Annotated in this window: 51 protein-coding genes (2 of these 51 running past the window's edge); 12 read left to right on the forward strand and 39 right to left on the reverse strand. The window is 72.8% G+C overall.

Annotated elements, in window-relative coordinates:
• The 6 genes from pheS to infC all read right to left on the reverse strand — a co-directional run.
• A protein-coding gene (gene pheS, locus K7G61_RS06420; protein ID WP_225845674.1) for a phenylalanine--tRNA ligase subunit alpha crosses the window boundary here: on the reverse strand, positions 1-499 show its 5' portion. 623 nt of this gene lie to the left of the window's left edge; 499 of the gene's 1,122 nt are visible here — the first part of the coding sequence; it begins with the start codon at positions 497-499; its stop codon lies off the left edge, out of view.
• A 138-nt stretch (positions 500-637) separates the two neighbouring features.
• Positions 638-1,822 (reverse strand): ATP-binding protein, encoded by a 1,185-nt coding sequence (locus K7G61_RS06425; protein ID WP_374204077.1) that lies wholly within the window; start codon positions 1,820-1,822, stop codon positions 638-640.
• Between the two features lie 51 nt (positions 1,823-1,873).
• Positions 1,874-2,731 carry an RNA methyltransferase gene (locus tag K7G61_RS06430; RefSeq protein ID WP_225845676.1) on the reverse strand — a complete coding sequence of 286 codons (858 nt, stop codon included), beginning with the start codon at positions 2,729-2,731 and terminating at the stop codon, positions 1,874-1,876.
• A 103-nt stretch (positions 2,732-2,834) separates the two neighbouring features.
• Complete coding sequence (gene rplT / locus K7G61_RS06435; protein WP_225845677.1) at positions 2,835-3,218, reverse strand: 50S ribosomal protein L20; 384 nt, start codon at positions 3,216-3,218, stop codon at positions 2,835-2,837.
• A gap of 100 nt (positions 3,219-3,318) precedes the next feature.
• A complete protein-coding gene (gene rpmI / locus K7G61_RS06440) occupies positions 3,319-3,513 on the reverse strand; it encodes a 50S ribosomal protein L35 (RefSeq protein WP_225845678.1) in 195 nt (64 codons plus the stop codon).
• Positions 3,514-3,662: 149 nt separating this feature from the next.
• The gene (gene infC / locus K7G61_RS06445; protein ID WP_225845874.1) at positions 3,663-4,292 is read right to left on the reverse strand and encodes a translation initiation factor IF-3; all 630 of its coding nucleotides are present in this window, start codon (positions 4,290-4,292) and stop codon (positions 3,663-3,665) included.
• A 351-nt stretch (positions 4,293-4,643) separates the two neighbouring features.
• Between infC and K7G61_RS06450 the strand changes: the two genes are divergently transcribed.
• Positions 4,644-5,045: a DUF1844 domain-containing protein gene (locus K7G61_RS06450; RefSeq protein ID WP_225845679.1), complete on the forward strand. Its 402-nt coding sequence runs from the start codon at positions 4,644-4,646 to the stop codon at positions 5,043-5,045.
• An 87-nt stretch (positions 5,046-5,132) separates the two neighbouring features.
• Here K7G61_RS06450 and K7G61_RS06455 read toward each other — a convergent pair whose 3' ends face one another.
• The 4 genes from K7G61_RS06455 to K7G61_RS06470 form a co-directional block, all read right to left on the reverse strand.
• Positions 5,133-5,927: an MIP family channel protein gene (locus tag K7G61_RS06455; RefSeq protein ID WP_225845680.1), complete on the reverse strand. Its 795-nt coding sequence runs from the start codon at positions 5,925-5,927 to the stop codon at positions 5,133-5,135.
• A 246-nt stretch (positions 5,928-6,173) separates the two neighbouring features.
• Positions 6,174-6,917, reverse strand: a complete 744-nt coding sequence (locus tag K7G61_RS06460) for an SseB family protein (protein WP_225845681.1) — start codon at positions 6,915-6,917, stop codon at positions 6,174-6,176.
• 145 nt (positions 6,918-7,062) lie between these two features.
• On the reverse strand, positions 7,063-8,304 hold the full coding sequence (gene mycP / locus K7G61_RS06465; RefSeq protein ID WP_225845875.1) for a type VII secretion-associated serine protease mycosin: 1,242 nt from the start codon (positions 8,302-8,304) through the stop codon (positions 7,063-7,065).
• Between the two features lie 104 nt (positions 8,305-8,408).
• The gene (locus K7G61_RS06470; RefSeq protein ID WP_225845682.1) at positions 8,409-9,152 is read right to left on the reverse strand and encodes a hypothetical protein; all 744 of its coding nucleotides are present in this window, start codon (positions 9,150-9,152) and stop codon (positions 8,409-8,411) included.
• Between the two features lie 1,365 nt (positions 9,153-10,517).
• Here K7G61_RS06470 and K7G61_RS06475 point away from each other — a divergent pair.
• A complete protein-coding gene (locus K7G61_RS06475) occupies positions 10,518-11,723 on the forward strand; it encodes an alanine racemase (RefSeq protein ID WP_225845683.1) in 1,206 nt (401 codons plus the stop codon).
• Between the two features lie 90 nt (positions 11,724-11,813).
• On the opposite strand, the gene K7G61_RS06480 is transcribed toward K7G61_RS06475, so the two are convergent.
• Positions 11,814-12,794 (reverse strand): DUF2510 domain-containing protein, encoded by a 981-nt coding sequence (locus K7G61_RS06480; RefSeq protein ID WP_225845684.1) that lies wholly within the window; start codon positions 12,792-12,794, stop codon positions 11,814-11,816.
• Between the two features lie 59 nt (positions 12,795-12,853).
• The gene (locus K7G61_RS06485; RefSeq protein ID WP_225845685.1) at positions 12,854-13,606 is read right to left on the reverse strand and encodes a helical backbone metal receptor; all 753 of its coding nucleotides are present in this window, start codon (positions 13,604-13,606) and stop codon (positions 12,854-12,856) included.
• A 48-nt stretch (positions 13,607-13,654) separates the two neighbouring features.
• Here K7G61_RS06485 and K7G61_RS06490 point away from each other — a divergent pair, with 48 nt between their 5' ends.
• Positions 13,655-14,623, forward strand: a complete 969-nt coding sequence (locus K7G61_RS06490) for a 5'-3' exonuclease H3TH domain-containing protein (RefSeq protein ID WP_225845686.1) — start codon at positions 13,655-13,657, stop codon at positions 14,621-14,623.
• A 27-nt stretch (positions 14,624-14,650) separates the two neighbouring features.
• On the opposite strand, the gene K7G61_RS06495 is transcribed toward K7G61_RS06490, so the two are convergent.
• On the reverse strand, positions 14,651-15,880 hold the full coding sequence (locus K7G61_RS06495) for a cytochrome P450 (RefSeq protein WP_225845687.1): 1,230 nt from the start codon (positions 15,878-15,880) through the stop codon (positions 14,651-14,653).
• Between the two features lie 253 nt (positions 15,881-16,133).
• Here K7G61_RS06495 and K7G61_RS06500 point away from each other — a divergent pair, with 253 nt between their 5' ends.
• Positions 16,134-16,994 carry a polysaccharide deacetylase family protein gene (locus K7G61_RS06500; protein ID WP_225845688.1) on the forward strand — a complete coding sequence of 287 codons (861 nt, stop codon included), beginning with the start codon at positions 16,134-16,136 and terminating at the stop codon, positions 16,992-16,994.
• Positions 16,995-17,399: 405 nt separating this feature from the next.
• Positions 17,400-19,043 (forward strand): cellulase family glycosylhydrolase, encoded by a 1,644-nt coding sequence (locus tag K7G61_RS06505; protein ID WP_374204078.1) that lies wholly within the window; start codon positions 17,400-17,402, stop codon positions 19,041-19,043.
• Between the two features lie 152 nt (positions 19,044-19,195).
• On the opposite strand, the gene K7G61_RS06510 is transcribed toward K7G61_RS06505, so the two are convergent.
• The 14 genes from K7G61_RS06510 to K7G61_RS06575 form a co-directional block, all read right to left on the reverse strand.
• Positions 19,196-20,539 (reverse strand): VCBS repeat-containing protein, encoded by a 1,344-nt coding sequence (locus K7G61_RS06510; RefSeq protein ID WP_225845689.1) that lies wholly within the window; start codon positions 20,537-20,539, stop codon positions 19,196-19,198.
• Between the two features lie 103 nt (positions 20,540-20,642).
• A complete protein-coding gene (locus tag K7G61_RS06515) occupies positions 20,643-21,110 on the reverse strand; it encodes a hypothetical protein (RefSeq protein WP_225845690.1) in 468 nt (155 codons plus the stop codon).
• A 653-nt stretch (positions 21,111-21,763) separates the two neighbouring features.
• Complete coding sequence (locus K7G61_RS06520; RefSeq protein ID WP_225845691.1) at positions 21,764-24,589, reverse strand: RNA helicase; 2,826 nt, start codon at positions 24,587-24,589, stop codon at positions 21,764-21,766.
• Between the two features lie 49 nt (positions 24,590-24,638).
• Positions 24,639-25,535 (reverse strand): diacylglycerol kinase, encoded by an 897-nt coding sequence (locus tag K7G61_RS06525; protein ID WP_225845692.1) that lies wholly within the window; start codon positions 25,533-25,535, stop codon positions 24,639-24,641.
• Positions 25,536-25,574: 39 nt separating this feature from the next.
• Positions 25,575-26,525, reverse strand: a complete 951-nt coding sequence (tatC, locus tag K7G61_RS06530; RefSeq protein WP_225845693.1) for a twin-arginine translocase subunit TatC — start codon at positions 26,523-26,525, stop codon at positions 25,575-25,577.
• Between the two features lie 103 nt (positions 26,526-26,628).
• Positions 26,629-26,910, reverse strand: coding sequence for a Sec-independent protein translocase subunit TatA (gene tatA, locus K7G61_RS06535; protein ID WP_225845694.1), 282 nt, complete (start codon positions 26,908-26,910; stop codon positions 26,629-26,631).
• A 141-nt stretch (positions 26,911-27,051) separates the two neighbouring features.
• Positions 27,052-27,255 carry a hypothetical protein gene (locus tag K7G61_RS06540; RefSeq protein ID WP_225845695.1) on the reverse strand — a complete coding sequence of 68 codons (204 nt, stop codon included), beginning with the start codon at positions 27,253-27,255 and terminating at the stop codon, positions 27,052-27,054.
• 110 nt (positions 27,256-27,365) lie between these two features.
• A complete protein-coding gene (locus tag K7G61_RS06545) occupies positions 27,366-27,611 on the reverse strand; it encodes a phage terminase large subunit family protein (RefSeq protein WP_225845696.1) in 246 nt (81 codons plus the stop codon).
• A gap of 7 nt (positions 27,612-27,618) precedes the next feature.
• Entirely contained in the window at positions 27,619-28,545 is a 927-nt protein-coding gene (locus tag K7G61_RS06550) for a YafY family protein (protein WP_225845877.1), read from the reverse strand.
• 70 nt (positions 28,546-28,615) lie between these two features.
• Positions 28,616-29,557 carry a YafY family protein gene (locus K7G61_RS06555; protein ID WP_225845697.1) on the reverse strand — a complete coding sequence of 314 codons (942 nt, stop codon included), beginning with the start codon at positions 29,555-29,557 and terminating at the stop codon, positions 28,616-28,618.
• Positions 29,558-29,671: 114 nt separating this feature from the next.
• Positions 29,672-30,043 carry an FKBP-type peptidyl-prolyl cis-trans isomerase gene (locus K7G61_RS06560; protein ID WP_225845698.1) on the reverse strand — a complete coding sequence of 124 codons (372 nt, stop codon included), beginning with the start codon at positions 30,041-30,043 and terminating at the stop codon, positions 29,672-29,674.
• Between the two features lie 58 nt (positions 30,044-30,101).
• On the reverse strand, positions 30,102-31,115 hold the full coding sequence (locus K7G61_RS06565; protein WP_225845699.1) for an FKBP-type peptidyl-prolyl cis-trans isomerase: 1,014 nt from the start codon (positions 31,113-31,115) through the stop codon (positions 30,102-30,104).
• An 81-nt stretch (positions 31,116-31,196) separates the two neighbouring features.
• Complete coding sequence (pafA, locus tag K7G61_RS06570) at positions 31,197-32,558, reverse strand: Pup--protein ligase (protein WP_225845700.1); 1,362 nt, start codon at positions 32,556-32,558, stop codon at positions 31,197-31,199.
• A gap of 9 nt (positions 32,559-32,567) precedes the next feature.
• Positions 32,568-33,815: an MFS transporter gene (locus K7G61_RS06575; RefSeq protein WP_225845701.1), complete on the reverse strand. Its 1,248-nt coding sequence runs from the start codon at positions 33,813-33,815 to the stop codon at positions 32,568-32,570.
• A 249-nt stretch (positions 33,816-34,064) separates the two neighbouring features.
• On the opposite strand from K7G61_RS06575, the gene K7G61_RS06580 reads away from it, so the two are divergent.
• Positions 34,065-35,087 carry a LacI family DNA-binding transcriptional regulator gene (locus K7G61_RS06580; RefSeq protein WP_225845702.1) on the forward strand — a complete coding sequence of 341 codons (1,023 nt, stop codon included), beginning with the start codon at positions 34,065-34,067 and terminating at the stop codon, positions 35,085-35,087.
• 86 nt (positions 35,088-35,173) lie between these two features.
• Here the strand turns inward: K7G61_RS06580 and prcA are convergent, their stop codons facing one another.
• From prcA to arc, 5 genes are all read right to left on the reverse strand, one after another.
• Positions 35,174-35,920 (reverse strand): proteasome subunit alpha, encoded by a 747-nt coding sequence (gene prcA / locus K7G61_RS06585; protein WP_225845703.1) that lies wholly within the window; start codon positions 35,918-35,920, stop codon positions 35,174-35,176.
• Positions 35,921-36,024: 104 nt separating this feature from the next.
• Entirely contained in the window at positions 36,025-36,873 is an 849-nt protein-coding gene (gene prcB, locus K7G61_RS06590) for a proteasome subunit beta (protein WP_225845704.1), read from the reverse strand.
• Between the two features lie 105 nt (positions 36,874-36,978).
• The gene (locus K7G61_RS06595; protein WP_225845705.1) at positions 36,979-37,197 is read right to left on the reverse strand and encodes a ubiquitin-like protein Pup; all 219 of its coding nucleotides are present in this window, start codon (positions 37,195-37,197) and stop codon (positions 36,979-36,981) included.
• Positions 37,198-37,377: 180 nt separating this feature from the next.
• Positions 37,378-38,889: a depupylase/deamidase Dop gene (gene dop / locus K7G61_RS06600; RefSeq protein WP_225845706.1), complete on the reverse strand. Its 1,512-nt coding sequence runs from the start codon at positions 38,887-38,889 to the stop codon at positions 37,378-37,380.
• A gap of 96 nt (positions 38,890-38,985) precedes the next feature.
• Entirely contained in the window at positions 38,986-40,752 is a 1,767-nt protein-coding gene (gene arc, locus K7G61_RS06605; protein ID WP_225845707.1) for a proteasome ATPase, read from the reverse strand.
• 250 nt (positions 40,753-41,002) lie between these two features.
• On the opposite strand from arc, the gene K7G61_RS06610 reads away from it, so the two are divergent.
• Positions 41,003-41,308: a ferredoxin gene (locus K7G61_RS06610; protein WP_225845708.1), complete on the forward strand. Its 306-nt coding sequence runs from the start codon at positions 41,003-41,005 to the stop codon at positions 41,306-41,308.
• Positions 41,309-41,390: 82 nt separating this feature from the next.
• On the opposite strand, the gene K7G61_RS06615 is transcribed toward K7G61_RS06610, so the two are convergent.
• From K7G61_RS06615 to K7G61_RS06625, 3 genes are all read right to left on the reverse strand, one after another.
• Complete coding sequence (locus tag K7G61_RS06615) at positions 41,391-41,957, reverse strand: hypothetical protein (protein WP_225845709.1); 567 nt, start codon at positions 41,955-41,957, stop codon at positions 41,391-41,393.
• 327 nt (positions 41,958-42,284) lie between these two features.
• Entirely contained in the window at positions 42,285-43,196 is a 912-nt protein-coding gene (locus K7G61_RS06620; RefSeq protein WP_225845710.1) for a tRNA (adenine-N1)-methyltransferase, read from the reverse strand.
• Between the two features lie 70 nt (positions 43,197-43,266).
• Positions 43,267-44,490 carry a site-2 protease family protein gene (locus K7G61_RS06625; protein ID WP_225845711.1) on the reverse strand — a complete coding sequence of 408 codons (1,224 nt, stop codon included), beginning with the start codon at positions 44,488-44,490 and terminating at the stop codon, positions 43,267-43,269.
• A 182-nt stretch (positions 44,491-44,672) separates the two neighbouring features.
• On the opposite strand from K7G61_RS06625, the gene K7G61_RS06630 reads away from it, so the two are divergent.
• Both K7G61_RS06630 and K7G61_RS06635 read left to right on the forward strand, forming a co-directional pair.
• Entirely contained in the window at positions 44,673-45,659 is a 987-nt protein-coding gene (locus K7G61_RS06630) for a RecB family exonuclease (protein WP_374204070.1), read from the forward strand.
• A 13-nt stretch (positions 45,660-45,672) separates the two neighbouring features.
• Complete coding sequence (locus K7G61_RS06635; RefSeq protein ID WP_225845713.1) at positions 45,673-46,344, forward strand: response regulator transcription factor; 672 nt, start codon at positions 45,673-45,675, stop codon at positions 46,342-46,344.
• 134 nt (positions 46,345-46,478) lie between these two features.
• Here K7G61_RS06635 and K7G61_RS06640 read toward each other — a convergent pair whose 3' ends face one another.
• The 4 genes from K7G61_RS06640 to metH form a co-directional block, all read right to left on the reverse strand.
• Positions 46,479-48,083: an ABC transporter substrate-binding protein gene (locus tag K7G61_RS06640; protein WP_225845714.1), complete on the reverse strand. Its 1,605-nt coding sequence runs from the start codon at positions 48,081-48,083 to the stop codon at positions 46,479-46,481.
• A 28-nt stretch (positions 48,084-48,111) separates the two neighbouring features.
• Positions 48,112-49,710 carry an ABC transporter substrate-binding protein gene (locus K7G61_RS06645; RefSeq protein WP_225845715.1) on the reverse strand — a complete coding sequence of 533 codons (1,599 nt, stop codon included), beginning with the start codon at positions 49,708-49,710 and terminating at the stop codon, positions 48,112-48,114.
• A gap of 288 nt (positions 49,711-49,998) precedes the next feature.
• Positions 49,999-50,712, reverse strand: a complete 714-nt coding sequence (locus K7G61_RS06650) for an HAD family phosphatase (RefSeq protein ID WP_225845716.1) — start codon at positions 50,710-50,712, stop codon at positions 49,999-50,001.
• 303 nt (positions 50,713-51,015) lie between these two features.
• On the reverse strand, positions 51,016-54,564 hold the full coding sequence (gene metH, locus K7G61_RS06655) for a methionine synthase (protein ID WP_225845717.1): 3,549 nt from the start codon (positions 54,562-54,564) through the stop codon (positions 51,016-51,018).
• 238 nt (positions 54,565-54,802) lie between these two features.
• Between metH and K7G61_RS06660 the strand changes: the two genes are divergently transcribed.
• The 3 genes from K7G61_RS06660 to glpK form a co-directional block, all read left to right on the forward strand.
• Positions 54,803-55,567, forward strand: coding sequence for an IclR family transcriptional regulator (locus K7G61_RS06660; protein ID WP_225845718.1), 765 nt, complete (start codon positions 54,803-54,805; stop codon positions 55,565-55,567).
• A 194-nt stretch (positions 55,568-55,761) separates the two neighbouring features.
• Positions 55,762-56,547 carry an MIP/aquaporin family protein gene (locus tag K7G61_RS06665; protein WP_225845719.1) on the forward strand — a complete coding sequence of 262 codons (786 nt, stop codon included), beginning with the start codon at positions 55,762-55,764 and terminating at the stop codon, positions 56,545-56,547.
• A 70-nt stretch (positions 56,548-56,617) separates the two neighbouring features.
• A protein-coding gene (gene glpK, locus K7G61_RS06670) for a glycerol kinase GlpK (protein ID WP_225845720.1) crosses the window boundary here: on the forward strand, positions 56,618-57,671 show its 5' portion. 506 nt of this gene lie beyond the right edge of the window; the window shows 1,054 of its 1,560 coding nt (coding positions 1-1,054); it begins with the start codon at positions 56,618-56,620; its stop codon lies off the right edge, out of view.

Here is a 57,671-nt window from a genome sequence, read left to right on the forward strand (position 1 = left end):
GGTGGTCGGGCGGGAAGTTCAGCGCGTCGAAGTTGAACCACTCGGCCTCGACCTCGGGGCCCTCGGCGACCTCGTAGCCCATGGCCACGAAGATGTCCTCGATGCGGTCGCACAGCGTGGTCAGCGGGTGGCGGGCGCCGGACGGGAGCCGGTCGTAGGGCAGGGTGACGTCCACCGCCTCCTCGACCAGGACGCGGGCGTCGCGCTCGGCCTCCAGCTCCGTCTGGCGGGCGGCCAGCGCCTGGTTGACGGCGCCGCGGGCCTGGCCGACGCGCTTGCCGGCCTCGGCCTTGGCGTGCGGCGGCAGCGCGCCGATCTCCCGGTTGGCCAGGGCCAGCGGCGAGCCGCCGCCGGCGTGCGCGGTCTTGACGTGGGTCAGCGCGTCGAGGTCGGCGGCGGCCGCGATGGCGGCCAGTGCCTCGTCGCGCATCCGCTCGATCCGCTCGGGCTTCAGCGCCTCGACCTCGACAGGGTCGTACGACTTGTTCGGTGCCGACATCTCTTCCCGTTCCGATGTGGGTGCGTGTGCGGCTCTGCCAGGCCGGACACATGCCAATGCCCGAGTCTAGTGGGGCCGCGTGGACCGTCTGCCGCGCCCGTCGGGCGGCTCTCGTGCGGCCTGCCGCACGAAGCGGGCTCAGGACAGGAACGAGGGCGCCCCGACGGGCAGGATAAATCGGAACTGGGCGCCGCCGCCGGGTGCCCGCCCCACCGAGATGGTGCCGCCGTGCGCCTCGACGATGCCCTTGACGATGTACAGGCCAAGGCCCGTGCCGCCGCGCTTGCTGCCCCGCCAGAAGCGGGTGAAGACGCGGCCCATCGACTCCTCGGGGATGCCGGGGCCTTCGTCGCTCACGGTGACCGCCGTTCCGGGTGCCGCTGCCGGGTTCGTGTGCGTCCGCTCGCCGCCGGTGGCCGGGGCGGGCGCCACTTCGATGGTGACAGTCCCCTCGCCGTGCCGCACCGCGTTTTCCAGCAGGTTGCCGAGGATCTGGTCGACCTTGTCGGGGTCGGCCCACAGCGGCGGCAGGGGGCCGCGCACCTTCAGCGTGAACCGGTCGGCGGGCTGGCCGGCCGCGACGTGGCCGTCCACGTGCCGCCGCAGGGCCGCGGGCATGTCGACGGGCTGGCGGCGCACCTCCAGGCGCCCGGAGTCGATGCGGGAGATGTCCAGGAGCTCGGCGATCAGCCGGGTGACCCGGTTGGCGTCGGCGTCCACGGTCTGAAGCATCAGCTTCTTCTGGTCCTCGGTGAACCGCTCCCACTTGGCGAGCAGGGTGGCGGTGAAGCCCTTGACGGAGGTGAGCGGGGAGCGCAGTTCGTGGGCGACGGTGGCGATGAGTTCGGCGTGGCTGCGTTCGGTGCGGCGGCGGGCCTCGGTGCCGCGCAGGGTGACCACCAGGCGCCGCAGCGGGCCGCCGGGCCGCTGCCGTACGTAGCGCGCGGCGACCAGCACCTCCCGGCCGCCGGGCAGCAGCAGGTTGCGCTCGGGCTGGCCGACGCGGATGGCCAGGCCGCCGTACGGGTCGGTCAGCTGCCACCAGCGGCGGCCTTCGAGGTCCTCCAGGGGCAGCGCCTGGTCGACCGGGCGGCCCAGCACGTCGGCCGCGCGCAGGGCGGTGACGCGGGCGGCGGCGGCGTTGAAGCAGATCACCCGCCCGTTCTCGTCGGCGACGACCAGGCCGTCGGGCAGGTCGTCGGGGTCCAGCCCGAGGTGGTCGAGGCCGGGCAGGCCGGCGTTGGCCCGCACCGGCGGCGGACCCGCCCTTCCGCTCCTCGCGGGCCGGCCCACCAGCGCGCCGCGCACGCCGTTCTGCGGCATGACGTCCATGCCCCGCACCCCCCTTTCCAGGGCCCCCGGGCCGCCACCCTACTAGCTGGAGGTCACGCTGCGGCACCCTCCGGGCGCGCGCTGCGCCCGAGCGGACGCGTACAGGCACACCGCGGCGGCGGTGGCGAGGTTCAGGCTCTCGGCGCGGCCGTGGATGGGCACGCGTACCACCTCGTCCGCCAGCGCCCTGGTCTCCTCGGGCAGGCCCCACGCCTCGTTGCCGAAGATCCAGGCGGTGGGTCCGCCCATGGTGCCCTCGTCGAGTTCCGCGTCCAGGTCGCGCTGTCCCGCCCCGTCGGCGGCCAGCACCCTGGTGCCCGCGGCCCGCAGTCCGGCGAGGACTTGCGCCACCGGCACGCCCGTCGCGACCGGCAGGTGGAACAGGCTGCCGGCCGAGGCGCGCACCGCCTTGGGGTTGTAGAGGTCGACCGAGGCGTCGGTGAGCACCACCGCGTCCGCGCCGGCGGCGTCGGCGCACCGCAGCACCGTTCCGGCGTTCCCGGGGTCGCGCACATGGGCGAGGACGGCGACCAGCCGGGGCCGGGCCGCGAGCACCGCCTCGAAGGGCGAGTCCAGGAACCGGCACACCCCGACCAGCCCCTGGGGCGTCACCGTGTCCGCGATCTCCGCCATCACCTCGGGCGTCGCGGTCAGTACGGCGGCGCCGGCCGCGCGGGCGTCGGCGACGAGGTCGGCGTGGCGCTCGGCCGCGGCGGGGGTCGCGTACAGCTCGACGAGGGTCCGCCCCGCCGGGGTCCCGGGGTGCGCGACGGCCTCGCGCACGGCCTGCGGACCCTCCGCGAGGAACCGTCGTTCCTTGCCGCGGAAGCTGCGCTTGGCCAGCCGGTGCGCGGCGGTCACCCGCGCGGACCGCACGGACGTCAACTCGGGTGGGGGCATGGACTCACTTCCCGGGGCACGGGTGACGAGGGCAGACCACGGGCCCGCAGGGTCGGTACCTGCGGGCCCGGAGCGGTCGGTGCGCTGGACGCCGAGCGCGGCGTCAGGCCGCCTTGGGGGCGTTGACGTCCGCGGGGAGCGCCTTCTGCGCCACCTCGACGAGCGCCGCGAACGCCGAGGCGTCGTTCACCGCGAGCTCCGCCAGGATCTTGCGGTCGACCTCGACGTTGGCCGCCTTGAGACCCTGGATGAAGCGGTTGTACGTGATGCCGTTCGCGCGGGCGGCCGCGTTGATCCGCTGGATCCACAGCTGCCGGAAGTCGCCCTTGCGCTTCTTGCGGTCGTTGTAGTTGTAGACCAGGGAGTGGGTGACCTGCTCCTTGGCCTTGCGGTACAGGCGCGAACGCTGCCCGCGGTAGCCGCTGGCCTGCTCGAGGATCGCCCGGCGCTTCTTCTGGGCGTTGACTGCCCGCTTGACGCGTGCCACGTGAATAACTCCTTCTAGGGGACCGCGGGGATGCGCGCGCGGTCCGAAAGCGAATGGGGTCCCGGTCGTGTCGGGCGCGCCCCGGCCGGGGCGGCGCCGGTCACTTGCCGAGCAGCTTCTTGACCTTCTTGGCGTCCGCCGGGGCCAGCTCGGCGGTGCCGGTCAGCGCGCGGGTCTTGGTGGACGGCTTGCGCTCCAGCAGGTGGCGCTTGCCGGCCCGCTCGTGCAGCACCTTGCCGGAGCCGGTGATCTTGAAGCGCTTGCTGGTGCCGCTGTGGGTCTTGTTCTTCGGCATGGCGCCGCTGGTCTCCTCGTGGCGTCCGGCCGCCGCGGGGCGGACGGAGAGCGTCGGTTCTGGTGTGCGGGGCCCGCGGGGGCGCGGGCCGCACATGTCTGCATGGGGACCCGGAGCCCGCGGGCCCCGGGAGGTGGTTCTCGTGCCGGTCAGCCGGCGTCGGCCTCGGCCGGGGCCGACTGCTCCGCCGGCTCGCCGGCGGCGTCGCCCTGCCGGCCCGCCTTGCGCGCGGCCTGGGCCTCGCGGGCTTCGGCCATGGCCTCGGTCTTCTTCTTGTGCGGACCGAGAACCATGATCATGTTGCGGCCGTCCTGCTTCGGGTTCGACTCGACGAACCCGAGGTCCTGGACGTCCTCCGCGAGGCGCTGCAGCAGCCGGTAGCCCAGCTCGGGCCGGGACTGCTCACGGCCGCGGAACATGATCGTGATCTTGACCTTGTCGCCCTGCTTGAGGAACCGGACGACGTGACCCTTCTTGGTGTCGTAGTCGTGCGGGTCGATCTTCGGCCGGAGCTTCATCTCCTTGATGACCGTGTGCGCCTGGTTCTTGCGCGCCTCACGGGCCTTCATGGCCGACTCGTACTTGAACTTCCCGTAGTCCATGAGCTTGCACACGGGCGGACGGGCGTTCGCCGCGACCTCGACCAGGTCGAGGTCGTACTCCTGCGCAAGCTCCAGGGCCTTGGCAAGCGGCACGATGCCGACCTGCTCGCCACTGGGACCGACAAGTCGCACCTCGGGAACGCGAATCCGGTCGTTGATGCGGGGCTCGGCGCTGATGGGGCCTCCTCGGTTGCACCACGCGACTGACTGGCCGACAGCCGCGCTCGATTCTGTCTTCGTCCGACCCCGTACCCCGGGCGTCAAAAACGCCCCATACGGTACACAGGCGGGGCTCCTCAAACCGGGAACACCGCCGCGTTATTCCCGCGGGGCGCATCGGACGGCATCGAACCAGCGGTGCTGACCTGGCCGTCTGACCGGAACCCGTCGGCCTCTCGGCCGATCAGGTGGGAGATCGGAGCCTCCACTTGTTGGCCGGACATGCCTGCGTCCGGCCGGTCGTGTGTCCAGTCTAGCAGTCCGGGGCCAAAGGCCGTAATCGGCCGGACGGGGCATATCGTGTGTCGCATGAGCGACACGCCCTCCCCCGCCCCCGTCCCCGTTCCCGCGGACGCCGCGACCTCGGCGGCCTCGGCTCCCGACGTCGACGCCGTGGCCCGCGACATCGCCGACGTCCCGGCGGTGGAGGTGATCACCACGGTGGCCGTCCACCTGATGAGCGCGGCCGCGGTGAACCTGGGGCTGGCCGAGGACGGCGCCGAGCACAAGGACCTCGACGAGGCCCGCAAGCTCATCCAGGCGCTGGCCGGCCTGGTCACGGCGAGTGCGACCGAGATCAGCTCCTTCCACGCGGCGCCGCTGCGGGACGGGCTGAAGTCGCTCCAGCTCGCGTTCCGCGAGGCGTCGATCGTGCCGGACGAGCCGGGCATGGGCCCCGGCGAGAAGTACACGGGCCCGGTTCTCGGCTGACCGGCGGCTCGTCCCGCGGCCGGTCCGGCGGCCGGTCCCGCGGCCGCCGGTGTGCCGCCGGTACGACGGGGCCGCGCGGCCCCGGGTCTACGCCGGGCCCTGCGGCCCCTCGGCCTCCGCCCGTACCGCCGCCTCGGCCTCCTCCGCCTCGATGGCCGCGGTCCTGGCGGCCCTGAGCGCCTCCAGCGCGGGGTGGGTCGCCTCGTGGACGACGGCCGCCACGGCGCCGCCGATCAGCGGCGCCACCAGGAACAGCCACACCTGGGCGAGCGCGGGGCTGCCCGCGAACAGCGCGGGGCCGAGGCTGCGGGCCGGGTTCACGCCGGTTCCGGTCAGCGGTATGCCGATCATGTGGATGACGGCGAGGGCCAGCCCGATGGGCAGTCCGTCGAAGCCGACCACGGCGATCCGGTGGGTGACCGACAGCCACACGTAGACCAGCAGGAAGGTCATGATCAGCTCGGCGACGAAGGCGCCGAAGATGTTGATGCCCACGGCCGAGCGGTAGCCGTAGCCGTTGGTGCCGAAGGCGCCGTGGGTACGCAGGCCCGGCACCTGTTCGGCCACCAGGAGGAGCAGCGCGGCCCCGGCGATGCCGCCCAGGAACTGGGCGACCCAGTACTCCACCGCCCGGCGCAGGTCGATCCGGCCGGCGAGCAGCATGCCCAGCGTCACCGCCGGGTTGACGTGGCTGCCGGAGATCGGGCCGATGGCGTAGCACAGCGCGAGCAGGACGAAGCCGAAGGCCAGGGCGATGCCGAGGGTGCCGATGTACTCCCCGGACAGGACGGCGGAGCCGACCGCGAAGAAGACCAGCAGGAGCGTGCCCAGGAACTCGCACGTCACATTGCGCGTATCCGTCGGGACGAATCGCCTGTCCATCGGGCCTCCCTGGTGATCATCAGGCTGCACTTGCATTGTGGGCCTTTGGGGTGAAGCACACATCTCGGGCGGGTGCCCGGGGTTCCGTCCGGGCCGTCTGGGTCGTCGGGCGTCCAGGCCGTCGGGGCGGCCGGCCCGTCCGCCCGCGGTGGGCGGGCCGGCCGCGTTCATGCGTCCGGTACGCGTAGACGTCCGGTACGCGTAGACGTCCGGTGTGCCCGTGCGCGGGCGGCCGGACGGCGCGGGTCAGCGGGCGAACAGCGGCTCGCCCGGCAGCCGCGCGTCCGGTGGAAGCAGCGCCAGGTCCAGGTCCAGACCGCGCATGAGGGCGGCCCGCAGCACGTCGTCGGCCGCAAGCGCGGCGGCCACGGCCCGCCCCGTCCCGGCGGCGTCGGCGCCCGGGGCGAGCACCAGCGCGAGCGTCCCGCCGCCGCCCTCCGCCCCGGCGTTCAGGTGCGCCCGTACGATGCCGGGCTCCGCGGCCACCGCGGCCCGCAGCGCCTCGCGCACGGCGGGGTCCTCCAGCGGCGGCCCGCCGCCCGGGCCCTGCGCCGCGGCCCGCAGCGCGGGGCCGGTCAGCTCGTACGCCACCGGTCCCGCCATGTCGATCAGCAGCGTGTCGGCTCCCTCGTGGGCCAGGGCCGCCAGTGCCTGTCCCAGCGGGACGGCCACCGGCCGCGCGTCCGGCCGCCAGCGCGCGAGGGACGCGGTCGAGGTGAACGCGGGCAGTGCCCGGCGCCCGTCCGGCGCCTGGATGGTGGGGACCGCCATGTCGCTGGTCTTCTCCCGGCGCAGCCCGTCCGGGCCGGTCTCCGCCTCGCCGAGCAGCGCCACCACCGGGACCAGCAGCCGCGCTCCGTGCAGCGCGTCCACGACGGCGGGCTCGGCGCCGGGATCCGCCGCCCAGGCGGCCAGCGCGGCGGCCAGCGCGGGATCGGCGGAGCCGTCGTCGTCGGGGAACCCGGGGTCCGGGATGTTCTTGAGCGCCACGACGGAACCCTATCCGGGCCGCTCGCGCCTCTCGGCCCCGACCCGGCTGCGGGCCGGCGGGCTTCCAGGGGCGGGCACCCGCCGACGGACGGTCAGGGGCGGATCTGCGCGGCCGCGGACTCCCGGCGCCCCTGGCGCCGCACCCTCACCCGGTACCGGGGATGCCCGGGCCTCCGCCGTGACCGGTACCGCCGCTCGCACCGATGTGGCCGCCGGACGACTCGGCCGCCGGGCGGCGCGGCCGGAACCACAGCAGGCCGGCCGCCGCGACAAGTGCCGCGCCCGCGGCCGCGAAACCTGTGGCGACGCCGTCGCCCAGCACCTTGGCCGGGTCGGCGGGCCTCGCCGCCGGCGCGGGTCCCGGGCCGAAATAGCGGTGGGGGTAGGCGACGGCGGCCGGTACGGCGGGCTCGGGCGTGAGCCGGCGCGCCGCCGCCAGGGCCGCCGCGGGGTCGATCATTCCGGTGCCGACCTCGTCGTTGCGCCCGCCGGCCGGCTTGTGCCGGGTGGTGTCCTCCAGCAGCCGCTTGATCTGGGCGGGGCTGAGCCGGGGGTGGGCCGAGCGGATCAGGGCGACGGCGCCGGAGACGTACGCGGAGGCCGCGCTGGTGCCCCAGCCCTGGTAGTAGGTGCGGTCCGGGTCGGCGATGACCACGTCGACACCGGGGGCGGCGACCGAGGCGTACCAGCGGTGGGTGGAGAAGGAGGCGTACTTCCCGTAGCGGTCCACGGCCGCGACCGCGATGACGCCCGGGTACGCGGCCGGGTACGAGGAACGGTCCGCCGCCTGCCCGCCGTTGCCCGCGGACGCGACGACCACCACGCCCTTGGAGAGTGCGTACTGGATCGCGTCGTCCTCGTCGGCGACGGGCGCGGCCGTGGCGCTGTCGTCGCCCAGCGAGAGGTTGATGACGTCGGCGCCGTGGTCGACGGCCCAGCGGATGCCGTCGGGCAGCGCGTTGCCCCGGCTGGTCCTGGCCCTGGCGCGCTGCGAGTCCTTGTCCTCCAGGATCACCCGCACCGGCAGGATCCTGGCCTGCGGGGCCAGGCCCAGCACTCCCGCCGAGCCGCCGGGGCCGTGCCCGTGCCCGGCGATGATCGCGGCCATGCCGGTGCCGTGCTTGGCCCAGTAGGGGTCGCCGCGCCCGGCCCCGAAGCCGACCTCGTCCTTGCCGGGCAGCACCTGGCCGACGAGGTCCGGGTGCGTGCCGTCGACGCCAGTGTCGAGCACCGCCACCGTCACGCCCTTGCCCTGCGTGGTCCGCCAGGCCGTCTGCGCGTGCAGCGCGGCCAGCGCCCAGTCCGCCTGCCGGGCGGCGTCGGCGGACGCGGGCGGCGTGGCGAGCGCGATCGGCAGCACGGAGGCGGCGAGCGCGGCCAGGAGCATCCGGGCGGGGCGGGGACCGGCGGTACGGGTCCGGCCGGGGCGGGGGCGCGTGGTGGGGGAACAGGCGGTACGGGGACGGGTGCGGGGCCGGGCGGGGCGGGGCATCACTTCTCCGGGCCGGTGGTGGAGGGGTGCAGCTCGGCGCTGACGGTGGCGTGCAGGCGGTCGTCCACCGCGGAGGCGACGCCGGTCGCGTCGAAGCCGAGACCCGCCTGGGCGGGGGTGGTGGTCTGGCCCGAGGCGGTGGCCTTGTCGGCGGGCTGCCGGTCGGGGACGGCGCGCCCGTCGGCGAAGCCGCTCACCCCGTACACCACGAACGGCAGGTCGGCCGAGACCTGCACGTCCCAGCTGCCGCGCTGGGGGTCCCCGAACGAGGCGGCGGGGGTCCCGGCGAAGGCCACGGCCTTGGGTATGAGGTCGCTGCGCTCGCCGAGGTGCTCGTCGCTCCAGCGCTGATTGAGCGCGCGCATGGCGGAGGCGTCGCCCGCGGTGACGACGAGTCCCACGGTGGTCACCGTGGTGGAGGTGCTGTCCACGTACGTGGCGCGCAGCACCTTCACGCAGCCGGCGGGCGCGAGGACCCGCGCGAGCAGCGGGTCGAACGCCCCCGCGCAGCCGCTGGGCGCCGCCACCCCGATCCGCGTCCAGGCGCGGTCGGCGCCGCCCGGCCCGGCGGCCTTCGCGCTCAGCGTGCGCGGGAAGAGCTGGTCCACGGGCGCCTCGCGCCACACCTGCCGGGCCCGCGCGAACGCCTCGGGGCTCCCGTCCGCCACGGGCGGTTCGCCCCCGGGGCCGTGGTTGATCAGCGCGCCCGCGACGGCGCCACCGATCAGCCCGAGCCCGAGCACCAGACACAAGGCAGCGCCGGCCCGCCGCATCCGCGTCGGCCGCGCGGCCCCGAAGGCGCGCCCCGCCACGGGAGCCGGCCCGTGGGGGAAGGCGTACGGCTCGGCGGGCGCGCCCGGGCGCGAACCAGGAGGGGCGGGTGGAGGCGTCCCAGGCGGGGACGGGGGCCTTCCTTGCGCAGGCGCGGGCGTGGGCGCGGGCGGAGCCGGAGGCGCGGACCACGGCCGCGGCGGATTTCCGGGCGCGCGCGGAGCGGCGGACGGCCCGGCGGCGGGGTGCCGCGGCCGCGACGGCGCGTCCCCCGCGGGCGGGGCCGGGTACGGCGGCGTGTGCCCGCCTCGCGCGGGCCGGGGCGGCCGGTCAGGCGCCGGTGCGGCGGGGGGACGCGGCGGCGGCGCGGTCCTGGGGTCATCGGGTGCGGGCCGGGGCGGCGCCACGGGCGTGCCGACGGGCGGCGGGGGCGCGGCGGGGGCGGTGGCCCGGGGCAGGGGGGACGTCGTCGCCCGCACGGACGGCGGCGCGGCGGGCGGCGGTCCCGCCGGGGCGACCGCCTCCTCCCGCACTGTCCGCGCACCTCCGCCGGGTTCCGGCGCCGGCGGCGGTGCGGCGGGCGGGGGCGGAACGCAAGTCCGGCCCTTCGGCGGGGCGCCGTCCCGCGCCTGTGGGACCGCTGCCCCGCCCTGCCCGGCTCGCGCGTCCTGGCCACCACGCGCCGGGGCGGCCGCCGGACCGGCGGGCGGGCGCGCCGCCACCGGCCGCGGCGGCTCGACGCGCGACGCCGCGTCCGGAGGGGGCATCGAGGGCCGTGAGGGGTTCGGCGTCGGCAGGCGCGCGGCCGCGGGCGGCCGGGCCGGCTGGGCCGGCCGGGGTGGTTCGACGGGGCGCGGCGGAAGCGGCGGGGACGGACGGGACGCAGGAGCCGCCGGCGGGGGCGGAGGCAGCGGCGGAGCGGCCGTCGGCTTCGGCGGGGTCCGCGGCGGGTGCGGATCCTCGCCGCGACCACCGGAGGGCCGCTCCTCTCCGCTGGGCACCGAGGCCGCCGCGCGGGGGTGGAGCGGGGGGAGCGGACGGGAGGAATTGTGTCCGTTGTCCACTCCGGTGCTCACCCGGCGCCCCCCTCGTGACCTGTACCTGCGGCAGCCTCGCGTCACTTTACGGGGTCGGCGCGGCCCGCGCCGCCGCCGGGTCGGTCCGCCCGTACCCCCGGCCGCCGCGTCGCGATCCGCCGGCCTCCGTCGCTTCCGGGCGCCGGAGCCGTCACCCTCACTGTCCCCGGCGCCGGAACCGCCGTCCAGCCCCGCGTACCGCCAAGTGCCGCGGCGCTGCGGGGGCTACCGTCCGGTAGCCGATTCTGGCAGTCTGCCGTCATGTCAGAGCGCGCTGCCGACCGGGCCCGGTACGACCGGGCCACCGACCGTCTCGACGCCCCGCTGGCCCTGGTGGACCTCGCGGCGTTCGACGCGAACGCGGCGGACCTGGTGCGCAGAGCGGCGGGCAAGCCGATCCGGGTCGCGTCGAAGTCCGTGCGCTGCCGGGCGCTGCTGGAGCGGGTGCTGGCCCGTGACGGTTTCGCGGGCGTGATGTCCTTCACGCTCGCCGAGTCGCTGTGGCTGGCCCGGGCCGGGTTCACCGACGTCCTGCTCGCCTACCCTTCCGCCGACCGCGGCGGCTACGCGGAACTGACCGCCGATCCGAAGCTGGCCGGGGCCGTCACGGTCATGGTCGACGACGAGGCGCAGCTCGACCTGATCGACGCCGCACGCGGCGGGACCGGCACCGAGACCGTGCGGGTGTGCCTCGAACTGGACACCTCGCTGCGCGCGTTGGGCGGTCGGCTGCGGATCGGCGCGCTGCGCTCCCCGCTGCACGCGCCGGAGCGGCTCGCGCGGCTGGCCCGCGCCGTCACCGCGCGGCGCGGCTTCACGGTGGTGGGGATCATGGGGTACGAGGGCCATGTCGCCGGGGTCGGCGACGCGGTCGCCGGACGCCCGGCCCGTTCGCTGGCGATCCGGCTCATGCAGGCGGCGGCCCGCAGGGAGCTGGCGGCGCGCCGGGCGGAGGCGGTGGCCGCGGTGCGCGCGGTGGCGCCGGACCTGGAGTTCGTCAACGGCGGCGGCACGGGCAGTGTGCAGCACACGGCCGCCGAGGACGCCGTCACCGAGATCGCCGCGGGTTCCGGGCTCTACGTGCCGCGGCTGTTCGACAACTACACCTCGTTCCGCGGCCGTCCTGCCGCCCTGTTCGCGCTGCCGGTGGTGCGCCGCCCGGGCGTCGGCGTCGTCACGGTGCTCGGCGGCGGCTACCCGGCCTCCGGCGCGGCCGGCAAGGACCGCCTGCCGGTGCCGTACCTGCCCGAAGGGCTGCGCTACGACCCGCAGGAAGGCCCGGGCGAGGTGCAGACGCCGCTGCTGGGCACGGCCGCGGACGACCTGCGGATCGGCGACAAGGTGTGGTTCCGGCACGCGAAGGCCGGTGAGCTGTGCGAGCGTTTCGACCGGCTGCACCTGGTGGAGGGCGACCGGGTGACCGCGACGGTGCCGACGTACCGGGGCGAGGGAAAGACGTTCCTGTAGGGCCTGTAGATCCTGTAGCGCCTGTAGCGCCTGTAGCGCCTGTAGCGCCTGTAGCGCCCGCCCGGCCGCCGCTACGGCCGGCGGCGGCGCTCAGACCCCGGTCCCGCTACCGCCGGTCGTGCCGCCGCTGGTGTCCTTCTTGATGCCCTCGGTGATCCGGTCCATCACGTCGGGGCCGGGGGCCTGGCCGCCCACGTCGAAGCCGAAGCGGACCACGACGAGCTTGGACGGGTCGGCCGGGGACGGGAAGACCAGCGACTCGACGTAGCCGTCCGTACCGGAGGTGGTCGTCACCTTCCAGCGCACCATGTAGCCCTGCTGCCCGGCCACGGTCACGGACTTGGACTCCAGCTCCTGGTGGGAGGTGGTGGCGCCGTAGGCCTTCGTGTCGTAGGAGCTGGTGGCGTTGGACGCGATGTCGGCCTTGGCCGCCGCCTCGGGGTCGGTCCCGGTGAGCTTCAAGGCGGCCGCGGGCTCGGCGAACGCCCCGCCGCGCTCGCACTCCTGCGTCGCTTCCAAGGGGCACGGGTACGGGCCCGTGTCCACGCTCGCGCCTATGCCGGCCTCGCCCGACCTACCCTTCCAGCCGTCGAGCACGGGCAGGCTGATCTTGTCGTACGCGTCCACCGCGCGGCCGCCGGTCGACGGGGCGCCCTGCGAGCCCCCGGACCCGTCCGACCCGCCGGACCCGTCCGAGCCACCGGGCCCGCCGTCCGAGGGTCCCGGTGCGACGTGGTGCGGCAGCGTCGCGGTGGGCGTCGGCGTGCCCTTGTCCCCGGCGTCCTTCTTGTCGTCGCCCTTGCCGAGTACGAGGATGCCGGCGACGACGCCGCCTATCAGCACGAGTGCGGCCACGATGGCGATCACCACGGTGCCGGTGCGCCGCCGCCCGCCGGGGCCGCCGGCGATGACGTCGCCGCCCGCGTAGGGGTGGGTGAACGCGCCGTCCGGGACCGGGGCGGTCCTCGTGTACTCGGTCCACGCGCTGCCGTCCCACCAGCGTTCCATGGCTGGGCCGTTGCCTGTGTGCCCGGGTTCCCTGTACCAGCCGGGCGGGGTGTTCGTCGTCACGCCGGTCACTTTATGGCCCAAGCATGAGAATCCCGTAAGGACGAGGGGTCACAGGCCCGTCACAGTCCGGCCGCGCGTCCGGGCGGGGGCGCCGCGCGACGCAGAGCCTCGCCGAGGACGGCGGGGGCCTCGGCGAGCGAGGGGCCGTACCAGGTGAGGTGGCGGCCGCTGACGAGGGCGGCGGGCAGGTGCGGGAACGCCTCGGGGCCGTCGGCGGCGGTGAAGCGGTAGGGCTCGTCCGGCAGGACGACCAGGTCGGCGGGCGGCAGGTCGGCGACGTCGAACCGGGGGTAGCGCTCGGTGTGCCCGGCGAAGACGTGGTCGACGCCGAGGCGGGCGAGCAGGTCGCCGGCGAAGGTGTCGCGGCCGAGCGCCATCCACGGGCGGCGCCAGACGGGGACCACGGCGGTGCGGCGGCGCGGGTGGGCGGGCAGGTCGCGCCACGCGGCCTCGGCGGCCTCCAGCCAGCCGGGCGGGGCGAGGCCGCAGCCGTCGGCCAGCACCCGCCGCAGCTCGGCGAACGCCTGCGGCAGCGAACGTACTTCGGTGACCATGACGCGGAGGCCGGCGGCGCGCAGGGCGTCCAGGTCGGCGCGGCGGTTCTCCTCCTCGTTGGCGATCACGAGGTCGGGGGCCAGGGCGATGATCGCGGGCACGTCCGGGTTCTTGGTGCCGCCGATCCGGGCGACGTCGAGGCCGGCCGGGTGGCTGCACCAGCGCGTCGCGCCGACCAGCAGGCCGGGCCCGGTGGCGGCGACCGCCTCGGTCAGCGACGGCACCAGGGAGACGACGCGGTGGGGCGGATGGCTCACCGCACCACGGTACGGCCCGTTGTCGGCGGCGCGTGCGATGCTGGCGCCGTGAACGCTCGAACGCCCGGCAAGCTGCTCCTGCTCGACACCGCGAGCCTGTACTTCCGCGCCTTTTACGGGGTGCCCGAATCGGTGCGCGCCCCCGACGGCACACCGGTCAACGCGGTGCGCGGGCTGCTGGACTTCATCGCCCGGCTGGTCAGGGACCACTCCCCCACCGAACTGGTCGCGTGCATGGACGCGGACTGGCGGCCGCGGTGGCGGGTGGACCTGATCCCGTCGTACAAGGCCCACCGGGTGGCGGCCGGCGAAGAAGACGGGGAGGCCGGGGAGGCCGGGGAGACCGGCGGTGGGGCCGAGGACGTGCCGGACACGCTGTCCCCGCAGGTGCCGGTGATCGAGGCGGTGCTGGACGCGGTGGGCATCGCCCGCCTGGGCGTGGCAGGTTACGAGGCGGACGACGTGATCGGCACGCTCGCGGCGCGCGCGGCCACGCCCGTGGCGATCGTGACGGGCGACCGGGACCTGTTCCAACTGGTCGACGACGCCCGGGAGGTGCGGGTGCTGTTCCCGCGCAAGGGCGTCGGCGACCCCGAGGTGATCGACGAGGAGGCGATCCTGGTCCGGTACGGGGTGCGCGCGGATCAGTACGCGGACTTCGCGGCCCTTCGCGGCGACCCCAGCGACGGGCTGCCGGGGGTGAAGGGCATCGGCGACAAGTCCGCGGCCGAGCTGATCACGCGGTACGGGGACCTGGCGGGGGTGCGGGCGGCGGCCGACGAGCCCCTGTCGAAGCTGACGCCCGCCCGCCGGCGCAATATCAAGGAGGCGGCGTCCTACCTGGAGGTGGCGCCGAAGGTGGTGGCGGTGGCCCGCGACGTACCGCTGCCGGACTTCGACGCGCGGCTGCCGGCCGGACCGGCGGACCCCGACGGCCTGCTCGCCCTGGCCGGTCGCTGGGGTCTGGGCGGTTCCCTCGACCGGCTGCTGGAGTCGCTGGCGGTGGCCGCCGGCTGACGCGCCGGGCGGGCGTGCGCCGCCCGGCTACTCCAGCGTGACCGGGATCTCCCGCCAGCCGTGGGCGATGAACGACGGCACCTGCCTCAGGTCGGCGGGGTCGACCGCGAGGGCGAGGCGCGGGTAGCGGTCGAAGAGCGCGGGCAGGGCGGTGACGGCTTCCATGCGGGCCAGCGGGGCGCCGATGCAGCGGTGGACGCCGATGCCGAACGCGAGGTGGTCGTCGGCGGCCCTGCCGGGGTCGAACTCGCCGGCCGTGGGCCCGTAGTGCTGCGGGTCGAGGCCCGCCGCCGCGTACGTGGTGACGATCGCGTCGCCCGCCGCGATGGTCACGCCGCCGATCGTGATGTCGCTGACGGCGAACCGCAGCGGGAGCGCCGCGATCGAGGGGTGCCTGCGCAGCACCTCGTCGATGACGGCCTCCCACCCGATCTCGCCGGTCCGGACGGCGGCGAGCTGCCGGGGGTGGCGCAGCAGCGCGACCACCGCGTTGCCGATGAGGTTGACGGTGGTCTCGAAGCCGGCCCCGATCACCAGCAGCAGTGTGTCGAGGAGTTCCTGGTCGCCGAGCCGGTCGCCGTCCTCGGCCCGTACCCGGATCAGCTCGGTGGTCATGTCGTCGCCGGGGCTGCGCGTCTTGTACTCCACCAGGGCCGGCAGGACCGTGGCGATCTCCCGCTGCACGAAGGCCGCGTGCTCCGGGCTCGGGTCGGAGGTGTCCATGACGGCCGCGAGGAGGGTGCCGGTGGCGGCCGCCAAGTGGTCGGGCACGCCGAACAGTTCGCAGATCACGCGCATCGGCAGCGGGTGCGCGTAACCGGCACGCAGCTCGACCGCTCCCGCGGCGCCGGCCCGGGCCGGGAGGGCGTCGAGCAGATCCGTGGTGACGGCCTCGATCCGGGGCCGCATCGCCTCGGTCCGCCGGGCGGTGAAGCTGGGCGCGACCAGCTTGCGCAGCCGGGTGTGGTCGGGGCCGTAGGTGGAGAGCATGTTGACCACGCCCACCCAGTTCACGATCCAGGCCCACGCGGGGTGTTCGCCGATCTCGGGCCACAACGCCCAGTGCCGCCGGGCGTCCTTGCTGACCCGCGGGTCCAGCACCAGCGACTTCAAGGTGGCGTGGCCGGTGGGCGCCCAGGCCGGGATGCCGCCGGGCAGCTCGACCGGGACGATCTCGCCGAGCGCGCGCAGCCGCGCGCTCTCCGCGTGGATGTCCGTGCCGAAGGGGTCGATGGCCAGGCGGGCGGTCGTGGTCATGTGCGCGCATCTCCAGGCCGGTCGGGGGCCCGGGGGCCGCGCGCCCCCGCTGGGCCTCGCTCGATGACGGGTCGCCCACCAGTACACACCGCGCCGGTACGGTCGCGCTCAGTTTTGGGCGAAGATCCACCTGACGGTGCGGCGGGGGGCGACCCCTCTATACCTTCCATGTATAGACGGTGTGTATAGTGAGCGCGTCCTGCCGCCCGGCAGGTTCACGCCCTTGCCCGCCACCCTTCCCGGAGGTCCCGCCATGCCCCAACACCCCCGAAGGGCCCGGCGGACGGGTGTCGCCGCCGCTCTCAGCGTCTGCCTGTCACTGGGGCTGAGCGCCTGCGGCGCCACGTACGACGTCACTTCGCCGCGGGCCGCCCGCACGGCCGCGTACGAGGCGGCCCGCAAGGCCGGGACGGACGGGAAGGCCGGAGGGGACGGCAGGACCGGGACGGACGGCAAGACGGCGGGCGGCGGCGCGGGCGGAACCGCGGCCCCGTCCGGCGCGGTGGACTGCCGCAAGGCCAAGTGCATAGCCCTGACCTTCGACGCGGGGCCCAGCGAGAACACCCCGGCGCTGCTGAGCATCCTGGAGCGGAAGAAGGTCAAGGTCACCTTCTTCCTGCTGGGCCACAACCATGTCGACAAATACCCGGACCTGGTCAGGAAGATGGCCGCCGACGGCAACGTGCTGGGCAACCACTCCTGGACCCACCCCGTGCTGACCTCGCTCCCGCCGGAGCGGATCCGGGCCGAACTGGACCACCTGGACTCGGCGGTGGAGAAACTCACCGGCACCCGGCCCACCCTGATGCGCCCGCCGCAGGGCCGTACCGACAAGAAGGTCGAGAAGGTCTGCCGGGAGCTGGGGCTGGCGCAGGTGCTGTGGAGCGACACCGCGTCGGACTACGCCACGACCGACACCGCCCTCATCCAGAAGCGGATCCTGAAGGACGCGAGCCGGGACGGGATCATCCTGCTGCACGACCTCTACAAGGGCACGGTGCCCGCGGTGCCCGGCATCATCGACGCCCTGCGGGCCCAGGGCTACACGTTCGTCACCGTGCCCGAACTGCTCGCCCCCGCCACCGCGGAGCCCGGCATGGTCTACCGGCCCTGAGACGTGGGGCGGACCGCCACGGGGGCACTCGCGCCCGGCCCTGCTCCACGGCCCTGCCCCACGGCCCGCACGCCGGGGACACCGCGACGCGACCGCGACCGCCGGGACCGCGCCCCCGGGGCCGCGACCCTGGGACCGCGACCCCGGGGCCGCGGGCGGGCAGCACCCGCGGCTTCACAACTTGAACACCGTCGGCCCTCTTGACGCCCCGCAGGTGACGTCGCTTTCATGCAGGTTGCGCCTGGGAGCGCTCCCACAACGCTTCCCGGCGGTCTCCCACACCACGAACTGAAGGCGTTCCCACCCCCCACCGAGAGGAATCGCACCGTGGTTGTCTCTGCGGGCTCGTCGAGCCCCACCACAAGCCGACCGCAGCGGCAGGGGCGAAGGCGACTGGCCGCACTGCTGGCCGCGGCAGTCGCGGCCGCACTGCTGGGCCTGCTGCCGCTCACCCAGTCGCCCGCGCGGGCGGCCTCCGCCACCACCGACGCGACCGCCGCCGCGGGCACGGGCTACTGGCACACCAGCGGCCGGGACATCCTGGACTCCAACAACCAGCCGGTGCGCATCGCCGGCGTCAACTGGTTCGGCTTCGAGACGTCCAACGACGTCGTGCACGGCCTCTGGTCGCGCGACTACAAGTCGATGATGGACCAGATGAAGTCGCTCGGGTACAACACCATCCGGCTTCCGTACAGCGACGACATCTTCAAGCCGGGCACCATGCCCAACAGCATCAACTTCTACGGCATGAACACGGACCTCCAGGGCCTCACCTCCCTCCAGGTCATGGACAAGATCGTCGACTACGCGGGCTCGATCGGGCTGCGGATCATCCTGGACCGGCACCGGCCGGACGCCGGCGGCCAGTCGGCGCTGTGGTACACCAGCTCGGTGCCGGAGTCGACCTGGATCACCAACCTCAAGGCGATAGCCGACCGCTACAAGGGCAACACCGCCGTGGTCGGCATCGACCTGCACAACGAGCCGCACGACCCGGCCTGCTGGGGCTGCGGCGACACCTCGACCGACTGGCGGCTGGCCGCGGAGCGCGGGGGCAACGCCGTCCTGGGCGAGAACCCGAACCTGCTGATCTTCGTCGAGGGCGTCCAGACCTTCAACGGCACCTCGGGCTGGTGGGGCGGCAACCTGATGGGCGCGGGCCAGTACCCGGTGCAGCTCAACGTCGCCAACCGCGTCGTGTACTCGGCGCACGACTACGCCACCTCCGTGGCCCAGCAGACCTGGTTCTCCGACCCGAGCTTCCCGTCGAACATGCCCGGCATCTGGGACAAGTACTGGGGCTACCTCTTCAAGCAGAACATCGCGCCGGTCTGGGTGGGCGAGTTCGGCACCACTTTGCAGGCCACCACCGACCAGCAGTGGCTGAAGGCGCTGGTCAACTACATGCTGCCCACCTCCGGCAACGGGGGCGACAGCTTCAGCTGGACCTTCTGGTCCTGGAACCCGGACTCCGGTGACACCGGCGGCATCCTGAAGGACGACTGGCAGACCGTCGACACCGTCAAGGACGGCTATCTGACCTCGATCAAGGCCCCCACCTTCGGCGGCACGGGCTCGACCGGCGGCACGACCACGGGCGGGACCACGACGGGTGGAACGACCACGGGCGGCACCACCACCGGCGGCACGACCACGGGCGGCACCACCACCGGCGGCACGACCACGGGCGGCACCACCACCGGCGGCACGACCACGGGCGGCACCACCACCGGCGGCACTGGTGACTCGGGCTGCTCCGCCTCCTGGCACACCGACAACTCCTGGTCCGGGGGCTTCACCGCCACGGTCACCGTGACCGCCGGCAGCAAGGCGATCAACGGCTGGACGGTCGCCTTCACCCTGCCGTCCGGCGTGCAGGAGACCAGTGGCTGGAACGCGACCATCACCCAGTCCGGCACGTCGGTCAGCGCCAAGAACCTCTCGTACAACGGCACCCTGGCGGCGGCCGGCTCCACCAGCTTCGGCCTTCAGGGAACCGCGAGCGGCACCATCAGTACGCCGACGCTGACCTGCACCGCCTCCTGAGGGCACCCCGCACACCGCAAGCAGGACCGAACAACCGCATCACCGGCCTCGCGGGACCGCGTAGCGGCGCCCTGGTCGGCTGGTCCGTGGACCAGCCGACCAGGGCGCCCTCTTTACCGCGGGCCGCCGCGAGGCCGCCCGCGGTTCGGTGGTCAGACGACGTGCGTCATGCCGGCCCAGCCGGTGCCGATGGCGGTGCCGGATCCGACACCCGAGCCCGTGCTCGGGTAGTAGTAGAGCTTGCTGTCGCTGCCGGCCACGGCGACCACGTCGGCCTTGCCGTCGTGGTTCAGGTCGGCCATGGTGAGCTGGGTCATGCCGCCCCAGCTGGAGCCGATGGCGCCCATGCCGGTGACGCCCGAGCCGGTGCTCCGGTAGGAGTAGAGCTTGCCGTCGTTGCCGCTGACGGCCACGATGTCGGCCTTGCCGTCGCCGTCGAGGTCGCCGGCGGCGAACTGGGTCATCCCGCCCCAGCTGGACCCGATGGCGGTGCCCGAGACGAGACCCGTGCCGGTGCTCTTGTAGTCGTACAGCTTGCCGTCCGAGCCGTTGACGGCGAGGACATCGGCCTTGCCGTCGCCGTCGAGGTCGCCGAGGGCGATGTGGGTCATGCCGCCCCACCCGGTGCCGATGACACTCGTCGAGGAGAACCCGCCGTCCCCGTTGCCCAGGTAGAGGTACATCTTGCTGTCGGAGGCGTTGATCGCGACGATGTCACCCTTGCCGTCGCCGTTGAAGTCCCCGGCGGCGACCTTCGACATGCCGCCCCAGCTGGAGCCGATCACCTTGCTGCCGTTCAGGCCGCCGTTGCCGTCACCCGTGTACATGTAGAGGTTGCCCGTGGGGCCGTTGACGGCGACCACGTCGTCCAGGCCGTCACCGCTGAAGTCGTGGTGAGCCCCGGAGTTGCCCGTGACGTTGTTGTAGCGCAGGCCGACGTACCCGCTCCTGGGCCAGCCCTCCAGGGTGGAGGAGTTGATGTTGGCCGAGGTCGGGCCGTGGGTCGGGTCATTGGGGTTGCTTTCGGCGTAGTAGGTGAAGTCACCGTTGGCCTTGTTGGTCCACTGGTCGAACAGCCAGATGTGCTCGTGCGGGTAGGCCATGGCATCGCCCTGCTGGAGGTTGCTGAAACTGCCGATGCCCTTGTCGTAGGCCGTGTTCGGCGTGCCGTCGACATTGGTGAAGTCGTAAGGCGCCGGGTCCGTGACGACCAGGCTCGTACTGAGGTGCCAGGCCATCGAGACGAATCCCGCACAGTCCTCGCGGTAGGTGCGGCCCTGCGGGTCGGCCGCATAGGCCAACTGGTTGTAGGGCACGTGGTTGTTCACCCAGTACTGGGCCCGGCTCATCATCTCGGCACCCGAGATGGGACCGCCCACGCTGCTCGTGGCGTGCGCGGCGGGGGCGACACACATGAGGCCGGCGGTGGCGGCGGCCGTGGCCAGACCGGCCATGCCCCGGCGAAGGAGACGGGTGGAGACGTTCGGTATGCGCATTTCGGCTTCCTTGCTACTCGGAACGGGTTATTCCCTGTGCGATTGCGCCGTCCCGGTACGCCGGGTGCGCGTGCTGCCGTGTTCGGCGTACCGGGGCGGCGGGTCAGAAAGCTGCGTCGGCGGCGAGCATGGACACGACTGCCGGGTCGCCGGCGGTGTCGTAGGCGTCGGCCGGGTGCGCGCCGAACTCGGTGAAGGCGGCGACGACGACCGTGCCGCCGTGCCGGACCAGGTAGTAGTGGTTGATCTGCGGCCCGGCGGCCGATGCGCCGATCACCCCGGTCCAGGTGCGGGACCAGGCCGAACCCTGCGTACTGTGCGCGGTCCGGGTCACCTGGGCGTCGGTGACGGTCCCGGAGCCGCTCTGCAGCTTGCGCAAGGTGTCCTCGCAGCCCTCCATGCCGGACTGGATCGCGGCGAAGGCCCTGGCCGCGCCAGTGGTGTCGGGGAAGCTGAGGATGTCCTCCTGGGCAGGGGTGTTCCGGGCGCTGATGTACCCCTGCTCGTGCCAGGCCGTGACGCCCTCCGCACTCGCGCACTCGTTGAGGCGCACCCGATGCCCTGCGGACACCGGCAAAGCGGTGAGATCTCCCGCGGTTCGCCAGTGGGCGACTGTCTGGTCGGGCAGGCGGCTCGGTGGAACGGGAGGCGGAATCCTTGGACCGGACCCGCTCGCCGGTCCTCCCGTCGTCGGCTGCGCACTGCCCACCGGGGCCGCGCCGATGTGCTTGTCCGCCGTTCGCGCCGGCCGGTGACCGTCTTTCCCGCACGCCGCGAGACCGCCGGCAACCGCCACGACGGCGGTGACCACGATTCCCCAGCGCAGGATGCGCGCGGTGCGATTCACACCCATGACAACTCCCCCTCCGGATCCGTTGTGGTGGAAAGGCGCCGAACGTCCCTCCGGGCCCGTTCCTGTCGCGCCGGGATCCGGGCCGGCGGCATGGCGCCACCGTTAGCCGGCGGGAGTGAGGGCGACGGCCGGCACGAAGGCCGCGCGTCCGACGATCTCTGCTCCGGCCCCTCTCGACGACTGGGCTGCGTCGCCAACACTGCCCAAGGCCGATCACGGGAGCCACTAACCCGGTCAAGTCCGGTCGTGGCAGGCGTCGTTGCCGGCTGAGGGCACCCGACGGGGGCAGCGGGAGGGAAGACGAACGCGGGCGCCGGCCGATGGCCGGCGCCCGGTGACGAGCGGTATTGCGGCGTGGTGTGCCGCGGGACTCAGCCCACCGACGAGTACGCCACGACTCCGCGCAGCAGACCGTCCACGGCGCGCCGGGAGTTGCGGCGGACCGGGCTGTCCTCGGGGGCGGCGTCGCCGATCTGGCCGAGGACGTCGATGAGCTGCTTGCACCAGCGCACGAAGTCGCCCGCGGGCATGTCGGCGTCGGTGAGGACGGAGTCCAGGGAGTGGCCGGAGGCCCACCGGTAGGCGGGCCAGGCGAAGCCGAGGTCGGGTGAGCGCTGGCCGACGCCCTCGGTCTGGTTGATCCGGTGGGTCTCCTCCAGAGCGTCCAGCCGGCCCCAGATCCGCACCATCTCGCCGAGGGCGTCCTTGGCCTTTCCGGTGGGCAGGCGCGGGACCATCGCGTCGTCGGCCTGGCGCGACTCGAAGACCAGCGCCGAGGCGCAGGCGGCGAGTTCGGCCGGTCCCAGGCCGTCCCACACCCGTTCCCGGAGGCATTCGCTGGCCAGCAGGTCGAGTTCGCCGTAGAGGCGGCCGAGGCGGCGGCCGTCGCCGGTGACCTTGTCGCCGTCGAGGTAGCCGAGTTCGGTCAGGACCGCGCACACCCGATCGAAGGTGCGGGCGATGGTATTGGTACGGCCCTCGATCCGCCGCTCCAGCACCTGGGTGTCGCGGCGCAACCGGTGGTAGCGCTCGGCCCAGCGGGCGTGGTCCTCGCGGTCGTCGCAGCCGTGGCAGGGGTGGGCGCGGATGGCGGCCCGCAGCCGGGCGATCTCGGTGTCGTCGGCGGCGGCCGAGCGCTGCCTGCGGTGCCGGGCGGGCCCGGACCAGCCGGCGCTGCCGGCCTTGGAGCGCATCGCCGAGGCCAGGTCGCGGCGGGACTGCGGGCTGCGCGGGTTGAAGGACTTGGGGATCCGCATCCGCTCCAGTGCCTCGACCGGGACCGGGAAGTCTATCTGCGCCAGTCGTTTGACCTGGCGCTCGGCGGTGAGCACCAGCGGCCGCGGCCCGTCGTGGAACTCGCCGCCGCGCGGGTGGTGGTCGCCGGTGGCCCGGCCGGGGATGCCCGGCTCCAGCACCAGTGCCAGACCGGCGTACTTGCCCGCCGGCACGTGGATGATGTCGCCCGGCCTCAGCTTCTCCAGCGCGTCGGACGCGGCCGCCCGCCGCTGCATCGCGCCCTGCCGGGACAGTTCGGCCTCGCGCTCCTTCAACTCCCGGCGCAGCCCCATGTACTCGCCGAAGTCGCCGAGGTGGCAGGTCATCGACTCCTTGTAGCCGTCCAGCCCTTCCTCGTTGCGCTGCACCTGCCGGGCGATGCCCACGACCGAGCGGTCGGCCTGGAACTGGGCGAAGGAGGTCTCCAGCAGCTCGCGCGAGCGGTGCCGCCCGTACTGCCCGACCAGGTTGACCGCCATGTTGTACGAGGGCTTGAACGACGACCGCAGCGGGTACGTGCGGGTGCCGGCCAGGCCCGCGACGGCGGCCGGGTCGAAGCCGCGCTGCCACAGCACGACCGCGTGGCCCTCGACGTCGATGCCGCGCCGGCCGGCCCGCCCGGTGAGCTGGGTGTACTCGCCGGGGGTGATGTCGGCGTGCGTCTCACCGTTCCACTTGACGAGCTTTTCCAGCACCACGGAACGCGCCGGCATGTTGATGCCCAGCGCCAGGGTCTCGGTGGCGAACACCGCCTTGACCAGGCCCTTGACGAAGAGCTCCTCGACGACCTCCTTGAAGGTGGGCAGCATGCCGGCGTGGTGGGCGGCGATGCCGCGCTCCAGGCCCTCCAGCCATTCGAAGTAGCCGAGGACGTGCAGGTCCTCGTCGGGGATGGCACGGGTGCGCTCCTCGACGAGGGCGCGCACGGCCGAGCGCGCCTCCTCGTCGTTCAGCCGCAGGCCGACGGCGAGGCACTGCTGGACGGCGGCCTCGCAGCCGGCCCGGCTGAAGATGAAGGTGATGGCGGGCAGCAGGCCCTCGGAGTCGAGCCGGTCGATGACCTCGGCCCTGCTCGGCGTCCACACCCTGCTGCGGGCGCGGCGCTCGCGCTCCCGGTCGGCCTCCCTGCCCCGCTTGCCCCGCGGCTGGTAGCCGCGCTGGTTCTCCATCCTGGCCAGGCGTTCGAGCTCGGCGTTGACCTCGCGGCGGCCGCGCGGCTCGGTGGGGCCGGCCTTCTCCTCGAACAGGTCGTACATCCGGCGGCCGACCAGGACGTGCTGCCACAGCGGGACCGGCCGGTGCTCGGAGACGATGACCTTGGTGTCGCCGCGCACGGTGTCCAGCCAGTCACCGAACTCCTCCGCGTTGGAGACGGTCGCGGACAGCGACACCAGCGTGACCGACGGCGGGAGGTGGATGATCACCTCTTCCCAGACGGCGCCGCGGAACCGGTCGGACAGGTAGTGCACCTCGTCCATGACCACGTAGCCCAGGCCGTCGAGGGCGGCGGAGCCGGCGTAGAGCATGTTGCGGAGCACTTCCGTGGTCATCACGATCACGGGCGCGTCGCCGTTGAGGCTGTTGTCGCCGGTCAGCAGGCCGACCTTCTCGGCCCCGTACCGCTTGGCGAGGTCGCTGTACTTCTGGTTGGACAGCGCCTTGATGGGCGTGGTGTAAAAGCACTTGCGGCCTTCGGCCAGGGCCAGGTGGACGGCGAACTCGCCGACCACGGTCTTGCCCGATCCGGTAGGGGCCGCCACCAGGACGCCGCTGCCGGCCTCCAGGGCCTGGCAGGCCGCTATCTGGAACGGGTCGAGACCGAACTCGTACAGTTCGCGGAACCGGCCGAGCGCGGTCGCGCTCTCTTCGGCGCGGCGCCGGCTGGCGGCGAAGCGCTCGGCGGGGGACATCTCTTCGGTCATCTCGCTATCGAGCGTACCGGGCGGGACCGACAGGGCGCGTGATCTTAATTCAGGCCAGCAGCCGCACCGCGCCCCGCACCGTGTGCGCCTCCAGCGGCAGCGGCCCCAGCCGCTCCCCGTCCGCGTACCCGGTGACGTCCTCGCCGGGCGCCGTGTCGAGCCGCACGCGGGCGGCCCGGTGGACGGTGACGACCGGGTGGCCGGGGTGGGTGCCGCGGTAGACGCGGGGGAAGACCCGCAGCAAGGTGGTGCGGCTGCACGGGCCCACCACGCACACGTCGAACAGTCCGTCGTCCATGGCGGCGTCGGCGCAGATCCGCATGCCGCCGCCGTACGAGGAGCCGTTTCCGACGGCGACGAGCGTGGCCTCGATCTCCCGCTCGGGCGTGTCGTCGAAGGTGACCCGGTAGCGGATGGGGCGCAGCGCGGCGAGTTCGGCGAGCATCGCCACGTCGTAGCGGAACCGGCCGGCGGGCCACGTCATACGGTTGCCGCGGTCGTTGACCCGGGAGTCGAAGCCGGAGGCCAGCACGGTGCCGAACCAGCGGTCGCCGACCCGGCCGAGGTCGAGGGCGCGCTCGCGGCCCTCCTTGAGTGCGGCGGCCGCCGCACGGCCGGCCGCCGCGGGGTCGCGTACCGGCAGGCCGCTCGCCCGCGCGAAGTCGTTGCCGGTGCCCGCCGCGATCACGCCCAGCGGGGTGCCGGTGCCCGCGACGGCCTGCAGGGCGAGCGAGACCATGCCGTCACCGCCGACGGCGACCAGCGCGCGGGTGCCGTCGGCGACCGCCGCGCGGGCCCGGCGCAGGGCGTCGGCGGCGTCCTCACCGACCACCGTGCGGACCGTGTACCCGGCGGCGCGCAGCGCCTCGGCGGCCGGCCGGGCGGCCCCGGCGCCCCGTCCGCGGCCCGCCGCGGGATTGACGAGGAGAGTGATGTCGCTGGTCACGGGCGGACCCTACCGGGTGCGGGGCGGCCCGCGCGCGGGTCAGGTCGCGTCGTCGTAGTCCTCGTCGCGCGGCTCGCCGTGGTCGAACGGCTGTGCGGTGATCTGCTCCGGCACGTGGTCGAGGGAGGAGGCCTCGTCGGGGCTGAGCGAGAAGTCCGGGTCGGCGGCCAGCCTGCGCGCCTTGCGGCGGTCGTTGATGAAGCACACGCCCATGGCCAGGAAGTACAGGAACACGATCGGCGCGGCCAGCAGGCACATGGTGACCGGGTCACCGGTGGGGGTCGCGATGGCGGCGAAAACGGTGATGCCGATGACCATGCCGCGCCACCAGCCGAGCATGCGGCGGCCGGTGACCACGCCGGTGAAGTTCAGCAGGACCAGGACCAGCGGCAGTTCGAAGGCCACGCCGAAGACGACGACCAGGCGCAGCACGAGGTCGATGAACTGGTCGAGCGGCACCAGGTTCACCGTGTGGTCCGGCACGAAGCCGATCATGATCTTCGCGCTCTGCGGGAGGATCGCGTACGCGAGCGCGGCGCCGCCGACGAACAGCGGCACGCCGGTGCCGACGAAGGCCAGGGTGTAGCGCTTCTCGTTCTTGTGCAGGCCGGGCGCGAGGAACGCCCAGAGCTGGTACAGCCATACCGGCGAGCTGACGATGAGCCCGGTCATCAGGGCGACCTTCAGCGCGATCGAGAAACCGCCCATCAGGCCGGTGACGGTCAGCTGGGCACATGCCTTGCCCTTGCTGAGGTGGTCGGCGCCGTCCGGGCAGCCCGCCGCCTTCAGGATCGGGTGCTGGAAGATCTCCAGGATCTGGCGGTAGAAGAAGGCCGCCACGATGGTGACGACCAGAATCGCGAGCACCGATTTGAACAGCCGGTTGCGCAGCTCACGCAGGTGTTCCCCGAGGGGCATCCGCCCCTCGGGATCCTTGGCCGGCCTGGCCGGCTTGGCCTCCTTGGCCTGCTTGCGGGCAGTCTTGAGCACCCACGTCCTCGTCTCGTGCGGCAGCCGCCAGCGGCGTGGCGGCTTCGTCCTTCACCTGGCGGGCGGGCCGGTCCCGTCCCGTGCGGCCGGGGCGCGCCGGCGGTCAGCCCTGCGGCGTCCCGCGTTCGGCGGTCTCGGCGACCGGGCGGGCGCTTGCGGTGTCACCGGGCGCCGACTGGATGGTACGGGGCGCGGGCTGCTCCTGCGCGGCGGACTTCGCGGTGCCGCCGGAGCCGTCGTCCTTCATCGCCTTGGCCTCGCTCTTGAGGATGCGGGCGGACTTGCCCAGGGCCCGGGCGGCGTCCGGCAGCTTCTTGGCACCGAAGAGGACGACGATGACGAGAAGGATGAGCACGATCTCGAGGGGCTTGAGATTGCCGAGCATAAAAGGACTACCTTCTCACCTTGGCGGCGTGGACGTACGGCTCGATCGCAGCGCCTGCGGCCGAACCGCCGGGTTCATCCGGTGATCCGATCGATGGCGCCCCGGTCAGGGTACCTTCCCCGGGTGCCGGTGTAAGGGGGGTCAGCGCCGTGAGATCTCTCCCGCCCGCTCGGCGACCGGGACCGCGGCCCGCCGCAGCCGCTCCCCCGCCGCGCTCAGCGCCTCGGTGCTCGCCGCGACCTGCCGGGCCAGTTCGTGGACCGCGAGGAAGACGCGTACGGCGAGGACGCCCAGCACCAGCAGTCCGGCGGTCGCCAGGCCGACCCACATGAAGAGCCACCACATGGACGGCGAGCCTACCGCCCGGCCGGCCCACCGCCCGCCCGGCCCACCGCACGCCGGACCGGCCGCACCCCCCGCGCAGGGCCGCACGCCCTCGTACCGGCCGTACGTCCTCAGGCCAGCCGCATGGTGCTGACCCCGCCGTTCGTGAGCAGTTCCACGATCCGCTCACCGGCCGGTTTGCGGACCGCCTCGCCGCACTCGGGGCAGGTGAAGGAGTAGAAGGTGGTGCGCGCCGAACCGCCGATGGCCAGCCGCAGGTCGGCGGCGGCCAGTTGGAAGCTGGCGCGGCAGTGCGGGCAGCCGGCCCGGAAGACGGCGGGGCCGGCGGCGTGCGGCGGTACGGCGGCGGTGGTCATGGGGCGCTCACTCCCCGTAGCCGGCCAGGGCCGCCACGGCCGCGTCCCGCGCCTGCGCGGCCAGCGCGGCGGGCGCAACGATCCGGCCGTCCCGGCCGAGCCGCAGCGCGAGGCGGCGCAGCGACCCGGGGTCGGGGGTGCGCAGGGTGATCCGCATACCGCCGTCCGGCAGTTCCTCGGCGCTGTCGTGCGGGTAGTACTCGGCCACCCAGCGGCCGCCGGGGCCGACCTCGATCACCACCTCGGGGTCGTCGCCGGCCGGCTGCACCAGTCCCTGGGACAGGTCGCGCGGCTCGATGCGCGGCGGGTCGGACGGCGCGTCCAGCAGGCGGATCTCGGCGACCCGGTCAAGCCGGAAGGTGCGGCGGTCCTCCGAGAGCCGGCACCAGCCCTCCACGTAGGTGTGGCCGACGGCGAACAGGCGGATCGGGTCGACCTCACGTTCGGTCAGCGTGTCGCGGGCCGGGGAGTAGTAGCGCATCCACAGCCGGCGGCGCTCGGTGATCGCGCGGTCCACGGTGGCGAAGACGCTCCCCTCGGACTCGAAGGTGACCGACAGCCGGCCGCTGACGGCGGCGGCCTCGCCCGCGGCCTCCTCCAGTTTGGCGCCGGCCCGCCGCAGCGCCTCGCGGTCGCTGTCGCGCAGGCCGGGCAGGTTGGCCACGGCCCGGGCGGCGACCAGCAGCGCGGTGGCCTCGTCGGCGGCCAGCCGCAGCGGCTGCGCCACGTCGTCGGCGGTGCCGGGGTTGTGCCACCAGATGCGCTCGCCGTCGGTGTCGATGTCCAGCAGGTCGCCGCCGCGGAAGCTGGTGCCGCACAGCGGCAGCACGTTGAGGTCGCCGATCAGCTCCGCCTCGGTCACGCCGAAGGCGCGCGCCACGTCGCTGACCCGAGCCCCCGGCCGCTCCCGCAGATACGTCACCAGGGACAGCATCCGCCGGGTCTGGTCGATCGCGTTGCTCACTTCGCCTCCTTCACGCCCGCGCCCCTCATGCCCGGCCCCCTCAGCCCTTCGCCACCGCACGCAGCCGGTCCAGGACCTCGGCGCGCAGCTCGTCGGGGGCCAGCACCACCACGTCGGGCCCGAACTCGGCGAGCCAGGCGTCCAGGCCGTGGCCGTAGGGGACCTCCAGCTCGTCCCAGTCGGCGTCGACGGGGGTGGTGGTCACCGCGCGGGCCCGCAGCGGGTAGCCGCTGTCGCGGCGCAGCCGGATCCGGGCGGTGGCCGCGGTGGCGCCCTCGCCCGCCCAGCGGGCCACGGCCTCGCGTACGTCGACGTGGTCGGGCACCTGGACGGTGAAGGCGCCTCGGGCGCGGACCCGGCCGGTGATCCGGGACAGCCGGAAGACCCGCACGGCGCCGCGGTCGCGGTCGTGTCCCGCCATGTACCAGTGGCCGCGCCAGCACTCCAGTGCCCACGGCTCGACCAGCCGCGGCTCGGGGCGCACCGCGTTGGCCTTGCGGTAGTCGAAGGCGACCGCCCGGCGCTCCCGGGTGGCCAGCATCAGCGGCTCGAAGGCCGGCTCGGGGGCGGGGATGCGCGGCTCCAGCGCGCTCGTGGCGTCCTCGTACGGGACGCCGGCCGCGCGCAGCTTCTGCAGTGCCCCGCTGGCCGCCTCGGCGAGCCGGGCCTGCTGCCAGACCTTGGCGGCCAGGGCGAGCGCGGCGGCCTCCTCCGGGTCGAGCGCGATGTCCGGCAGGCGGTTGCGGTCGCTGCGGGCGAGGTAGCCGAACTCGCCGTCGAGGTTCTCGACCGTGTCGATGACCAGGCCGAGTTCGCGCAGGTCGTCCTTGTCGCGCTCGAACATCCGGTTGAAGGCGTCGTCGGAGGTGACCTCGTGGTAGGCCTCGATGGACTCCCGCAGCTCCTTCTTGGTGACCGGCCGCCGGGTGTTCATCAGGCACAGCGCCAGGTTCATCAGCCGTTCGGCCTTGGCAATCGCCATCCCGCACCCTTCGTCTCCGCCCTCGATCGCCGACCGTACCGCTCCCGGCCGCCCAACGGAAAACCCGAAGGCCCCGGCGGATCGCCGGGGCCTTCGGGTCGCGGGTGGACCCGGTCAGACGGAGACCAGGTCGCAGACGAAGATCAGCGTCTCGCCGGGGGCGATCTTGCCGCCGGCGCCGCGGTCGCCGTACGCGAGGTGCGCGGGGATGGTCAGCTGGCGGCGGCCGCCGACCTTCATGCCCTGCACGCCCTGGTCCCAGCCGGCGATGACCTGCCCGGCGCCGAGCTGGAACTGCAGCGGGGTGCCCCGGTTCCAGCTCGCGTCGAACTCCTCGCCGGTGGAGAAGGACACGCCGACGTAGTGCACGGAGACCATGTCACCGGCCTTCGCCGCCGGGCCGTCGCCCTCCCAGATGTCCTTGATCTCCAGATCGGCCGGGGGCTCGCCGCCCGGGAAGTCGACCTCGGGCTTGTCGATGCTCACGTGATGCTCCTCGTGGTGGTGCGGGCAACCGGGACAGTCTTCCAGACCGGGCCGGGCCTCAGAGAACGGCCAGGATGTCCAGGCAGAACACGAGGGTGGAGTTGGCCGGGATGCCGTTGTTGGCCTGGCTGCCGTAGGCCAGGTCGGGCGGGGTGACGAGCATGACCCGGCTGCCGACCTTCTTGCCGGCCAGGCCCTGCTGCCAGCCCTTGATCAGCTGGGCCAGCGGGAAGGCGGCGAGCTGGCCGGTCTTGTAGCTGGAGTCGAACTCCTTGCCGGTGGTCCACAGGACGCCCTTGTACTGCAGCAGCAGGGTGTCGGTGGCCTTGACCGCCGGGCCGTCGCCCTCCAGGACGTAGTTCGCGACGAGCTTGGTGGGGGCCTTGCCCTTGGGCACGGTGATGGCCGGGGGCTTGCCGTCGGTGTTGGTGCCGACCTTGGGCAGGCTCGCGTCGCTCTGCGCGACGGGCTTGCCGTTGGCGCTGCTCTTGCCGTTGAAGCGGTTGAGGACGTCGACGACGAAGACGATGGTGTCGGTGCCCTTGATGCCGGCCTGGGCGTTGCCGGAGCTGCCGTAGCCGAGAGCGGGCGGGATGGCCAGCTCGACCCGGCTCTTGACCTTCTGCCCGACCATGCCCTGGTCCCAGCCGGGGATGACCTTGCCCTCGCCGATCACGTTGGTGTACGGGGCGCGTCCGAAGGAGGTGTCGAAGACCTTGGCGGTGGACCAGATCTGGCCCAGGTAGTTCACCTGGATGTAGTCACCGGCGGCGATCTTCGGGCCGTCCCCCTGGATCACCGTCTTGACGGCGAGGTCCGTGGACGGGGTGCCGGTGCCCTTGGCGACGGTCGGCTTCTGGTTGAAGCCGGTGCCGCCGGTGATCGCGGGCACGGGCCCGCTCACGATCTTCGCGGACGGGCTGGCCGAGGGCGTCGGCGTGCCGGACGGGCTCTGCGAGGAGCCGGACGGCGACGGCGAGGAGGCCGAGTCGCTCTTCTTGTCGTTGCTGCCGCAGCCCGCGGCTGTCAGCAGAAGAGCGGGTACGGCGGCGAGTACGGAGCGACGGCGCACGGAGTCTTCCTCGTTGGGTCGGGTGCGGGGCGGTGGGGTCGGCTGTGCCGCCCCACACCCTACGGGGTGCCGTACCCCTGGTCACATACCGGCGATCAGCTTCTCGACACGGTCGTCCACCGAACGGAAGGGGTCCTTGCACAGCACCGTCCGCTGTGCCTGGTCGTTGAGCTTGAGGTGCACCCAGTCGACGGTGAAGTCGCGGCGCTGCTCCTGCGCCCGGCGGATGAAGTCGCCGCGCAGCCGGGCCCTGGTGGTCTGCGGGGGCACCGACTTGGCCTCGAAGATCTTCAGGTCGCTGCAGATCCGCTTGGCCTGGCCCTTGCGCTCCAGCAGGTAGTACAGCCCGCGGCGGCGGTGGATGTCGTGGTACGCGAGGTCTATCTGGGCGACCCGGGGGTGGGACATCGTGATGTTGTCCCGGTTCCGGTATCGCTCGATCAGGTGGTATTTCATCACCCAGTCGATCTCGGTGCCGACCTTGGACAGGTCCCCGGTGCCGATGGCGTCCAGGGTGCGGCCCCACAGCTCCAGCACCTGGTCGATCACGCCGGTGCGGATGCCGCGGCGCTCGCAGAACTCCACTGCCTTGGAGTAGTACTCCTGCTGGATGTCCAGGGCGGAGGCCTCGCGGCCGGAGGCGAGCCTGACCTTGCGGCGGCCGGTGATGTCGTGGCTGACCTCGCGGATGGCCCGGATCGGGTTCTCCAGGGTGAGGTCGCGCATCACGGTGCCGGCCTCGATCATGCGCAGCACCAGGTCGGTGGCGCCGACCTTGAGCAGCATGGTGGTCTCGGACATGTTGGAGTCGCCGACGATGACGTGCAGCCGCCGGTACCGCTCGGCGTCGGCGTGCGGTTCGTCCCTGGTGTTGATGATGGGGCGGGAGCGGGTGGTCGCCGAGCTGACGCCCTCCCAGATGTGCTCGGCCCGCTGGCTCACGCAGTAGACCGCGCCGCGCGGGGTCTGCAGCACCTTGCCCGCGCCGCACAGAAGCTGCCGGGTGACGAGGAAGGGAATGAGGATGTCCGCCAGCCGGGAGAATTCCCCGTGCCGGGCCACCAGGTAATTCTCGTGGCATCCGTAGGAGTTGCCGGCCGAGTCGGTGTTGTTCTTGAACAGGTACACGTCGCCCGCGATGCCCTCCTCGTGCAGGCGCCGCTCGGCGTCCACCAGGAGCCCTTCGAGGATGCGCTCGCCGGCCTTGTCGTGCGTGACGAGTTCGGTGACGTTGTCGCACTCCGGGGTGGCGTACTCCGGGTGCGAGCCCACGTCGAGGTAGAGGCGGGCCCCGTTGCGCAGGAAGACATTGCTGCTGCGGCCCCATGACACGACACGGCGGAAGAGGTACCGCGCCACCTCGTCAGGCGACAGACGCCGCTGTCCCCTGAACGTACATGTGACGCCGTACTCGTTCTCCAGCCCGAAAATGCGGCGGTCCATGTCTGAACATTACGCCCGATGCGTGGTGCTGAAACGGGGTTCGACCGCTCCGTTTCGATCTTTTTCCGGCTGCTTTCCGAGGTTTGGATCCGTCAGGATTCGGCCGGTGGCCACCAGTACGACGGCGGCCGCGGCCCCGCCCGCGGCGGCCACGGCGAATCCGGCGGAGGTCCCGCCGTGTTGGGCGGCCAGGCCGGCGGTCGCGGTTCCCCCGGCCGCGCCCACGCCGATCGCGGTGACCACCCAGGAGAACGCCTCGGTCACCGTACCGGCCGGAGCGTGCCGGTCCACGACCAGGAACGCGCAGGCCAGGGTGGGTGCGAGGAAGAAACCGGCCAGCCCGGCGAGCAGGGCCATCCAGGGCACGCCGGGGGTCAGCGGGAGTGGCGAGTAGCACACCGCGAGGGCCAGCGACAGGGCCGTCAGCCGCCGCTCGGGGGCACCGGCCCAGTGCCGGGCGCCGTAGAGCAGGCCGCCCGCCAGGGCGCCGGCGCCGTTGGCGGCCAGTACCCAGGCGGCGACCGGCCCGCCGCCGTGCGCGTCCCCGTAGGCCACCGCGGCGAGCGAGATCGCGCCGAGCGCGATCCCGACGAAGAAGCAGGCGCACAGGAGTACGGCGAGGCCGCGCGAGCGCAGGGCGCCCAGCCAGTGCGCGGCCCGCTCCTGGGCGCGCCACTGGCGCGAGGGCCGGGCGGTGACCACGACGAGGGTCCCGGCGACACCGAGCAGTCCGGTGAGGACCACGGCGGCGGCCTCGGAGGCGGCGGCCACGGCGAGCGAGACCAGCAGCGGCCCGGCGGTGAACAGCACCTCCTGGGCCGCGGCGTCCAGGGCGTACGCCTTCTGCACCCGGTCGGGCGTGCGCAGCACGTCGGGCCACAGGGCGCGCAGGCCGCCCTCGAGCGGCGGCGTGGCGATCCCGGCCAGCGCCACGGCGGCCGCGGCCAGGGGCGCCGGGCGCGGCCCCACGGCCGCCAGCAGGGCGAAGCCCGCCGCCGAGCACAGCGCGGCCGCGGCCATCACCCGGGGCTGCCCGCGCCGGTCCACGGCCCGCCCGAGGACCGGCTGGCCCACCGCCACGGCCAGCCCGTACAGCGCCGACAGGCTCCCGGCCAGGCCGTATCCGGCGCCCTGCGCCCGCAGGAACAGCACGATCGCGAGCGCGGCCATGGCGTTGGGCAGCCGCCCCACCAGCGTCCCTGCGAGCAGCCGCGCGGCGTACGGCGTCCGCAGCAGGTCCCCGTACCCGCCGGCCATCGCGACCCCTCTCCCGCACCCGCTCGCAGTTTTACGTATAACGTCGACGTCATACGTACCATGGCGCGAGCCGCCGGGTAAACCGCCCGGACCGCGGTACCGGACGCGAAGGAAGGCGGAGGAGCCGATGGGGCACGAGGGGGCCGCGGGTACCGGGCGCGGGAGGGCCGGCGCGATGCCCGCGCGGGGCCGCCGCCGGGCACGCGCCGGGCACGCCGGACACGCCGTTCGCACCGGGGCGGGCGCGCGGTGAGGAACGGCGGCGGGCCCACCTCGCGGGACGTGGCGCGGGCCGCGGGGGTGTCGCAGGCCACCGTGTCGCTGGTCCTCGGCGGCAAGTGGCGCGGACGGGTCTCGGAACGGACGGCGCAGACGGTACGGGACGCCGCCGGGGACCTGGGCTACCGGCCCAACCTGGCGGCGCGCAGCCTGCGGACCGGGCGGGCCGGGACCGCGCTTCTCGTGGTCCCGGCCCTCACGCACGAGTACTTCGCCCGTGTCTACACCGGGGCCGCCGCGGTGGCGGCCGAGCACGGCTTCGGGGTGGTGCTCTACCCGTCCCCCGCCGGTGTCGGGCCGGCCCGCGACCCCTTCGGCTCCGCGCGGGCCGCGATCGACGGGGTGCTCGCCTCCTCGATGGCCGCGGACGCGCTCGCCGGGATCGGGGACGGGGGCCGCGCGGGCGGACTGCCCCTGGTGATGCTCGACAGCGATCCGGCGGCTCCGGGCGGCGCCCCCACCGTCAACCTGGCGGTCGCCGACGGCATCCGCCAAATGGCCAGGCATCTGCTCGCGCTGGGCCACCGGCGCATCACGCACGTGGCCGGGGACGTGGACGCCTGGACCTTCCGCGTGCGGGCCCGGGCCGTGGCGGCCGAGCTGAGCGATGTCCCGGACGCGCTGACGCGCACCGTGCGGTGCGCGCTGGACGTCCAGGCGGCGCGTGAGGCCTCCTTCCGCGCGCTCACCGCGCCGGGGCCGCGCCCCACCGCCCTGCTGTGCGACGGGGACCTGCTGGCCGCGGGGGCCCTCAAGGCGGCGCGCACGCTGGGCTTGCGAGTGCCGCGGGACCTGTCGGTGTCCGGCTTCGACGACCTGTCACTGGCCGGCGCGCTCGACCCCGAACTGACCACGGTCCGGCTGCCCGCCGAGGAGGTGGGCGCCGCCGGGATGGCGGCGCTCCTCAGGCTCCTCGACGGCGGACGGCCGGAATCGGGCGAGCTGCCGGTCCGCCTGGTGGTCCGGGGTTCCACCGGTCCGGCTCCCGGCTGACCCGGGCGGGCCCGCGCCGCACCGGCCGTGCCCCGGCCGGCCCGCCCTCCAGCAGACCGGCCGGCCGCGGGGCGGGCCGCCCGCCCCTACTCCTCCTCGTCGGACGGCTCGTCCGTCTTGGCCGTCGCCGCGCTCTCCGTCTCCAGCAGCCGGGAGAGCTGACGGCCCAGGACGCGCTTGAACTTGCGCTGCTGCGGCCGGGTGCGGTCGAGCACCGCCACTTCGAGCTGTTCCGCGGTCAGGGTGCGGTCCCCGCCGTTGGTGTCCCGGCTGAGCGACTCGACGGCCAGCGCGAGCGCCTCCGCCAGGGTCATCCCGTCCCGGTGCCGCTGGTCGAGGTAGCTGCCGATCTGGTCGGAGTTCCCGCCGACCGCGACCGCGCCGTGCTCGTCCACGATCGAGCCGTCGTGCGGCAGCCGGTAGATCTGGTCGTCCTCGGGGGCCGAACCGACCTCCGCGACGATCAGTTCGACCTCGTACGGCTTCTCGCCGACGCTGGAGAAGATCGTGCCCAGCGTCTGCGCGTAGACGTTGGCCAGGCCGCGGGCCGTCACGTCGTCGCGGTCGTACGTGAAGCCGCGCAGGTCGGCGTACCGCACGCCGCCGATCCGCAGGTTCTCGAACTCGTTGTACTTGCCGACCGCCGCGAAGGCGATCCGGTCGTAGATCTCGCTGACCTTGTGGAGGGCCCTGGACGGGTTCTCGGCGACGAACACGATGCCGTCGGTGTACTGGAGCACGACGACGCTGCGGCCACGCGCGATGCCCTTGCGGGCGTACTCGGCGCGGTCCGCCATGGCCTGCTGGGGCGAGACGTAAAAGGGCGTGGACACCGGCTAACCGTGCCTTTCTGCTGTCGGCGCCGCGAGGGGCGCTGCGGGAAGCGCTGAGGGGATCCGGGAGTGCCGAGCGGGCGCGCCGGGCGCCCGGCCGGTCGTCACAGCACCTCGGCCCTGGGTCCGTCGGGACTCTCCAGCCGCCCGTCGATCACCGCGCGGGCGATCTCGCCGACCTCGGCGTCGGGGAGCCGGCGGAAGCCGTCCTCGGTGATGACCGCGACCATCGGGAAGATCTTGCGGCTCAGGTCGGGGCCGCCGGTGGCCGAGTCGTCGTCGGCCGCGTCGTAGAGCGCCTGGACGATGGCGGTGACCAGCGCGCGCTCGGACAGGTCCGGGCGGTAGAGCTTCTTCAGCGCCCCGCGGGCGTAGACCGAGCCGGAGCCGGTGGCCGCGAAGCCCTGCTCCTCGCTGCGGCCGCCGGTCACATCGTAGGAGAAGATGCGGCCCTTCTCGCGCTCGGTGTCGTACCCCGCGAACAGCGGGACGACGGCCAGGCCCTGCAGGGCCATGCCCAGGTTGCCGCGGATCATGGTGGTCAGGCGGTTGGCCTTGCCCTCCAGGGACAGGGTCGCGCCCTCGATCTTCTCGTAGTGCTCCAGCTCCAGCTGGAAGAGCTTGACCATCTCCACGCCGAGGCCGGCCGTGCCGGCGAAGGCCACCGCGGAGTACTCGTCGGCCGGGAACACCTTCTCGATGTCGCGCTGTGCGATCACGTTGCCCATCGTCGCCCTGCGGTCACCGGCGAGGACGACGCCGCCCTCGAAGGTGGCGGCCACGATGGTGGTGCCGTGCGGCAGCTCCACGGCGCCCTTGACCGGCGGCAGCATCCGGTTGCCCGGCAGGAGCTGGGGCGAGTGCTCGCCCAGGAAGTCGATGAACGAGGACGAGCCGGGCGTCAGGAAGGCGGCCGGCAGACGCCCGGTGGTGCTACGAGTGTTGGCTTCCACGCGTTTCCTTCCACACGATCATGAAGTCGGTACGGACCCTACCCATGGCCCGGAAATCCATCCGCCCCGCGGTCCTGGGCCGCGGGGCGGGCTGGTGGGGTGCGGTTACTGGCCGCCCTTCTGGACGAACGACCGCACGAAGTCCTCCGCGTTCTCCTCGAGGACGTCGTCGATCTCGTCCAGGACCGAGTCCACGTCGTCCGAGAGCTTCTCGTGGCGTTCCTTGAGGTCATCGGCCGCCTGGGCGTCCTGCTGGACCTCCTCGACGTCCTCCGTGGCCCGCGTCGCCCGCTGCTGTCCGCCGTCGGTGTCCTTTGTAGCCATGTCCCTCACCCCGCTCGATTTGTGCGCTCGATTGCGTGCCGTTACCTGCCGTGCCGAGCCGTACCGGCCCCGCGGAGCGGAACCCGTACAAGATCAGACCCTACAAGCAGGGTCCGACATCAGCGCTCGATTGGCTCAACGTACGACCGCCACTGGGTTGTTTCCCGGTTCTGGCCCGTTTCAGCCCCCGGACAGGATGCGGACCAGGTCCTCGGCCGTGCGGCAGCGGTCGAGCAGCTCCTTGACGTGCTTGCGGGTGCCGCGCAGCGGCTCCAGCGTCGGTACGCGCTGCAGGGAGTCCCGGCCCGGCAGGTCGAAGATCACCGAGTCCCAGGACGCCGCGGCCACGTCGTCGGCGAACTGCTCCAGGCAGCGGCCGCGGAAATAGGCCCTGGTGTCCTCCGGCGGGTGCGTGACGGCCCGCAGGACGTCGTCCTCGTCCAGGAGGCGCCGGACGCGCCCGCGGGCCGCCAGGCGGTTGTACAGGCCCTTGTCGGGGCGCACGTCGGCGTACTGCAGGTCGACCAGGTGCAGCCGGGCGGCGTCCCAGCCCAGGTCGTCGCGCCGCCGGTAGCCCTCCAGCAGTTCCCGCTTGGCCACCCAGTCCAGCTCGCCGGCCAGGCTCATCGGATCGGTCTCCAGCCTGCCCAGCACGTCCTCCCAGCGGCCGAGCACGTCCAGGGTCTGCTCGTCCGCGTCGGAGCCGTACCGCTCCTCGACGTACTTGCGGGCCAGCTCGTAGTACTCCATCTGGAGCTGCACCGCGGTCAGTGTGCGGCCGTTGCGCAGCGTGACCAGGCGCCGCAGCGTGGGGTCGTGGGAGACCTCGTGCAGGGTGCGCACAGGCTGGTCCACGGCCAGGTCCACCTTGATGAACGCGTCCTCGATCATGGACAGCACCAGCGAGGTGGTGCCCAGCTTGAGGTAGGTCGACAGCTCCGAGAGGTTGGCGTCGCCGATGATCACGTGCAGCCGGCGGTACTTCTCGGCGTCGGAGTGGGGTTCGTCGCGGGTGTTGATGATGGGCCGCTTCAGGGTCGTCTCCAGGCCCACCTCGACCTCGAAGTAGTCGGCCCGCTGGCTGATCTGGAAGCCGTCCTCGTGGCCGTCCTGGCCGATGCCGACCCGGCCGGCCCCGGTGACGACCTGCCGGGAGACGAAGAACGGCGTCAGGTGGCGCACGATGTCCGAGAACGGGGTCTCCCGCTTCATCAGGTAGTTCTCGTGCGTGCCGTAGGACGCGCCCTTGTTGTCGGTGTTGTTCTTGTACAGGTGGATCGGCTGGGCGCCGGGGAGCTGGGCGGCCCGCAGTGCCGCCTCGGCCATGATCCGCTCGCCCGCCTTGTCCCAGAGAACCGCGTCGCGCGGATTGGTCACTTCGGGTGACGAGTACTCCGGGTGGGCGTGGTCGACGTAGAGCCGCGCGCCGTTGGTGAGGATGACGTTGGCCAGGCCGATGTCCTCGTCGGTGAGCTGGGTGGAGTCCGCCGCGTCCCTGGCCAGGTCGAAGCCGCGGGCGTCCCGCAGCGGGTTCTCCTCCTCGAAGTCCCACCGGGCTCGCCGCGCCCGGTGCATCGCCGCCGCATAGGCGTTGACGATCTGGGACGAGGTGAGCATGGCATTGGCGTTCGGGTGTCCGGGGACGGAGATGCCGTACTCCGTCTCGATGCCCATTACTCGCCGTACGGTCATGCGGACCCTCCTTGCCCCGCTCCGGCGCCGTGCGGGCCGGAAAGCACACCGGCTGCGGGTACCCGCGGTAGGGGCCCCGCAGCCGGAGGGTAGTGCTTACAGATACTGTCCGGTGTTCGCCACGGTGTCGATGGAACGGCCGGTGTCCGCCCCCTGCTTTCCGGTCACCAGGGTGCGGATGAACACGATCCGCTCGCCCTTCTTCCCGGAGATCCGCGCCCAGTCGTCGGGGTTGGTGGTGTTCGGCAGGTCCTCGTTCTCCTTGAACTCGTCGACGCATGCCGCGAGCAGGTGGGAGACGCGCATCCCGCGCTGGTCGTGGTCCAGGAAGTCCTTGATCGCCATCTTCTTGGCCCGGTCCACGATGTTCTGGATCATCGCCCCGGAGTTGAAGTCCTTGAAGTACAGGACCTCCTTGTCACCGTTGGCGTAGGTGACCTCCAGGAAGCGGTTCTCCTCGGTCTCCGAGTACATCCGCTCCACCACGGACTGGATCATGGCGTCCACGGTGGCAGCCGGCGAGCCGCCGTGCTCGGCGAGGTCGTCGGCGTGCAGCGGCAGGGTGTCCAGCAGATACTTGGAGAAGATGTCCTTGGCCGCCTCGGCGTCCGGCCGCTCGATCTTGATCTTCACGTCCAGGCGGCCGGGCCGCAGGATCGCGGGGTCGATCATGTCCTCGCGGTTGGAGGCGCCGATCACGATCACGTTCTCCAGGCCCTCGACGCCGTCGATCTCGGCGAGGAGCTGGGGGACGATGGTGTTCTCCACGTCGGAGCTGACGCCGGAGCCGCGGGTGCGGAACAGGGACTCCATCTCGTCGAAGAAGACGATGACCGGAGTGCCCTCGCCGGCCTTCTCGCGGGCCCGCTGGAAGACCAGGCGGATCTGCCGCTCGGTCTCGCCCACGTACTTGTTGAGCAGCTCGGGGCCCTTGATGTTGAGGAAGTAGCTCTTGCCCTGCGGGCGTCCGGTCACCTCGGCGACCTTCTTGGCCAGGGAGTTGGCCACCGCCTTGGCGATGAGCGTCTTGCCGCAGCCGGGCGGACCGTAGAGCAGCACGCCCTTGGGCGGGCGCAGTTCGTACTCCTTGAACAGATCGGCGTGCAGGTAGGGCAGTTCCACCGCGTCGCGGATCTGCTCGATCTGGTTGCCGAGACCGCCGATCTGGCGGTAGTCGATGTCGGGGACCTCCTCCAGGACGAGCTCCTCGACCTCGCTCTTGGGGACACGCTCGTAGACGTATCCGGAGCGGGGTTCGAGCAGCAGGGCGTCACCGGTGCGCAGGGTGCCGTCGAGCAGCGGTTCGGCCAGCCGCACCACCCGCTCCTCGTCGGTGTGCCCGATCACCAGGGCCCGCTCGCCGTCCTCCAGGATCTCCTTGAGGGTGACGATGTCGCCGATCAGCTCGAACTCCATGGCCTGAACCACGTTCAGCGCCTCGTTGAGCATCACTTCCTGGCCTCGCTGGATCTCCTCCAGCTCGACCGCGGGACTCACGTTCACCCGCAGCTTGCGGCCGCCGGTGAAGATGTCGGCCGTGCCGTCGTCGTTGGCCTGCAGGAACACGCCGAAGCCGGCCGGTGGCTGGGCGAGCCGGTCGACCTCCTCCTTGAGGGCCACGATCTGGTCACGCGCCTCGCGCAGGGTGTTCGCCAGCCGCTCGTTCTGGGCCGACACGCCCGCCAGGTTGGTCTGCAGCTCGACGATCCGCTCTTCGAGAATCCTCGTGTGCCGCGGAGAGTCGGCGAGCTTGCGTCGCAGGACGGCGATCTCCTGCTCAAGAAAGGCGACCTGGCTCATGGGATCTTCCGATCCACGAGCGGGTCGGCCGCCACGGTTGATGTCGTCGTCGTGGGCCGCCACGGTCCTCACCTCCTCCAAGGGGAGCTGGACGTTTCCAGACCCTACCTGGGCCGGTAGGGGTTGAAACCCCTAGATCACAAAGACGATCGCGGTGTGTCCGATCTTCACCCTTGCGCACGTCCCTCCGCCACTGGGATACCCGCCGATCTCCATCCGAAAGCCGCCGGTTGTATCGTCGTTCCGGTCAACAGCCGCCGGGAACGCTTGCTTCCCGCAGGGCTGGAACGACTAACGGCAGGCGAGGGTTTCCGTGAGCGACACCGTGAGCGACAACTCGGTCGGCGAGGCACTGGAGGTCTGGATCGATCAGGACCTGTGCACGGGCGACGGGATCTGTGCGCAGTACGCGCCCGAGGTGTTCGAGCTCGACATCGACGGTCTCGCCTACGTCAAGGGTGACGACGACGAGCTGCGACAGTCCCCTGGTGCCACCGTACCCGTTCCCGTGGCGCTGCTGACGGACGTCGTGGACTCGGTGAAGAAGTGCCCCGGCGACTGTATCCATGTGCGGCGGGTGGCCGACCGCGTCGAGGTGTACGGGCCCGACGCTGAGTGACGGGCCCGGCGTCCGGCCGCCGGGCGGCCCGCCCCGTGCGGGCCCGCCGTGTTCGCTGAGCGCGTATTCGCCGTGACGACCGTCACACGCTGCCCGGCCGCGGGCCGGGGATGGCTACCCAGCGGCCGCCCTGCCACTTCCACGCGTAGTCGCGCCGCAGGTCGGGGCAGCAGCGCGGGGTGGAGTCGCTGGAGAAGCCCAGGACGGTGGCCCGCACGGTGCGGCCGTCCAGCCGGAAGCCGGTGATCTCGCGGTCCTCCTTGGGATCGACCAGCATCGCCTCGATACGGGGGGTGCCGGCGGGCGCGCCGATCACGTAGACGCCGCTGGGCGGGGTTCCCAGGTCGGAGTGGCAGCGCACCACGGCAACTGTCTCGGGCCGGCCGTCCCCGTCGAGGTCCCCGGACACCTTGCCGACGATGTCCACCGCGGCGCCGGCGGCGCAGGTCAGCGGGTACGTGACCGCCTTGGGGTCGGGCGCGGCGGTGGTGGTACGGGCCGGGGGCTTGGCGTCGGCGCCGGGAGAGGCGTCGGCGGGCTGCACCAGGGCGGCGGCCCCGACCACGGCGCCCAGGACGGCGGCGGTGCTGATCCAGTGCACGGCACGGGCTCGGGTGTGCGGCAGGTCCGGGCCTGCGGAGGGCTGCACTCGCCTGTCTCCCGGGGTCGGTTCTGCGGGGGGTGGCCAGCATGGTGCCACACGTCACACCGGGGCGGTACGCGGGGGTCGGGGGGGTCGCGGGGCCGGGCGGGCCGGCGCGGGCCGGGCGCGGACACGGCCTCCAGGACGCGGCCGGGCGCGGGCCGCCTGGGCGCGGGCCGCCGGGGCGCCGGCGCGGCCTTCCTGGGCGTGGAGAGGCGGCCTCCCGGGCGCTGTCCGCCCGGTCCGACGTGCGCGAACAGCCGCCGCGGGCGTCCGGGAGCGGACAAACCCGCGGCGGCGTGCCGAAGTTGGCCGGAAACGCGCGGTGGCGGGTCAGTCCCGCGTGGCGCCGCCGCCGCTCGCGCTCCCCGGCCCGGTGTAGTCCTCGCCGTAGGCGCCCTTGGCCGGGCGGCGGCGGCGCAGCGGCGGCTCCACGCCGTCGGCGAGGCGGCGGGCGGTGAGCAGGAAGCCCGTGTGACCGATCATCCGGTGGTCGGGCCGGACGGCGAGGCCCTCCACGTGCCAGGTGCGCACCATGGTCTCCCAGGCGGCCGGCTCGTTGAAAGAACCCTGCTCCCTGATCGCCTCCACCGTGCGCGCGAGCTGTGTGGTGGTCGCCACGTAGGCGCACAGGATGCCACCGGGCACGAGCGCCTTGGCGACGGGGTCCAGGCACTCCCAGGGCGCCAGCATGTCCAGGATCACCCGGTCCACGTCGGTGTCCGAGAGGTGGTCCTGGAGGTCGCCGACGGTGAGCCGCCAGGCCGGGTGCGGGCCGCCGAAATACCGCTCGACGTTCTGGGTGGCGATCTCGGCGAAGTCCGCCCGGCGCTCGTAGCTGTGCAGCATCCCCTGGTCGCCGATCGCCCGCAGCAGGAAGCTGCTCAGCGACCCGGACCCGACACCGGCCTCGACTACGCGGGCACCCGGGAAGATGTCGGCCATCGCCAGGATCTGCCCCGCGTCCTTGGGGTAGACCACGGCGGCGCCGCGGGGCATGGACAGGACGTAGTCGGGGAGCAGCGGGCGCAGCGCGAGGTAGGCGACGTTTCCCGTGGTTCTGACCACACTGCCCTCGGGGGCGCCGATCAGCTCGTCGTGCGGGAAAGCGCCCTTGTGGGTGTGGAACTGCTTCCCGGCTTCGAGCGTGAAGGTGTAGTGGCGTCCCTTGGGGTCGGTGAGCTGGACCTGGTCCCCGACTTTGAAGGGCCCGCGACGGCGGGCGGCACCAGTCGGTTCGGACATGAACCCACCCTATCCGGCCCGGGCGGGGGCCCCGTACCGGGCGGCCGGGCCACGCCCGGCGCCTGCGCCCTCAGCCGTCCGCGCCGCGCGACATGGCCGCGAGGAAGGCGCGCTCGACGTCAGAGGTGGACAGCACCCCGTAGATCTCGCCGGTGGCCTCCACGACGAGGTACTCGGTGGACGGCGTGGCGCGCAGCTTGTCCAGCAGGTCCTCGCCGGCCAGTTCCGCCGGCACCCGCATCCCCGGGGTGAGGTCCTGGGCCAGGCCGCTCACCGCCACCCAGGGCCTGCGGTGCTCGGGGATGCCGACGATCGCCGACTCGCGCACCAGCGCGGTGGGCGTGCCCCTGCCGTCGACCACCACCAGGGCGCGGGCGCCGGCCTCGTTGGCCCGGCGCAGCGCCTCGGACAGCGGGGTGTCGGAGGCGACGGGCACCGCGCGCCGGGTCAGGGTGCGGGCGGCCAGCCCGGGCAGCCGTTCGCGCAGCCGGGCCATCCGCAGGCTGTTGCCCGCGCCGGTCCAGATGATCGCGGCCAGGATCGCGGCGAGCAGGGCGTCGGTGAGGGAGTCCGCGCCGCCGGAGCCGCCGACTCCGCCCGCGTACGAGAGCATGGGCAGCCCGATCAGCACCGCCAGCGCCAGCGCCCGGCCGACCCAGGCGGCGGCCACGGTGCCGGTCATCGGCTTGCCGCTGATCTTCCAGACCACGGCCCGCAGCATCCGGCCGCCGTCCAGCGGCAGCCCCGGCAGGAAGTTGAAAATGGCAACGATCAAGTTGCTGACCATCAGGCCGGCGAGCAGCACCCCCGGCACGGTGCCCGCCTCGACCAGCTGCATCCCGCCGAAGAAGGCGCCGGCCAGGACCAGTGACAGCAGCGGACCGACGAAGGCCAGCACGAATTCGCGGCCCGGGGAGTCGGACTCCTTCTCGATCTCGGAGACACCGCCGAAGAACTGGAGCTGAATCCGCCGTACGGGCAGGTCGAAGCGGAGGGCGGCCACGGTGTGGGCCAGCTCGTGGACGAGCACCGAGGCGTAGAAGGCGACCGCGAAGAACAGCGACACCAGGTACCTGACCTTGCCCAGGTCCGGCAGCACGGTGTCGAGCTGGCCGCCGAACACCCACGTGATCAGCGCGGCGACCAGGAACCAGCTCGGCGCCACGTAGATCGGGACCCCGAAGAAGCGGCCCATGAGAATGCCGCCGCGGGCCTCCCTGCGGGGCGCGCCGGACCCGCCGTCCTCGCCCGGGACGCGGCTGTTCCGGGACGGCGACCGACCGCTCTCGCTCACTGGTTCCCCTCGTCGCTGGTCAGGACCCTCGTACCGAATGATGCGGGACGATCGGCTCCGCGACCATGCTATTGCTCCGCTCCCCGGGGCACCTACCGCACCGGCAGGGCGTGGACCGGGCCGTGTCCCGCGGCCTGCCCGCGGGCCGGCGTTGTCAGTGGCAGGCCGTAGGGTCGTCCCCCATGGGGACCGAGACGGAAAGCGGGACGGACACCGGTGGGGCCACCGGGACGGAGACCGGTGGGGCCACCGGTACGGGGAGCGGGCCGGCGGCGGGGCCGGGGACGGGAGCAGGGACCGGGACGGGAGCAGTGACCGTTCCGCCGCGGCCGCCGACGTCGTTGTCGCCGTCGCGTGCCGCGGACTTCATGCGCTGCCCGCTGCTGTACCGGCTGCGGGTGATCGACCGGCTGCCGGAGAAGCCCAGCGAGGCCGCCGCCAAGGGCACGGTGGTGCACGCCGTGCTGGAGCGCCTCTTCGACGCGCCCGCGGCCGAGCGGACACCGGCGCGGGCCACCGGCATGGTCGAGGCCGAGTGGGAGCGGCTGCTGGCCGCCCGCCCGGAGCTGGGGGCGCTGTTCCAGGCCGCGGAGCCCGGTGCGCTGGCCACCTGGCTGGACAGCGCGCGCTCGCTGGTCGAGCGGTGGTTCGCGCTGGAGGACCCGACCCGGCTGGAGCCCGCCGAACGCGAGATGTACGTGGAGACGGTGCTGGAGTCGGGCCTGACGCTGCGCGGCTACGTCGACCGGCTGGACGTGGCGCCCGCCACCGGCGACCTGCGGGTGGTGGACTACAAGACCGGCAAGGCCCCCCGCCCCGAGTACGCGGACGAACCGCTGTTCCAGATGAAGTTCTACGCCCTGGTGCTGTGGCGGCTGCGCGGAATCGTGCCGCGCCGGCTGCAGCTGGTCTACCTCGGCAGCGGCGACGTGCTCACCTACGACCCGACGCCGGGCGACCTGCTGAACACCGAGCGCAAGCTGCTGGCGCTGTGGCGGGCCATCAGCGAGGCGACGGCCACCGGGGACTGGCGGCCGCGCCGCACCCCCCTGTGCGGCTGGTGCGACCACCAGGCGCTGTGCCCGGAGTTCGGCGGCACTCCCCCGCCGTACCCCCTCGTGCGCATGGCGGAGGCGGCCGAGGCGGTGGGCCAGAATGGTGCGGTCTAGCGAAGGAGAGGCCGTGGCGATTCGCGTCCTGCTGGTGGACGACCAGCCCCTGCTGCGTACCGGTTTCCGGATGATCCTGGAGGCGGAGCCGGACCTGGCCGTGGTCGGCGAGGCCGGGGACGGGCAGCAGGCGCTGGACCAGGTGCGGGCGCTGCAGCCCGACGTGGTCCTGATGGACATCCGCATGCCCAGGATGGACGGGGTGGAGGCCACCCGGCAGATCACCGGCCCGGACCGGTCGGGCCCGGCGAAGGTGCTGGTGCTGACCACCTTCGACCTCGACGAGTACGTGGTGGAGGCGCTGCGGGCGGGCGCGAGCGGCTTCCTGCTCAAGGACGCGCCGGCCGCCGAACTCGTGCAGGCGATCCGGGTGGTGGCGGCCGGCGAGGCGATGCTGGCGCCGAGCATCACCCGGCGGCTGCTCGACAAGTACGCGGGCCGCCTGCCGTCCGGCGAGGAGGCCGTGCCGCCGCCGGTCAAGGACCTGACCGAGCGCGAGATCGAGGTGCTCAAGCTGGTGGCGCGCGGGCTGTCCAACGCCGAGATCGCCGCCGAGCTGTTCGTCAGCGAGACCACGGTGAAGACACATGTCGGCCATGTGCTGACCAAGCTGGCGCTGCGCGACCGGGTGCAGGCCGCGGTGTACGCGTACGAGAGCGGCCTGGTGCGTCCCGGCTCGGCCTGAGGACCCGCCACCCGCCCGGGCCGGCGGGGCCCGCTCCCGGCCCGCACCGTGAGGGGCCCGCACCGGCGTCGACGCCGGTGCGGGCCCCTCACGGCCGCGTGCCCTCGGGGCCGCGCGTGGCCGCCGCCCGTCGCTCAGCTGGTGGCGACGCCCCGGCCCAGCTCCCAGAACTGGGTGGTCGAGGAGGCGTTCAGCGCCCACTCGGTGCCGGTGATGTTGTTGCGTGCCGCGATGTACTGCTTGCCCTGCCACAGCGGCAGGATCGGCACGTCCTGGGCGATGAGCCGCTGCGCCTGCTGGAAGTCGCCCACCGCGCCGCTGCGCTCGGTCTTCTGCCGGGTGTCCTTGATGATCTGGTCGCGGATGGTCGGGTTCTGGTAGGCGAGCTTGAGGAAGTTGTCGACGCCGAAGAACGGCGCCAGGTAGTTGTCCGGGTCCGGGAAGTCCGGGAACCAGCCCATCCCGAACACCTGGAACTTGCGGGCCCGGTAGGACGCCTTGTACGCCTGCCAGTCCGCGACCGGGTTGAGCGACACTTTGAACAGCCCGCTGCTCTCCAGCTCCTGCTTGAGCTTGGCGAACTCGGCGGCGGTCGCCTCACCGTAGTGGGTGGTGGTGTACGACAGGGTCAGCGGTACCGGGGTGGAGATCTTGGCGTCCTTCAGGTACTGCTTGGCCCTGGCCCTGTCGGGCTGGTCGCCGTAGATGTCGAAGAACGGGTTGGAGTGGCCGGTGATGCCCTGGGGCACCATCGAGTACAGCGGCTCGGTGGTGCGCTGGTACACGTCCCTGGTGATGGACTGCCGGTCGACCAGCTCGGCCACCGCCTGCCGTACCGCCTTCTGCGCCGCGGTCTTGTCGGCGGTGTTGAAGACCAGGTAGCGGATCTCCGTACCGGGCGCCTCGGTCAGCTTGACGCTGCCGTCGCCGCCGACGATGAGCCGGTTGATCTGGTCGGGCGTCATCGTGCGGTTCATCACGTCGATGGTGCCGGCCTTCAGGGCGGACTCCATCGCGGCCGAGGTGGTGAAGAACCTCAGTTCGATCTTGCTGTTCTGGAGCTTGATCGACCCCTTGTATCTGGAGTTCCTGGTGAACACCGCCCGCTTGCCCGGGTCCCACGAGGCCAGCGTGTAGGGCCCGGAGCCCACCACGCCGAAGCCCGTGTGGACCTTGGTCGCCGAGTAGACCTTGCTGTCCACGATGTCCGCGGCCGGGGTGGACAGCTTGAACGGGAAGGTGGAGTCGGGGTCCTTGAGGTGGAAGACCACCGTGGACGGGTCGGGGGTCTCGACCCGGTCCACGTTGGTCATCAGGCCCGCGGGACCGTTGGGGTCGTTGATCCGCAGCATGCGGTCCACCGAGAACTTGACGTCCTCGGAGGTGATCTTGTCCCCGTTGGAGAAGGTGAGACCGTCCCGCATGGTGCACCGGTACTGCTCGCCGAGGCTGTCCGTGAAGTGGCACTCCTTCGCGGCCTCCGGCTCGGGGTCGGTGCCGCTGCGCGGCAGGCGCAGCAGCGTCTGGTACGTGTTCTCGAACACGTTCCAGGTGCCGATGTCGTAGCCGGTCGCCGGGTCGAGCGGTGCCGGGTTGTCCTTCGACATCTGGAACTGGTCCGTCGTACCGACCACGATGGGTTTGCCGTCGCCTCCGCTGCCGGAGCCGGATCCGCATCCGGCGAGCAGCGGTATCGCCAGGCCGATGGCGGCCGGGGCAACGAGCAGCTTGCGGTTCATCCTCGACGATCTCCCTCTTCTGTGCCGGTCAGCCTGCTACACCACGGCCGAGCTCCCAGAACTGCGTGGTGGTGGAGGAGTTGAGCGCCCATTCGACGCCGGTGATGTCGTTGCGGGCGGCGATGTACTGCTTGCCCTGCCACAGCGGCAGCAGCGGTACGTCCTGGGCGATGATCTGCTGCGCGACCTGGAAGGCCTCGCTCGTCGTGCTGCGCTCCGCCAGGCGCCGGGTCTGCGGCAGAATCGTTTCCTGAATCTTCCTGCTGGAGTACGGCAGGTTCAGGAAGTTGTCCTTGTCGAAGAACGGCGCGATGTAGTTGTCGGGGTCCGGGAAGTCCGGCAGCCAGCTGATCGCGAAGATCTGGTACTGGCGCCGCGAGGCAGCCTTGAGGAAGGCGGCCCACTGCTCGCTCTGGACCGTGACGTCGAACAGCCCGCTGGCGTCGAGCTGGCTCTTGATCTCCTCGGCCTCCGGCTGGTTCATCGTGCCGCCGTTGTCGCGGCGGAAGTTGATGGTCAGCGGAACCTTGCCGGTGATGCCCGCGCCGCGCAAGGTGCGCCTGGCGTTCGCGACGCTGGGGCTGCCGTAGGTGTCGAAGAACGAGTTGGTGTGGCTGGTGATGCCCTGCGGGACCACCGAGTACAGCGGGTCGGCGGTGCGCTTGTAGACGTCGCGGGTGATCGCCTGGCGGTCGATGACCTGGGCGATGGCCTGCCGGACCGCCTTGCTGCGCAGTCCGGGCGCGGCGGTGTTGAGGAACAGGTAGCGGGCCTCGCCGCCGGGCGCCTCGGTGAGCTTGATGTTCTGGTCGCCGCCGTCGAGCAGGGCGCTGATCTGGTTGGGGGCCAGCTGCCGTGTCATGACGTCGATGGCGCCGCTCTTGAGCGCGGCCTCCATCTTGGCGGAGTCGTCGAACAGCCGCAGCCGCACGCTGCTGTTGTTCAGCTTGAGCAGGCCCCGGTAGTGCGGATTCCTGGTGAAGGTGCCGCCCTCGCCCTGGACGAAGTCCCGCATGGTGTACGGCCCGGAGCCGACCAGCTTGAGGCCGTCGTACGGCTTGGTGGCCGAGTAGACCTTGTGGTCGACGATGGCCGCCGCGGGGGTGGCCAGCTTGGCCGGGAACGTCGCGTCGGGCGCCTTGAGGTGGAAGACGACGGTCGTGTCGTCGGGCGCGGACACCGACGTGACGCCGGATATCAGGGACGCCGGACCGGTCGGGAAATTGATCTTCTGCATCCGGTCGACGGAGAACTTCACGTCCTGGGCGGTCAGTCCGTCGCCGTTCGAGAACTTCAGACCGTCCCGCAGCACGCACTGGTAGGTGAGCCCCGACGCGTCGGTGTAGTGGCATTCCTTGGCGGCGTCGGGGCTCGGGGTGGTGCTTCCCCGCGGATAGCCCAGCAGCATCTGGAAGGTGTTGTAGAAGATGTTCCAGGGCGCGCTGTCGTACGAGGTGGCCGGGTCGAGCGGTGCGGGATTGTCCTTGCTCAGCTCGATGCTGTCGGTGGTGCCGAGGACGATGGGTTTGCCACCGTCGCCGCTCCCCCCGCTGGAGCTGCCGCACCCGCTGATCACGGGTGCGAGGACGCCCAGCAGGGCGGGCAGCACCAGAAGCTTGCGGTTCATCGGTCGTCGTTCTCCTCTTGCTGCTTCATGTGCCGGTGGTGACCGCGGCGGTCCGCGCACAGCCGGGCCGGCCGGCAGCGCACCGGAAACCGGAGAGGCTGAAGACCGGGAAGGCATGCGTGTGCGGGCCGTTGATCCCCCACCGTGCGGTCACCGCAGGTATTCCAGCACATCCCGCGGGCACGCTCGGGCGACGATACCGAGATTGCGTGTGATCAGCACCAAAGGGGTGTCAAAGTTCGCTGTGGGGCGGACGGGATTTCCACGCCGACCTTGCCGTATACACGCTCAGTGAATACGCGGATTCACAGCGCTCATCAAAGTGCGGAAAAAGGACACGCTCAGCTCCTCCAGCGAGCGGACCACGGTACGGCGCCGGGCGGGTGTGATGGGCACCACTGAGGGGACGGCGACGACGTGGCAGCCGGCCGCCTCGGCCGAGGTGACACCGGTGAGGGTGTCCTCGACGACCACGCACGCGGCGGGGTCGGCGCCCAGCCGGGCGGCCGCGGTCAGGTAGGGCTCCGGGTGCGGCTTGGTACGGGCCACCTCGTCGCCGGCGACGGTGAAGGAGAAGTTCTCGGCGCCCAGGGTGCGCAGCATGGCGTCGATGGTGCGGCGGTGGGAGGCGGAGACCAGGGCGGTGGGGACGCCGTGCGCGGACAGCTCGGTCAGCAGCCGCCGGGCGCCGGGCATCAGCGGCGCCCCCTTCACGATCAGCTCCTCGAACCGGGTGTTGATCGCGGCGGTGAGCTCGGCCAGGGACGCGGTGGTGCCCGTGACGGCCATCAGGTGCCCCAGGCTGCGGGACATCGGCCCGCCGACGACGACCTCGCGGTGCGCCTCGTCCAGCACGTGCCCGAGGTCCGCGAAGACCTCGGACTCCGCCGCCCACCAGATGCCCTCGGTGTCCACCAGGGTCCCGTCCAGGTCGAGGAGAACGGCCTGCGGGCCGGGTCCCTGCGCCATCCAGGTGTCGGCGACGGCGATGCTGCTGGTCATACGCCCCACTCCTCGGCTCGGTCGTTCCCCGGCCCCGGCGCGGCAGGGCGCGGGGCTTTCCGGGGGGCACAGAGGCCGGTCGCCGCATCCCGCGGTACGGGGCGGCGACCGGCCTCTGCCGGACCGTCAATAATACGACCGCCGTCGGCGGACCGCTCAATGGGACGTGAACGGTCCACCACCGTGCCCGCAACACGCGGTGAACACGCCCGGGGCGGGCGCGCCGCAGGCGGCGGCCGTACGGGGGGAGGCGGGCGGCCGGGGCCGCCGGGCGGCGGCCGTTCCCGGCGCCCGGCGGCCGGTTCAGCGGGCGTTGAAGTAGTTCGCCTCGGGGTGGTGGATGACGATCGCGTCGGTGGACTGCTCGGGGTGGAGCTGGAACTCCTCGGAGAGCTTCACGCCGATCCGCTCGGGCTCCAGCAGCTGCGCGATCTTGGCCCGGTCCTCCAGGTCGGGGCAGGCGCCGTAGCCCAGCGAGAAGCGGGCGCCGCGGTACTTGACGGCGAACATGTCCGCGATGTCGTGCGGGTCCTCGCCGGCGATGTCCAGTTCGGCGCGGACCCGGGCGTGCCAGTACTCGGCGAGGGCTTCGGCGAGCTGGACGGACAGACCGTGCAGTTCCAGGTACTCCCGGTAGGAGTCGGCGGCGAACAGCTTCGCGGTGGCGTCGGAGATCCTGCCGCCGACGGTGACGACCTGGAAGCCGACCACGTCGACCTCGCCGGACTCCTCGGGCCGGAAGAAGTCGGCCAGGCACAGCCGGCGCCCCCGGCGCTGCCGCGGGAAGGTGAAGCGGGTGCGCTCGGTGCCGTCCTCGTGCAGCACGACCAGGTCGTCGCCCTTGGACACGCACGGGAAGTAGCCGTAGGCGACGGCGGCCTCCAGCAGCCCCTCGGACTGCAGTTTGGTGAGCAGGCCGCGCAGCCGGGGCCGCCCCTCGCTCTCCACCAGCTCCTCGTACGTGGGCCCGCTCGCCCGCGACTGCTTCAGGCCCCACTGGCCCTTGAACAGGGCGCCCTCGTCGAGCCAGGAGGCGTAGTCGGCGAGCTGGACGCCCTTGACGACGCGGCTGCCCCAGAACGGCGGGACGGGCACCGGGTTGTCGGTGGCCACGTCGGAGCGGACCGGGCCGCGCTCGGTGTCGGGCTCCTCGGCGGGCCGCTCGCGGCGCGGCACCCGGCGGGCCTTGAGCTCGGGCAGGGCGGGGCCGGGCACCCCGCGCTTGACGGCGACCAGCGCGTCCATCAGCCGCAGCCCCTCGAAGGCGTCCCTGGCGTAGCGGACCTCGCCCTGGTAAAGCTCGTGCAGGTCCTGCTCGACGTAGGCGCGGGTGAGCGCCGCGCCGCCGAGGATGACCGGGTAGTCGGCGGCCAGGCCGCGCTGATTGAGCTCCTCCAGGTTCTCCTTCATGATCACCGTGGACTTCACCAGCAGCCCGGACATGCCGATGACGTCGGCGCGGTTCTCCTGGGCGGCCTCCAGGATCGCCGAGACGGGCTGCTTGATGCCCAGGTTGACCACGTTGTAGCCGTTGTTGGTCAGGATGATGTCGACCAGGTTCTTGCCGATGTCGTGGACATCGCCGCGGACGGTGGCCAGCACGATGGTGCCCTTGCCGCCGCCCTCGTCGGTCTTCTCCATGTGCGGTTCGAGGTGGGCGACGGCGGCCTTCATGACCTCGGCGGACTGCAGGACGAAGGGAAGCTGCATCTGGCCGGACCCGAACAGCTCGCCGACCACCTTCATCCCGGCCAGCAGGGTGTCGTTGACGATGTCCAGGGCCGGCCGCTCGGTCAGCGCCTCGTCGAGGTCGGCGGCCAGGCCGTTCTTCTCGCCGTCGATGATGCGCCGCTGCAGCCGCTCGTCCAGCGGGAGGGCGGCGAGCTCCTCGGCCTTGCCGGCCTTCATGGACTTGGTGTCGACGCCCTCGAACAGCTCCATCAGCCGCTGCAGGGGGTCGTACCCCTCGCTGCGCCGGTCGTGGACGAGGTCGAGGGCGACCTTGCGCTGCTCCTCGTCGATGCGCGCGATCGGCACGATCTTGGCCGCGTGCACGATGGCCGAGTCGAGGCCGGCCTTGACGCACTCGTCGAGGAAGACGGAGTTCAGGACGGTACGGGCGGCGGGGTTCAGACCGAAGGAGATGTTGGACAGCCCGAGGGTGGTCTGCACGTCCGGGTGGCGGCGCTTGAGTTCGCGGATCGCCTCGATGGTGGCCACGCCGTCCTTGCGGGACTCCTCCTGGCCGGTGCAGATGGTGAAGGTGAGGCAGTCGATGAGGATGTCGGACTCGCGCACGCCCCAGTTGCCGGTGAGGTCGGCGATCAGCCGCTCGGCCACGGCCACCTTGCGTTCCGCGGTCCGCGCCTGGCCCTCCTCGTCGATGGTCAGCGCGATGAGGGCGGCGCCGTGCTCGACGGCCAGCCGGGTGACGCGGGCGAACCGGGACTCCGGGCCGTCGCCGTCCTCGTAGTTGACCGAGTTGAGCACCGCCCGGCCGCCGAGCTTCTCCAGTCCGGCCCGCAGGACGTCCACCTCGGTGGAGTCCAGCACGATCGGCAGGGTGGAGGCGGTGGCGAACCGGCCGGCGACCTCGGCCATGTCGGCCACGCCGTCCCGGCCCACGTAGTCCACGCACAGGTCCAGCATGTGGGCGCCCTCGCGGATCTGCTCGCGGGCCAGCTCCACGCAGTCCTCCCAGCGGCCCTCCAGCATCGCGTCGCGGAACTTCTTCGAGCCGTTGGCGTTGGTGCGCTCGCCGATGGCCAGGTACGCGGTGTCCTGGCGGAACGGGACGGCCTGGTAGAGGGAGGCGGCGCCGGGTTCGGGGCGCGGGTCGCGCTCGGCCGGGGTCAGGCCGCGGACGCGTTCCACGACCTGCCGCAGGTGCTCGGGGGTCGTGCCGCAGCAGCCGCCGACCAGCGACAGTCCGTACTCGCGGACGAACGTCTCCTGGAAGTCGGCCAGCTGGGACGGCGTGAGGGGGTAGGAGGCACCGTCCCGGGCCAGGATCGGCATGCCCGCGTTCGGCATGCACGACAGCGGGATACGGGCGTGCCGGGCCAGGTAGCGCAGGTGCTCGCTGTACGCCTCCGGGCCGGTCGCGCAGTTCAGGCCGATCATGTCGATGCCCAGCGGCTCCAGGGCGGTCAGCGCGGCGCCGATCTCGGAGCCGAGCAGCATGGTGCCGGTGGTCTCGACCGTCACCGAGCAGATCAGCGGCAGGTCGGCGCCGGCGGCGTCCAGGGCGCGGCGGGCGCCCAGGATCGCGGCCTTCGTCTGCAGCAGGTCCTGGGTGGTCTCCACCACCAGCGCGTCCGCGCCGCCGGCGATCAGGCCGGCCGCGTTGGCCTCGTAGCCCTCGCGCAGCGCGCCGTAGGTGGTGTGGCCGAGGGTGGGCAGCTTGGTGCCGGGGCCCATGGAGCCGAGCACCCAGCGGGGGCGGCCGTCGGCGGCGGCGCCGTCGGCGGCCTCGCGGGCCAGCCGGGCGCCGGCCTCGGACAGCTCGTGGATCCGGTCGGCGATCCCGTACTCGCCCATCGCGCTGAGGTTGGCGCCGAAGGTGTTGGTCTCGACGCAGTCCACGCCGACCGCGAGGTAGGCCTCGTGGACCGAGCGCACGATGTCCGGACGGGTGATGTTGAGGATCTCGTTGCACCCCTCCAGCTGCTCGAAGTCCTCCAGCGTGGGGTTCTGCGCCTGGAGCATCGTGCCCATGGCGCCGTCGGCGACGACGACGCGGGAGGCCAGTGCCTCCCGCAGGGCGGCGGGGCGGGCGCCGCTCGCCGCTGTCGCGGAGGCGGGGCCGCTCGCTGAGGAGGCGGAGGGGACGGAAGGGGACGGCGAGGCCATGGGGATGCTCCCTGGGGTGCGACGGCTGTCGGCTATGCGCCGCCCTGTCCGGGACCGGGGCCCCGGGCGCAGGACACGCACCCCGCCAGGGTAGCCGCCGGGGCCGCCTGCTCTCGAAGCCATTCCGAAGGGCGGACGGGTGGTGCCACACTCGTCTCTGAGATGATGACGGTCGACAATGTCGACCGGGGGGCGCGCCACGCGGCGCCTCCCGCCGTTCTTCCTTGGAGTGCGTCCCATGCCAGGTCCCATTCAGTCGCTGGAGCGTGCGGCGGCCGTCCTGAGGCTGCTGGCCGGCGGCGAGCGCAGGCTCGGCCTGTCCGACGTGGCGTCCTCGCTGGGCCTGGCCAAGGGCACCGCGCACGGCATCCTGCGCACCCTGCAGCAGGAGGGCTTCGTCGAGCAGGACCCGGTGTCGGGCAAGTACCAGCTCGGCGCGGAGCTGCTGCGGCTGGGCAACAGCTACCTGGACGTGCACGAGCTGCGCGCCAGGGCCCTGGTGTGGACCGACGACCTGGCCAGGTCCAGCGGCGAGGCCGCGTACCTGGGGGTGCTGCACCAGCAGGGCGTGCTGATCGTCCACCACGTCTTCCGGCCCGACGACAGCCGGCAGGTGCTGGAGGTGGGCGCCATGCAGCCGCTGCACAGCACCGCCCTGGGCAAGGTGCTGTCGGCGTTCGACCCGGTGGCGCACAGCGAGGCCGCCGAGGGCGAGCGTGCGCCGCTGACCACGCGCACCGTGACCGGGGCGGCCGGCTTCGAGCAGGTGCTGGAGCTGACCCGGGCCCGGGGCTGGGCCGCGGACCTGGAGGAGACCTGGGAGGGCGTGGCGTCGGTGGCGGCGCCGGTGTACGACCGGCGGCGGATGCCGGTGGGCGCGGTGGGCATCACCGGCGCGGTGGAGCGCATGTGCGACGCGGACGGCGTCCGGTCCCGCCTGGTGGCGGCGGTACGGGACTGCGCCCGGGCCGTCTCCCGGGACCTGGGGGCGGGGCGGTTCTGATGCCGCGGCCGGGCGGGCGCGGCCCCGGGCCGGGGCGGGCGTGTCCGAATCGAAACACGGACGGCCGGAGTGCTCGGTCACATCCCTCTTGACCTGCCGGATCCAACGGTATGAGACTTTCGACCTGCGGTCGACAATGTCGAACACCGGACGGCCCCGGGTCGCCGCATATGGGCTTAGACAAAGGAGTCGCTGTGTCCAACGGCCACATAGTCATCGGCGAGACCATCGGGACCGCCACCCTCCTCCTGCTCGGCTGCGGCGTGGTCGCCGCCGTGGTGCTGAAGAAGTCGAAGGCCCAGAACGCGGGCTGGCTCGCCATCACGTTCGGCTGGGGCTTCGCCGTGGTGGGCGGCGCCTACATCGCCAACGGCTACTCCGGCGGCCACCTCAACCCCGCCGTGACCCTCGGCATCGCCATCAAGACCGGCGTCTGGCACACCGTGCCCTACTACCTCATCGGCCAGATGCTCGGCGCGATGATCGGCGCGTTCCTGGCCTGGGTGGTCTACATGGGCCAGTTCCAGGCGCACCTGACCGACCCCGAGGTGGTGGCCGGTCTCGACGCCGACCCGGCCGGCCCGGTGACCGGGCGCAAGGCGCCCGGCGGCCCGGTGCTGGGGATCTTCTCCACCGGCCCCGAGATCCGCAACCCGGTGCAGAACCTGCTCACCGAGATCATCGCCACCACCGTGCTGGTGCTGTTCATCCTCACCCAGGGCATGACCGACGGCCTGGCCCTGAACGGCTTGGGCATCCTGCTCACCTCGCTGATCGTGGTCGGCATCGGCCTGTCGCTCGGCGGTCCCACCGGGTACGCGATCAACCCGGTCCGCGACCTCGGACCGCGTATCGTGCACAGCCTCCTGCCGCTGCCCAACAAGGGCGGGTCCGACTGGGGCTACGCCTGGATCCCGGTGGTCGGCCCGCTGATCGGCGGCGCCCTCGCCGGCGGGCTGTACAAGCTCGCCTTCACGTGATCCGGCCCACCGGACCCGGACCCGCCCCCGTCACCCGGCGCAGACCCGCAGACCACCCGAGGAGCAGATCGTGACCGACACCCAGACTTCGGCCGGCTCGCACGGCACCGGCCCCTTCATCGCCGCCATCGACCAGGGCACCACCTCCAGCCGGTGCATCGTCTTCGACCGCGACGGCCGGATCGTCGCCGTCGACCAGAAGGAGCACGAGCAGATCTTCCCCAAGCCGGGCTGGGTCGAGCACGACGCCGCCGAGATCTGGGCCAACGTCCAGGAGGTGGTGGCGGGCGCCATCCGCAAGGCCGGCCAGGACATCCCCGGCTTCACCCCCGCCGACGTCAAGGCGATCGGCATCACCAACCAGCGCGAGACGACCGTCCTGTGGGACCGGCACACCGGTGAGCCGGTGCACAACGCCCTGGTGTGGCAGGACACCCGTACCGACGCGCTGTGCCGCGAACTGGGCCGCAACGTCGGCCAGGACCGGTTCCGCCGCGAGACCGGCCTGCCGCTGGCCTCGTACTTCGCCGGACCGAAGATCCGCTGGCTGCTGGACAACGTCGAGGGCCTGCGCGAGCGCGCGGAGGCCGGCGACATCCTGTTCGGGACCATGGACTCCTGGGTGATCTGGAACCTGACCGGCGGAGTGAACGGCGGGGCGCACGTCACCGACGTCACCAACGCCTCCCGCACGCTGCTGATGAACCTGCACACCCTGCAGTGGGACGAGCGCATCCTCGCCTCGATGGAGGTACCGGCCGCGGTCCTGCCGGAGATCCGCTCCTCCTCGGAGGTGTACGGGACCACGAGCGTGGGCGGCCTGGACGCCGTGCCGGTGGCCTCCGCGCTGGGCGACCAGCAGGCCGCGCTGTTCGGCCAGACCTGCTTCGCCGAGGGCGAGGCGAAGTCCACCTACGGCACCGGCACCTTCATGCTGATGAACACCGGCGGCACCCCGGTCAACTCCTACAACGGCCTGATCACCACGGTGGGCTACCGGATCGGCGACGACGCGCCGGTCTACGCCCTGGAGGGCTCCATCGCCGTCACCGGCGCCCTGGTGCAGTGGATGCGCGACCAGATGGGACTGATCTCCACCGCCGCCGAGATCGAGACGCTGGCCT

The organism is Streptomyces sp. HPF1205, assembly GCF_020400825.1.
GTDB lineage: Bacteria > Actinomycetota > Actinomycetes > Streptomycetales > Streptomycetaceae > Actinacidiphila.

Excerpts from the sequence above, each read along its gene's own strand:
- K7G61_RS06425 (WP_374204077.1), bottom strand. The coding sequence starts at position 1,822 with ATGCCGCAGAACGGCGTGCGCGGCGCGCTGGTGGGCCGGCCCGCGAGG.
- K7G61_RS06430 (WP_225845676.1), bottom strand. The coding sequence starts at position 2,731 with ATGCCCCCACCCGAGTTGACGTCCGTGCGGTCCGCGCGGGTGACCGCC.
- rpmI (WP_225845678.1), bottom strand. The coding sequence starts at position 3,513 with ATGCCGAAGAACAAGACCCACAGCGGCACCAGCAAGCGCTTCAAGATC.
- K7G61_RS06450 (WP_225845679.1), top strand. The coding sequence starts at position 4,644 with ATGAGCGACACGCCCTCCCCCGCCCCCGTCCCCGTTCCCGCGGACGCC.
- K7G61_RS06455 (WP_225845680.1), bottom strand. The coding sequence starts at position 5,927 with ATGGACAGGCGATTCGTCCCGACGGATACGCGCAATGTGACGTGCGAG.
- mycP (WP_225845875.1), bottom strand. The coding sequence starts at position 8,304 with ATGCTCCTGGCCGCGCTCGCCGCCTCCGTGCTGCCGATCGCGCTCGCC.
- K7G61_RS06475 (WP_225845683.1), top strand. The coding sequence starts at position 10,518 with ATGTCAGAGCGCGCTGCCGACCGGGCCCGGTACGACCGGGCCACCGAC.
- K7G61_RS06495 (WP_225845687.1), bottom strand. The coding sequence starts at position 15,880 with ATGACCACGACCGCCCGCCTGGCCATCGACCCCTTCGGCACGGACATC.
- K7G61_RS06500 (WP_225845688.1), top strand. The coding sequence starts at position 16,134 with ATGCCCCAACACCCCCGAAGGGCCCGGCGGACGGGTGTCGCCGCCGCT.
- K7G61_RS06510 (WP_225845689.1), bottom strand. The coding sequence starts at position 20,539 with ATGCGCATACCGAACGTCTCCACCCGTCTCCTTCGCCGGGGCATGGCC.
- K7G61_RS06520 (WP_225845691.1), bottom strand. The coding sequence starts at position 24,589 with ATGACCGAAGAGATGTCCCCCGCCGAGCGCTTCGCCGCCAGCCGGCGC.
- tatA (WP_225845694.1), bottom strand. The coding sequence starts at position 26,910 with ATGCTCGGCAATCTCAAGCCCCTCGAGATCGTGCTCATCCTTCTCGTC.
- K7G61_RS06540 (WP_225845695.1), bottom strand. The coding sequence starts at position 27,255 with ATGTGGTGGCTCTTCATGTGGGTCGGCCTGGCGACCGCCGGACTGCTG.
- K7G61_RS06545 (WP_225845696.1), bottom strand. The coding sequence starts at position 27,611 with ATGACCACCGCCGCCGTACCGCCGCACGCCGCCGGCCCCGCCGTCTTC.
- K7G61_RS06550 (WP_225845877.1), bottom strand. The coding sequence starts at position 28,545 with ATGCTGTCCCTGGTGACGTATCTGCGGGAGCGGCCGGGGGCTCGGGTC.
- K7G61_RS06555 (WP_225845697.1), bottom strand. The coding sequence starts at position 29,557 with ATGGCGATTGCCAAGGCCGAACGGCTGATGAACCTGGCGCTGTGCCTG.
- pafA (WP_225845700.1), bottom strand. The coding sequence starts at position 32,558 with ATGGACCGCCGCATTTTCGGGCTGGAGAACGAGTACGGCGTCACATGT.
- K7G61_RS06575 (WP_225845701.1), bottom strand. The coding sequence starts at position 33,815 with ATGGCCGGCGGGTACGGGGACCTGCTGCGGACGCCGTACGCCGCGCGG.
- K7G61_RS06595 (WP_225845705.1), bottom strand. The coding sequence starts at position 37,197 with ATGGCTACAAAGGACACCGACGGCGGACAGCAGCGGGCGACGCGGGCC.
- dop (WP_225845706.1), bottom strand. The coding sequence starts at position 38,889 with ATGACCGTACGGCGAGTAATGGGCATCGAGACGGAGTACGGCATCTCC.
- K7G61_RS06620 (WP_225845710.1), bottom strand. The coding sequence starts at position 43,196 with ATGTCCGAACCGACTGGTGCCGCCCGCCGTCGCGGGCCCTTCAAAGTC.
- K7G61_RS06630 (WP_374204070.1), top strand. The coding sequence starts at position 44,673 with ATGGGGACCGAGACGGAAAGCGGGACGGACACCGGTGGGGCCACCGGG.
- K7G61_RS06640 (WP_225845714.1), bottom strand. The coding sequence starts at position 48,083 with ATGAACCGCAAGCTGCTCGTTGCCCCGGCCGCCATCGGCCTGGCGATA.
- K7G61_RS06645 (WP_225845715.1), bottom strand. The coding sequence starts at position 49,710 with ATGAACCGCAAGCTTCTGGTGCTGCCCGCCCTGCTGGGCGTCCTCGCA.
- K7G61_RS06650 (WP_225845716.1), bottom strand. The coding sequence starts at position 50,712 with ATGACCAGCAGCATCGCCGTCGCCGACACCTGGATGGCGCAGGGACCC.
- metH (WP_225845717.1), bottom strand. The coding sequence starts at position 54,564 with ATGGCCTCGCCGTCCCCTTCCGTCCCCTCCGCCTCCTCAGCGAGCGGC.
- K7G61_RS06660 (WP_225845718.1), top strand. The coding sequence starts at position 54,803 with ATGCCAGGTCCCATTCAGTCGCTGGAGCGTGCGGCGGCCGTCCTGAGG.